The 57,671-nt window shown below is 45.9% G+C and carries 48 protein-coding genes and 1 pseudogene (1 of these 49 running past the window's edge); 19 read left to right on the top strand and 30 right to left on the bottom strand.

Annotation, left to right across the window (positions count from 1 at the left end; genetic code table 11):
• The 12 genes from tssG to tssB all read right to left on the bottom strand — a co-directional run.
• On the bottom strand, positions 1-583 hold the 5' portion of the coding sequence (gene tssG, locus G517_RS0108515; protein ID WP_028304060.1) for a type VI secretion system baseplate subunit TssG. The gene continues 365 nt to the left of window position 1, outside the view; 583 of the gene's 948 nt are visible here — the first part of the coding sequence; the start codon lies at positions 581-583; the stop codon falls past the left edge of the window.
• Positions 580-2,304, bottom strand: coding sequence for a type VI secretion system baseplate subunit TssF (gene tssF, locus G517_RS0108510; protein ID WP_028304059.1), 1,725 nt, complete (start codon positions 2,302-2,304; stop codon positions 580-582). The genes tssG and tssF overlap by 4 nt, the downstream gene beginning before the upstream one ends.
• 22 nt (positions 2,305-2,326) lie before the next feature.
• Complete coding sequence (gene tssE / locus G517_RS0108505; protein ID WP_028304058.1) at positions 2,327-2,755, bottom strand: type VI secretion system baseplate subunit TssE; 429 nt, start codon at positions 2,753-2,755, stop codon at positions 2,327-2,329.
• Entirely contained in the window at positions 2,752-3,243 is a 492-nt protein-coding gene (gene tssD, locus G517_RS0108500; RefSeq protein WP_028304057.1) for a type VI secretion system tube protein TssD, read from the bottom strand. The genes tssE and tssD (G517_RS0108500) overlap by 4 nt, the downstream gene beginning before the upstream one ends.
• Positions 3,244-4,878, bottom strand: a complete 1,635-nt coding sequence (locus tag G517_RS0108495) for a type VI secretion system contractile sheath domain-containing protein (protein WP_028304056.1) — start codon at positions 4,876-4,878, stop codon at positions 3,244-3,246. It abuts the gene before it with no gap.
• Between the two features lie 2 nt (positions 4,879-4,880).
• Positions 4,881-8,357, bottom strand: a complete 3,477-nt coding sequence (locus G517_RS0108490) for a type VI secretion protein IcmF/TssM N-terminal domain-containing protein (RefSeq protein ID WP_028304055.1) — start codon at positions 8,355-8,357, stop codon at positions 4,881-4,883.
• Between the two features lie 36 nt (positions 8,358-8,393).
• Positions 8,394-9,068, bottom strand: a complete 675-nt coding sequence (icmH, locus tag G517_RS20085; RefSeq protein ID WP_051206237.1) for a type IVB secretion system protein IcmH/DotU — start codon at positions 9,066-9,068, stop codon at positions 8,394-8,396.
• Between the two features lie 2 nt (positions 9,069-9,070).
• Positions 9,071-10,465: a type VI secretion system baseplate subunit TssK gene (tssK, locus tag G517_RS0108480; RefSeq protein ID WP_028304054.1), complete on the bottom strand. Its 1,395-nt coding sequence runs from the start codon at positions 10,463-10,465 to the stop codon at positions 9,071-9,073.
• Between the two features lie 105 nt (positions 10,466-10,570).
• The gene (gene tssJ / locus G517_RS0108475) at positions 10,571-11,383 is read right to left on the bottom strand and encodes a type VI secretion system lipoprotein TssJ (RefSeq protein ID WP_028304053.1); all 813 of its coding nucleotides are present in this window, start codon (positions 11,381-11,383) and stop codon (positions 10,571-10,573) included.
• Positions 11,384-11,388: 5 nt separating this feature from the next.
• Complete coding sequence (tssD, locus tag G517_RS0108470; protein WP_028304052.1) at positions 11,389-11,907, bottom strand: type VI secretion system tube protein TssD; 519 nt, start codon at positions 11,905-11,907, stop codon at positions 11,389-11,391.
• Positions 11,908-11,932: 25 nt separating this feature from the next.
• On the bottom strand, positions 11,933-13,390 hold the full coding sequence (gene tssC / locus G517_RS0108465) for a type VI secretion system contractile sheath large subunit (protein WP_028304051.1): 1,458 nt from the start codon (positions 13,388-13,390) through the stop codon (positions 11,933-11,935).
• Between the two features lie 10 nt (positions 13,391-13,400).
• Complete coding sequence (tssB, locus tag G517_RS0108460; RefSeq protein WP_028304050.1) at positions 13,401-13,889, bottom strand: type VI secretion system contractile sheath small subunit; 489 nt, start codon at positions 13,887-13,889, stop codon at positions 13,401-13,403.
• 494 nt (positions 13,890-14,383) lie between these two features.
• Here tssB and G517_RS0108455 point away from each other — a divergent pair, with 494 nt between their 5' ends.
• The 6 genes from G517_RS0108455 (at position 14,384) to G517_RS0108430 (ending at position 22,160) form a co-directional block, all read left to right on the top strand.
• Positions 14,384-17,260, top strand: a complete 2,877-nt coding sequence (locus G517_RS0108455) for a type VI secretion system Vgr family protein (RefSeq protein ID WP_028304049.1) — start codon at positions 14,384-14,386, stop codon at positions 17,258-17,260.
• A 3-nt stretch (positions 17,261-17,263) separates the two neighbouring features.
• Positions 17,264-19,006, top strand: coding sequence for a DUF2169 family type VI secretion system accessory protein (locus G517_RS0108450; RefSeq protein ID WP_028304048.1), 1,743 nt, complete (start codon positions 17,264-17,266; stop codon positions 19,004-19,006).
• Between the two features lie 8 nt (positions 19,007-19,014).
• Complete coding sequence (locus G517_RS0108445; protein ID WP_028304047.1) at positions 19,015-19,941, top strand: pentapeptide repeat-containing protein; 927 nt, start codon at positions 19,015-19,017, stop codon at positions 19,939-19,941.
• On the top strand, positions 19,938-21,011 hold the full coding sequence (locus G517_RS0108440; RefSeq protein ID WP_028304046.1) for a pentapeptide repeat-containing protein: 1,074 nt from the start codon (positions 19,938-19,940) through the stop codon (positions 21,009-21,011). The genes G517_RS0108445 and G517_RS0108440 overlap by 4 nt, the downstream gene beginning before the upstream one ends.
• 61 nt (positions 21,012-21,072) lie before the next feature.
• Complete coding sequence (locus G517_RS0108435) at positions 21,073-21,483, top strand: PAAR-like domain-containing protein (protein ID WP_028304045.1); 411 nt, start codon at positions 21,073-21,075, stop codon at positions 21,481-21,483.
• 5 nt (positions 21,484-21,488) lie between these two features.
• Complete coding sequence (locus G517_RS0108430) at positions 21,489-22,160, top strand: DUF3540 domain-containing protein (RefSeq protein ID WP_028304044.1); 672 nt, start codon at positions 21,489-21,491, stop codon at positions 22,158-22,160.
• A gap of 77 nt (positions 22,161-22,237) precedes the next feature.
• On the opposite strand, the gene G517_RS0108425 is transcribed toward G517_RS0108430, so the two are convergent.
• Positions 22,238-24,382, bottom strand: coding sequence for an SLC26A/SulP transporter family protein (locus G517_RS0108425; protein WP_028304043.1), 2,145 nt, complete (start codon positions 24,380-24,382; stop codon positions 22,238-22,240).
• Between the two features lie 223 nt (positions 24,383-24,605).
• Positions 24,606-25,223, bottom strand: coding sequence for a MarR family winged helix-turn-helix transcriptional regulator (locus G517_RS18390; RefSeq protein ID WP_051206236.1), 618 nt, complete (start codon positions 25,221-25,223; stop codon positions 24,606-24,608).
• Between the two features lie 406 nt (positions 25,224-25,629).
• Here G517_RS18390 and G517_RS0108415 point away from each other — a divergent pair, with 406 nt between their 5' ends.
• The 7 genes from G517_RS0108415 to G517_RS20075 all read left to right on the top strand — a co-directional run bounded on the left by G517_RS0108415 (position 25,630) and on the right by G517_RS20075 (position 35,787).
• Positions 25,630-25,938 carry a hypothetical protein gene (locus G517_RS0108415; RefSeq protein WP_028304042.1) on the top strand — a complete coding sequence of 103 codons (309 nt, stop codon included), beginning with the start codon at positions 25,630-25,632 and terminating at the stop codon, positions 25,936-25,938.
• 144 nt (positions 25,939-26,082) lie between these two features.
• Positions 26,083-26,829: a substrate-binding periplasmic protein gene (locus tag G517_RS0108410; protein WP_028304041.1), complete on the top strand. Its 747-nt coding sequence runs from the start codon at positions 26,083-26,085 to the stop codon at positions 26,827-26,829.
• An 80-nt stretch (positions 26,830-26,909) separates the two neighbouring features.
• Complete coding sequence (locus G517_RS0108405) at positions 26,910-28,556, top strand: glycerol-3-phosphate dehydrogenase/oxidase (protein ID WP_028304040.1); 1,647 nt, start codon at positions 26,910-26,912, stop codon at positions 28,554-28,556.
• Between the two features lie 813 nt (positions 28,557-29,369).
• Entirely contained in the window at positions 29,370-32,597 is a 3,228-nt protein-coding gene (gene ydiJ / locus G517_RS0108400; RefSeq protein WP_084632140.1) for a D-2-hydroxyglutarate dehydrogenase YdiJ, read from the top strand.
• Between the two features lie 285 nt (positions 32,598-32,882).
• Positions 32,883-33,635 (top strand): substrate-binding periplasmic protein, encoded by a 753-nt coding sequence (locus G517_RS0108395; RefSeq protein WP_028304038.1) that lies wholly within the window; start codon positions 32,883-32,885, stop codon positions 33,633-33,635.
• 15 nt (positions 33,636-33,650) lie between these two features.
• On the top strand, positions 33,651-34,445 hold the full coding sequence (locus G517_RS20080) for a substrate-binding periplasmic protein (protein WP_028304037.1): 795 nt from the start codon (positions 33,651-33,653) through the stop codon (positions 34,443-34,445).
• A gap of 1 nt (position 34,446) precedes the next feature.
• Positions 34,447-35,787, top strand: a complete 1,341-nt coding sequence (locus G517_RS20075; protein WP_157833174.1) for a GGDEF domain-containing protein — start codon at positions 34,447-34,449, stop codon at positions 35,785-35,787.
• A gap of 21 nt (positions 35,788-35,808) precedes the next feature.
• Here G517_RS20075 and G517_RS18375 read toward each other — a convergent pair whose 3' ends face one another.
• The 3 genes from G517_RS18375 to nosP form a co-directional block, all read right to left on the bottom strand.
• Entirely contained in the window at positions 35,809-36,438 is a 630-nt protein-coding gene (locus tag G517_RS18375) for a transglutaminase-like domain-containing protein (protein WP_051206234.1), read from the bottom strand.
• Positions 36,439-36,552: 114 nt separating this feature from the next.
• On the bottom strand, positions 36,553-39,129 hold the full coding sequence (locus tag G517_RS0108375) for a hybrid sensor histidine kinase/response regulator (RefSeq protein WP_028304036.1): 2,577 nt from the start codon (positions 39,127-39,129) through the stop codon (positions 36,553-36,555).
• Positions 39,126-40,349 carry a nitric oxide-sensing protein NosP gene (nosP, locus tag G517_RS0108370; RefSeq protein ID WP_051206233.1) on the bottom strand — a complete coding sequence of 408 codons (1,224 nt, stop codon included), beginning with the start codon at positions 40,347-40,349 and terminating at the stop codon, positions 39,126-39,128. The genes G517_RS0108375 and nosP overlap by 4 nt, the downstream gene beginning before the upstream one ends.
• 274 nt (positions 40,350-40,623) lie before the next feature.
• Here nosP and G517_RS20070 point away from each other — a divergent pair, with 274 nt between their 5' ends.
• Positions 40,624-41,616, top strand: coding sequence for a FecR domain-containing protein (locus G517_RS20070; RefSeq protein WP_028304034.1), 993 nt, complete (start codon positions 40,624-40,626; stop codon positions 41,614-41,616).
• A gap of 40 nt (positions 41,617-41,656) precedes the next feature.
• On the opposite strand, the gene G517_RS0108360 is transcribed toward G517_RS20070, so the two are convergent.
• Positions 41,657-42,010 carry a hypothetical protein gene (locus G517_RS0108360; RefSeq protein ID WP_028304033.1) on the bottom strand — a complete coding sequence of 118 codons (354 nt, stop codon included), beginning with the start codon at positions 42,008-42,010 and terminating at the stop codon, positions 41,657-41,659.
• Positions 42,011-42,498: 488 nt separating this feature from the next.
• On the opposite strand from G517_RS0108360, the gene G517_RS0108355 reads away from it, so the two are divergent.
• Complete coding sequence (locus G517_RS0108355) at positions 42,499-44,736, top strand: NADP-dependent isocitrate dehydrogenase (RefSeq protein ID WP_028304032.1); 2,238 nt, start codon at positions 42,499-42,501, stop codon at positions 44,734-44,736.
• A 126-nt stretch (positions 44,737-44,862) separates the two neighbouring features.
• Here the strand turns inward: G517_RS0108355 and G517_RS20065 are convergent, their stop codons facing one another.
• Complete coding sequence (locus G517_RS20065; protein WP_051206232.1) at positions 44,863-45,552, bottom strand: hypothetical protein; 690 nt, start codon at positions 45,550-45,552, stop codon at positions 44,863-44,865.
• A gap of 86 nt (positions 45,553-45,638) precedes the next feature.
• Positions 45,639-46,478, bottom strand: a complete 840-nt coding sequence (locus G517_RS0108345; protein WP_028304031.1) for a 23S rRNA (adenine(2030)-N(6))-methyltransferase RlmJ — start codon at positions 46,476-46,478, stop codon at positions 45,639-45,641.
• Between the two features lie 434 nt (positions 46,479-46,912).
• Between G517_RS0108345 and G517_RS0108340 the strand changes: the two genes are divergently transcribed.
• Both G517_RS0108340 and cobO read left to right on the top strand, forming a co-directional pair.
• Positions 46,913-48,751: a TonB-dependent receptor domain-containing protein gene (locus G517_RS0108340; RefSeq protein ID WP_028304030.1), complete on the top strand. Its 1,839-nt coding sequence runs from the start codon at positions 46,913-46,915 to the stop codon at positions 48,749-48,751.
• Between the two features lie 90 nt (positions 48,752-48,841).
• On the top strand, positions 48,842-49,441 hold the full coding sequence (gene cobO / locus G517_RS0108335; RefSeq protein WP_028304029.1) for a cob(I)yrinic acid a,c-diamide adenosyltransferase: 600 nt from the start codon (positions 48,842-48,844) through the stop codon (positions 49,439-49,441).
• 154 nt (positions 49,442-49,595) lie between these two features.
• Here cobO and G517_RS0108330 read toward each other — a convergent pair whose 3' ends face one another.
• Both G517_RS0108330 and G517_RS0108325 read right to left on the bottom strand, forming a co-directional pair.
• Positions 49,596-50,246: a class I SAM-dependent methyltransferase gene (locus G517_RS0108330; protein ID WP_036590926.1), complete on the bottom strand. Its 651-nt coding sequence runs from the start codon at positions 50,244-50,246 to the stop codon at positions 49,596-49,598.
• Between the two features lie 175 nt (positions 50,247-50,421).
• Entirely contained in the window at positions 50,422-51,774 is a 1,353-nt protein-coding gene (locus G517_RS0108325; protein WP_028304027.1) for a class II 3-deoxy-7-phosphoheptulonate synthase, read from the bottom strand.
• 430 nt (positions 51,775-52,204) lie between these two features.
• On the opposite strand from G517_RS0108325, the gene G517_RS0108320 reads away from it, so the two are divergent.
• Complete coding sequence (locus tag G517_RS0108320) at positions 52,205-52,495, top strand: putative quinol monooxygenase (RefSeq protein WP_028304026.1); 291 nt, start codon at positions 52,205-52,207, stop codon at positions 52,493-52,495.
• Positions 52,496-52,626: 131 nt separating this feature from the next.
• Positions 52,627-53,283 carry a nitroreductase family protein gene (locus tag G517_RS0108315; RefSeq protein WP_028304025.1) on the top strand — a complete coding sequence of 219 codons (657 nt, stop codon included), beginning with the start codon at positions 52,627-52,629 and terminating at the stop codon, positions 53,281-53,283.
• Positions 53,284-53,408: 125 nt separating this feature from the next.
• Here the strand turns inward: G517_RS0108315 and G517_RS0108310 are convergent, their stop codons facing one another.
• The 8 genes and pseudogenes from G517_RS0108310 to G517_RS18360 all read right to left on the bottom strand — a co-directional run.
• Positions 53,409-53,786, bottom strand: a complete 378-nt coding sequence (locus G517_RS0108310) for a carboxymuconolactone decarboxylase family protein (RefSeq protein ID WP_028304024.1) — start codon at positions 53,784-53,786, stop codon at positions 53,409-53,411.
• Positions 53,787-53,843: 57 nt separating this feature from the next.
• Complete coding sequence (locus G517_RS0108305; protein WP_028304023.1) at positions 53,844-54,200, bottom strand: MerR family transcriptional regulator; 357 nt, start codon at positions 54,198-54,200, stop codon at positions 53,844-53,846.
• 73 nt (positions 54,201-54,273) lie between these two features.
• Positions 54,274-54,717 (bottom strand): CopD family protein, encoded by a 444-nt coding sequence (locus tag G517_RS0108300; RefSeq protein ID WP_028304022.1) that lies wholly within the window; start codon positions 54,715-54,717, stop codon positions 54,274-54,276.
• A 125-nt stretch (positions 54,718-54,842) separates the two neighbouring features.
• Positions 54,843-56,060, bottom strand: coding sequence for a chromate efflux transporter (gene chrA, locus G517_RS0108295; protein ID WP_211224272.1), 1,218 nt, complete (start codon positions 56,058-56,060; stop codon positions 54,843-54,845).
• Positions 56,061-56,370: 310 nt separating this feature from the next.
• Positions 56,371-56,634 (bottom strand): Txe/YoeB family addiction module toxin, encoded by a 264-nt coding sequence (locus G517_RS0108290; RefSeq protein WP_028304020.1) that lies wholly within the window; start codon positions 56,632-56,634, stop codon positions 56,371-56,373.
• Complete coding sequence (locus G517_RS0108285; RefSeq protein ID WP_028304019.1) at positions 56,627-56,881, bottom strand: type II toxin-antitoxin system Phd/YefM family antitoxin; 255 nt, start codon at positions 56,879-56,881, stop codon at positions 56,627-56,629. The genes G517_RS0108290 and G517_RS0108285 overlap by 8 nt, the downstream gene beginning before the upstream one ends.
• A gap of 107 nt (positions 56,882-56,988) precedes the next feature.
• Positions 56,989-57,179: pseudogene (locus G517_RS21365) on the bottom strand (hypothetical protein); the annotation flags it as partial.
• 210 nt (positions 57,180-57,389) lie between these two features.
• Positions 57,390-57,671, bottom strand: a 282-nt coding sequence (locus G517_RS18360) for a transposase (protein ID WP_036590924.1), incomplete at its 5' end; no start/stop codon positions are given.

Raw genomic sequence — 57,671 nt, 5'->3', positions numbered from 1 at the left:
GAAGCGGTAAAGACACCTGTCGCTGCATACACTGTTTGGCTTCAACGGTGATTTGGCCTAAAAAGTCACTCAACATCACTTCAAGGCCTGCGGCTGAACGATAAGGCGAAGCCAACAACCGAAAATACCGCAGCAATCCTGTGGCTGGTTCTTGTTCCCCACTATTCAATCCAGACAAAGCTCTAAGGCGATCATAAAAACCATTATTCAGGTCGCTAGGAGGCTGATGCGCCATTATCGACCGTTGTTGGGCGTCTAATAACAACTGGTAGATACGCTGGTTAAGCACATTCAAAAAAGCACGGGCTTGGCCTTTTTCCTGCTGCTCAGACTGCAGTAGGTAATCGGTCATATAGCTTGGTAGAACACCGTTTCTGCCGTATAGATTGAAAACATTCAATTCAATACGAAAGCGGTTTTCGTCAAGCTGCTCAATCCGTTCAATCACACTGCGAGCGCTCTCTAGGCCAAGTGCGGGTTCAAGCTCAATGTTTACCGTAGTCCCTGTCACATGCATTAACAGTCGGTAAGCCTGTAGCAGGCTATAACGGTGGCCATGGGCTAAAAGATCATCAAGTATCACAGCAGCGGCTTCCTACCTAGCATCGGCGACCCGTCAATGGTCTCACCCGTTTGTACGTCGATGATCTTTAACAAGCAGAAGTAGTTAACCGGCACCAAACTGATAAAAAACTGCTGCAAAAGGCGAGAAAACAACCACATATCCCCTTTACTTGGGAAATGATCACCGGCTAACTTTAATGTGACTTCATAGCCTCGCACGGACATTGCGGATACTAGCCTGTCACCCATCGTTAACGAGACCGATTGGATAGCCTCTACTTTTTTCATATTAACCTGTTGACGGGCACGGTCAGGGCTGGCCTGTAATACCAACTCTTTTAAGGCTGACGATAGACGCTCTAGGTTAAGGTGCCCCATCAAATTACTGCTCAACTGGCGAACAGCTTGCCAATACTGCTGTTCACTTGAAAGTGTTTTACGATAGGGCGTTGGCGTCGTCAGATTTTCAAACTGCACCAGCTCAGGAGAGCCAGAGGTATAATCACAAATCTGGCCAGGTAATAAAGTCGCGGCATCCCCACCGTTTGTGCAATACAAGCGAGCTTTAATGACTTCCTGCTCATCACGTAACTCACCACCTAACGCCACGGCAAGTTCTAACTCATCATTAACCGGGTGTGCGGTTAGCTGCTCTTGGTAATGAAATAAGTCACCAAAACCTTGCTGCCAAAAAGGGCGATACACGTGACTATCCGGTTCGCTGCGATACTGGCCTGAAACCTGTTCAATACCGTAAATACTCAAAGACTCATCATCCCGTTGACGTGGATTTAGCGCCATATACGTTTGACGATTATCTCTAACTCGGGGAGGGGCATCTCGAACAAAGAGGTTCACCGCAGGCACAACGTTCAGTCTAAAGGTCTTTTTAAGATCGGCTCGGGGCCAATCTATTTGCCCATCAAGATAGAATTTCAACTGAAATGAGGTAGCGCTTGAATTATCCGAAGGCTCTGGCAGGGAGACATGAATACCTTGGGCCAACTCCGGTGCTAAGAAAAAGCGTTGCGCCATACGGTGCGCGGGCAATTCAGGTGTGTCTCCTGCTAAAAACGGCCATTGTAATAAACCTGTATTCCATACAGGGAGTTCCATCTCATCTGTCATGCCACCAGACCAAACCACTTCCGCAGATTCACAATGATGCAGCAGCCCGTCAAGCATTCGTGCAGCCATAGCCTGAGGTGAATTAATATAGATCGATATCGGCTTAGAGGTTAAAGACGAAACATCGCCATAGGTACAAGTAAAATTGATGCTTAGGCAATGAATACCTGGCTCATTCTCATGGCTTTTACGCAACAACGCATCACTGAGTTCCAAGGACAGCACGGTCGTTTGCATCAACGTTCTAAATTCACAACGGTGCTGATTACTTGATGCCACCCCTGACACAGGAGTACCCACCGGCAGATCTAACTGTTCTTTTAGGGCGGAGCGGCCCTTAAATTGCATCAGGGTAATAGACGGTAGCGGGCGCAACAGATCTGGAGATGCAACCTGCAAAATATTTTGCAAAAGTTGCGTCTGATCTTTCTCTAGCTCGGATCTTAGCCCTGCCGTTAAAAATGCAACGCCCTCTAAAATGCGCTCAACGTCAGGATCACTGCCTGCGCCTGCGAGATAGCCCGCTTGAGAAGGATTTAGCTGTGAGTACTCCGCTGCCATCTCATGCAAGCGGGCCAATTCATCCTGATAATGGCGATCAATTTTTGCCATAAATACTCTTCTTATTCTGTGATCACAGGCGGCGTGCGTTGCCACTGCGTTGCAAAGTAATTCCGTTAACGGCAACTCGACTGTCGTTATCGATCTGAATACGAAGCTCAATCTGCCAAAGCTCATAGCGCAGTTCAAAGCTTGCTTGTAAGGCGAATAACATCAAGCCACGTTCTTCACCTTTCGACTGAACCTTCACCTGCTGTAAACGGGGTTCAAAATGCTCAACCTGTAACTGAATAACCCGCGCTAAACGTTGAGACTGCATTTGATCACCTTGAAGCTGTACCGGTGAGATAGCAGGTAATCCAAGATCTGGTCGCGCAAGGCAGGAACCCACACGAACATTCAGCAAGTCACAAAGCTGTACGGTAATGGCGCCAGCCAAATCATCAGCATCAGACGGCCCATTTGCATCGTTGTTTAACCGCTTGAGTAACCCCGCTTTCATGCTTTTCCAGCCTCGTTGCGGGCTTCAAACTCAACCTCAGCTGCAGGCCCATAGCGCCAATTAATACTTTCGTAAATCAGGCTCACTTGCTCACAATAAGGATGATCTTCTTGCCCCACAGAAAGCAGATTAGGCATCAGCGGCTGTAGTGAAACCACTCTCGCATTCTTTAATTCAATTTCATAAACCAGCTCTAAAATACCGCTGCTATTAAATTGACACCAAAACAGCATAACTTTAGTGAGGACATCCCGCTCACACAGCGCTTGATACAGCTGTGGAGACACACGATCTAAGGGCTTAACAACCTCCATAGGTCGATGCATAGGCTGTCCGCCAAGAACACGACTGTCCTCCGCCCCCGGCATATCCACTCCGTGCTGCAGACTCAAGATATGACTTAGGCCATCACGGCTTAGCTGTTTTTCTGGCCCTGCTAGGGCTCCTTGTGCTGCACTGGTGAAGCTAATAAATCCAGGCCTTGCCATCTAGTTAGCCTCCTGCAGAATTAAATCAAGGGATAATTGGAAACGCTCATTCATGTACCTAAGGTGAGGCTGCAGGCGAACTTCCATCAGGCAACCTTCCTTGCTATTTAGCACCACCTCGGCATTACGGAAAGGCTTTTTCATCATGACATCCAACGCAGGAGCCTCTAAGTTCACCACAAAGTTTTTAAGCCACTGCTCAAGTTTTTGCCGCAATACCTCAGGTTCATCCATAGAGCCAATTTGTTCACGAAAAACGCGCTTCATCATATGAGCAATGCGGCAAACCGTTAATAAAAAGGGCAATTGTGCATCCGGAGAAACACTATCATCTTCCAAGGAAAGAACGTGGAAGCTGTTTAGCTGGGTAAAATAGCTCGTATTCTGTTCCGACAAAGCACTGAGCACACAGAAACCATGTCGGGACAGATCAGCCACCATAGAAGCGGATAATTCAACTTCCAACGGTGATAATTCCAAATCAGCAATGCGATCTTTATAGGGTTTATGCAGCAGCTCACGACCAAAGTAACTGCCTGTCATTTGGCTAAATGCTGTTTGTAGATCAAATGTATTTAGCACCGTTGCCGCCAACGAGTAACAACTGCTGCCCCAGAGTAGAGCCTCGCCTTCTGCATCCAGTTGCTCTTGGAAAAACAAGCCGGAGTAATCACCTTGATAAGGTGAGCGAACCACTTGATCCTGCATAACAAGAAACAAATACCGGCTATGGGCTCCCTCAGCTAGACGATGAAGAGGCATAAACCTTGGGCTTTCAAGCCACTCATTTAGCGAATGACCTAAAAGCTGTTCATACCCTTTAAAGCCTAGAAATTTCGTCGAAACAGGAAGCACCACAGGTAAGTGAGCACTTCGTCCTATCGCCGCTAAAGCATCCAAAAGCGCTAGGTCTTGCTCCGTTTGCTGAACATAGAAATCAACCACCAGTAAATTAAAAGGCTGCCCACCAAACTGACCAAACTCATGATTATAAACTCGGTCAAAAAGCTGGCTATGGGTGATTATTCCTTCAAGATCTTCAGCTAAAGCATCTTTGCTTACATTTAGCAGTACAAGTTCACTAGCCTTATGGTGACGCGCACTGGCCGACAAGCTAAACACCTGCCGCCAACAGGTTTCCAATTGAGCAAAAGGTGCAAAATGTAATAACTGGTTTAACAGATCACCAAGACAAACCTCTAAATCCGCATACAGAAAATCATCGGCTAACGTCTCATCATCAATGGTCGAATAGTGCTGCAGAAAAGCCCGAGCTTCCTGAGTAACATCATCTGTAACTATCGAATCAGAGATCAACTGGTCACGCAGCCCCATCCCCAAACGAAGCACAGGCGATTGCTTAATTAGCGCATCAGGTGCGAAATCATCTAGGCTTGTAATCACATAAGGTTCTGTCCACTCCGGCACCACTGCAGAAAAATCAATCCCACAACCAAGCTCCATCATCGCCAACTCAGGCTTATCAATATGCAGATTGATTTGATGAAACTCAATCGGCTCAGCACGGGCATTACCACTGTAATCCCCAACAAGTAGCACACGACACGGTAGCTGTGCCGCTTGCTCTGTAGGCCGGATCATCAACGACCCAATCAAATCATCACGAGCATCCATAACTATGAACCCCAGCAACTGGTAATACGTCGTGGCGGCTCTAGATCAGAGGCTGCCAAAGTACGAATAACGGGTTTATGGCCACGAAACTCGTAACGCACATCAATATAGGACACTTTATAATCAATAAGACGATCACGCATAATAGGAAAATCATCCGGCACGAAACGTCGCTGACCGCTTTGAAAATCCTTCAAAAAACGAGCAAAACCTTGAGGTCCAGGGTAGCGCTTCTCTAGGGTGTAACGGCCAATATTGATTAACAGTGATGTATCTGCACAGGTTTGATCCCAAACAAAAGCACGATCCTGAGCAAAATTTAAATTCTCAAGCTGGGTCGGGCCAATTTCACACTGCATCTCAAGTACCGTTCTGCGCGGCAAATACTGCGCTTCAGGGTTAGCAGAGGTCGGGCGCGACTTTACAACAACGGTATAACGGCTTTGCTGCTGCTTACGGAAGTCATCACCACGGGCTAAATACTCCAATAGATCCGTTTTAAGTGGGAATGCCTCACCCGATGCGGTGACAGGTACAAAACCTGCGCCAAACTTGGGTTTTACATAAGGGGCTAACTGGGCATCTTTAAAACTCCATAGATGACCGCCTTCACCGTACAAAAATCCTGTCCGCTTATAACCAGGTACACCTTGCATACCGGCTAAAAACCCATTTTCCCAGCGTTCTTGCAACTCACAGGCGGCTTCTTGCGTCATATATTCCCTGAAAAGCCGTACAGGGCCAGAAAATAACGCCCAAAAAGCCTCAGTCTGACGGGTACTCTTACCAAGCATACCTTCCAGTATTTGAATCTTTGCATAGCTTTGGGCTAGCGCGGTGTCACCTGCGGCAGGATTATCGGGTTTTAGATATAAGCCAGATATTGACGCAAAAGAAGTTGATCGTATGCCTGAATTAAAGACGATAGATTCAATCAGTTGCTTATACTCACCGTAAAGCGCCCCTGCTTGACCAAGTACAGCGAGGCGTTCCTCCTCGGATGGGGAGCCTCCACTACCGCCTTTTTTCATTTTCTTATTGGTTTTCATCGCGGTTTTACCCGCTTTAGAAATCACTTTACCAACAGCGCCAGCTTTACCCACGACCTTTAATGCCAGCTTGGCTAGAGGGCCGTTATTACTGGTTTTATCCGCAGGAGCATAGGTTGCCATTTGGTTATAATAGAAAACCAAAGAAAGCCATTCTGGTTTTTCTTCTAGGCTTTCGTACGGGCCTAACTCTTCAACCATACGATCTAGAACACCGAAAAAAGGGTTACGACCTGTGGCTTGCGTATCAACAGCCCCCTGCCAATCAAGGGGGCCTGACAACGTTTGTGAACCTTGATAGAAGTTCAATGCAAATTGCTGCCAAGCATCCAGGTAACGCTTACGGTAACTTTCTTGAAAACCGGGAATCAGCGCATTGATCTGCTCTGCGGCTTGATCCGTCGCCAGAATCTGATCAATAAAATCATCGATCATCTCCTTGCCCGCCAGCGTGAATGCCGGAGCAACACGAACATCAAGGTCTAGGGGCACACTTCCTTTCCAAAAGTCTGCTAGCCTGACCTCACTGGACTTTCCCGCGGCATTACCCCAGTCCACTAACCAGTTTAAGTTATCAGGGTGATCCGCCAGAATTCGCTTCAGCAACCGCTGTTTGCGCTTCAATGTCACATCATATTTCTCGGTTGATGTTGACCAGTACAGCATCTGAATATAAAGGTTGTTAAGGCTATCCAGTTCGGACTCTGCCAGCTCTTTATAGAGCAGCCGATCTTCAGCCTGATAAAGTGCGGGTAAGGCCGAAAGCGTTTCAAGATCCTTACCGGCCAGGAAGTCTTGGATAATATTGATTTCACGAACCAAGATACCAACGTATAAAGCGATCTCTTGCGCGGCTTCATCCGGTGTCAATTCCGTATCAAATAACGCCTTATTCAAAGAGCGCTCAATACGACGATCCACCGGCATAACCAGGTCACTCCACACCCGATCAACGTAGATGGCTTTCAACTTACCAACAAACAGGGGTTCCGCCGTGGAGTCATCAATCCAAGGGAAAAAACTATGCTTTTGAAGGGCGCCGATCAAGTCAACTAATTGCTCACCATTGTGAATATTACCGGCGAGATCGCTGCGCTGAACAATTTGCCCTGCAAACGTTTCTTCTAGGGAAAGAATAAAGCTTTTATCACTGGTATAAGTGAAGACCAACGCAACCCAGAGCACCGCAAGGATACTCGCAAAACTGGTAAACCAAAGATTCCGTACCCAACGTTCAGCACGCACCGCCGTTGGTATTTTGTTCGCTAAACCACGATCACGGGGCAGAACAACCGTGAAAAGATCTTTAACGAACAAGCCAGCTCCAACACTGTTTTCTGAGGACTCCGTCGATGTTGTTTGAACGCCCATCCAGTAAACACCACGCAGATGTGGTGACGCTTGGAAAACACTATTTTGGAAGACGCCTTTGGTAAAGGCTCGAATACCAGAACGCAGATGCTCTAACTCAGAGGGCAACATCATGATCGAATGATCGACCACACCACGCCCCATCAGCTCTAAATTCAGCTGCTTCAGCTGCTCCGCTAGGCTATCCAGCGCAGTGCTAACCCGAGTTTCCGTTTCAATCGCATCACTACTTTGAGGGAAATGATGTCCTAAAGCCTGATCACGCATACTTTCGGGCAGCTGCTTCAGCAACGCTTGACCGCCGCTAAACTGCTCCAAATCATTAAAGATCAGATAAACAGGGGCATTTACCTTTAGGCTCTGGATCATCTGATCCAAACGTTCCCGTAGGATCATACCCTGCTGATAAAGCTCATCATCACTTCCCGTTTTCATATCGGCAAGTGACACTGTCAGCACAACATGGCTAATCGGTTCAGCAGGCCGACGGGAAGCGAGTAGCTCTAGTAAGCGACCCCACTCTGGATTTAACGCGCCACCACTTGAGCAAATGCCCGCTGGGGTTTGCAATACCACGCCATCATTGTGTAGCCACCACTGGGTCTGGCAATCATCCCCAGTGAAAATATCTTTATGGCCAGAAGGCAGAACCAACTGCCCCGCACTAACAAGGCGCTCTGCATCATGGCTTTTTGCCGGTAACATAACCGACCAAGGTAACTGATAAACAGGGTCTGAGGCGTGGGTATTAGGGCTACGCTTCAGGAATCGCATCGCATAAGTAAAGCGACGCTCTAGGCCTGACGTGTCCGCTTTAAGCTGCTCATCCGCTTCATCTTTACGACCTAAACGAATAAGTTGGCGAATGCGTCCTTTAGCATGTAGGCGAATCAATAACCGCTTGATCAGCCGATAGCTAAGCCAAAGAAGGAAAATACCTACTGCTGCGACAACACCTTCTTGAGGTGTAAATCCCAGAAATAGAGCCAGTCCGATAGTAACCGCAAAGATTACTAACCAGATTAATAGATAAAAAAGCACTCGAAGAAATGTTTTCACGATCCGTCTTCTTATTCTAAGTCTGCAATATCCCTATTAAATAAGGGAAACCAATTGATTGGCCATGCCGACAACATCAAGTTTCATCGCCACATAGGTGATAACCAGAACCAGAACCGGAGCACCAAAAATAAAAGGTGTCCAGCGACCGGACTTCACTTCAAACTTCTGACCGCTGTCCTCAGGATAAGCATCCGGTGATAGCTGTACGCCATCGTCGTTAAGACGAGCCGCCTGCCCAGCCATCAACAGCTGATAGGTATCCAACCGAATCCGCTCAAGGCTTGCCCGTTCAGATCGATCAAAATAATGCCCTGAAAAACCTAGCGCCAAGCAGTAGTAGTACACTTCACGTATATCTCGGTGAGCAGGGTCAATCATATTAAGACCCGATAGTCGCTCAAAAAACTCTATACCCGCTGAAGCCGTGTGGTAGTAAGTTCGCTGCAGCAGATCTGCCGCCCAAAGACTCGAATGTTCCCATGTACTATCAAGCAGCACCTCATCAATAAAAGCGACAACGGCGAAGCGAGCTTCATCGTAATGCTCCGCCTGATAACCACCTTCAAGGTGCAGTGTGGATTTCTCCGTAAGCAGTCGCTCTACGTTCAATCGCACCGTTTCAAAATCAGGCTGTAGGCCTTCATTTATCTGCTCTTTTTGTTGCTGGACGAAAACCAGCACATCTACAAAACTATCAATTAAGTGCATCGTTATCCCTTAAGTGAGACCAGCTCAACTTTCAGATCCTCTGGCGCACCAGGCCAGATAAGACTCAGACAGCTATCGCTTTCAACAGAATGCCAAAGCCCAGAGGCGACATCTAAGCTGAAGTAATGGGAATTAGGGCGGCTCGGCAAACCTTCAGGACGACTATTCAATAAGCGCTTACCAATACCCGGTAAAGCTCTAGCTTGATAGAGGGCAACCTGGCTATCGGCTCCCAATTTAGAGTAGCGTCTAAAGTCTTCTAGCCAAGCATCCTGAGAGCGCTCAGTACGTAAAATAAGGAAATACGTACCTTTACGATCCGTCATATCACTGGCTAAGACACCTTTAAAGGTTGTGTTATTAATACGCTCGAAACTCACCATCGCCTCAGAAGACACCGTAATTTCATTAAGCAAACGATGCACAAGGGTCTGCGCCACAGAGAAGCAGCCACCAAGGTTAAGGTGGTTGTAAGCTGGCAACGAAATATTTTCCGGGGCTATTTCACAGGTTGAACTAGAAAGCGGTGTAAACACAGAAAGCTCGGCAATCAGCTCACGGAGGCAGACATAGGCCCGCTCTGGCGTTAAATCTGGAACTTCCAAAAGATGCGTCAACGATTGCACATACCGCGCCATAACTTGCAGCGCCAATCGATAACGCATCTGGCGTGGATTAAACTCGGAAACGGTATAACTGGTAGACGGCTGCTTGTAATCTTCAAGCTGACGGGTTCTTGATAAAACTTCTTCACGAATACTGCGTAGAAGCTCCACCAAATTCTGATCGCCTCGCATGGTGATACAGGGGGCAACGAAGCTTTCATCAAGCTTTATTTGATCACCAGACCGAACCAGTTGCGCCACCGGCATAAGATCATAACCTGTTGCTTGATCAAGCTCGGTTTCAAACCAAAGCCGCCCTTCTAAGGAAAGGACTTGCGCATCAACCCGCTCAGCTTGCTCATAACGATTGGTTAAAGTGGCACTTTCGGCATCAATAACAAAGCGACTATTTGGAACAACAGCCGCACCAGAAGATTGTTCTCGCTGAACGAACGGCTCCTCATTGCGTTTTTTAACGCCTAAATAAACCTTTAAAGGCTTATTGCGATCGGCCCAAACCGGCGCATCATAAAGGCGCCCTGCTAATCGAGCATTTTCGGGATAAGAAAACAAAGTCCCATCCTGAAAAAGAACCCGCAACTGAGTGAACGCTATTTGCCCTGAGCTAAGATTAGCAATATCAGCCCGAGAAGATCCGACACCCCAAGCTAAGGGAGCAACCGTGCGACGGATGACCGACTGGATAAACTCGTTATATGCATCCTGATACTGAAAGTGATTTGGCTGCAAAAATAGCCCTTGGTGCCAGTACAGTGGTTTATTCGTATTCAAAGTAAATCCTGCCTATATCCTTTCTTATCCGTCTTAGCCAAGAAAATTAGCTGGCTCGTTGTTCTGATCAATATCGAGTATTGAGCACCGAGACCGAGCGTTTATCTAATAGGCTCGCATCTGAAGCGTCTTAATTTCTGTAGGCGACATATCCAACCATAACTTCAATCGCGCAGGCACATCATCCGGCACTGGCGGCAATGGTTCACCAAAGGGCCATGGCTTAGGGTCGTAACAAGGTAAAATCCGTGGGGAAACCGATGGAATAGGAATAATGCGCACACTTTTCTTACTTTCCATCTCAAAGTAACCCGCCACTAGCGCGATATAACGCACACCCTGCTCTCGATCTAACACCAAGGTTTTTGTCACGCCTGGGCCTAATGCCAAACTGTCCTCTCGAATAATGCTTGAGGATAATTCTTTGCCTTTTGCGGCCATCAAGTCTGATAGTCCAAAAGGGCTTTGACGTAATTCAGAAATAATCGCTGGATTACTTAACTGAATAATTTTTAACGTTAGGGTATGGGGCTGCCCCATATAAGCATTCAGCTGCCCATCCGCGGTGACCCTTAACGCAATAGACTTCGGTTCATAAACCCACTGACCTGCCGGCGCATTAGGTTTTTCTCGCCGAGTATAGCTCCATTGCCCCGCTCCATCTTGCCACTGCCACATGCCTTGGCCTGAGTCGTCCGAATCATCTGTATCAACTTTTTGTATCTCAGGCTGATCAGAAACACTGGGAGCCCAACTATCCGTCGATGGAGGACAAACAGTACAAGCGCTTAAAAAAAGCAAGCAAAATGGCATAAGCCATCTTGCTGCTTTTTTACGCGACAACAGCTCCCAACCTCGGGCAAAAAGCCCGGAGGTTGGGAGACTAGCGTTCACGGTTTGGCTAACAACATCTCTCACGATGACTACTCTGCACCAGCCCAGTTATCAATGGCAGTACTTGATGCGATTTCATGGCTCCAAGTAATACTGTTGTAGGTAAAGCGCACTTCTTCAAATGCAGGGAAACCATCATTATTAGGGTCTAGCATGTTTGGCGAGCTTGTGCGGATTGAAACAATCTTCGCACCTTCCAATTCAATGGTGTAATAGTGCACAGGTTGACCATCGCTACCCGTATCCGCTGGACGGTAAAAGTTCAGCGTACAGACCAACGCTTTAGGCTCAGCAATCGCTTGGAAAAGCAACGGAGAGCTTTTGTCGATCAGCTTACGAATCTCTAAGTACTCGTGCTTACGGTTACCCATCACTTGACCGGTCAGACGATCCGTTGGAATCACAACTTTATGATCAAAAGCGGTGACAAAGATTTCGTCTTCATGGGCCGTTTTAAAAAAGGCACCAATACTATCGGTACCAGAAGTACCTTCGGTCAAAGACTCGCCGTCTTCAGTTTCAATCGTTAGATAAATTTCGCTTGGCATAGTAATAATTCCTCAAATTTAAGCGTTAAACGCGATCCAAAAGACCGGTCAATGACAGAGTGAAGTTCGCGCCCATAAACTTAAAGTGAGGCGTAACTTCCAAACCAACCTGATACCAACCTGCCTCACCATCAACTTCAACAACATTCACCTGCGCTTTACGCAATGGACGCTGGCTACGTGTTGCTGGGGATGGGCTTTCTTGGTCGGCAACATACTGACGAATCCAGCGGTTAAGTTCGCCTTCAAGATCAGCACGGCTCTTCCAACTACCTAAGTTTTCACGTTGTAAAACTTTAATATAGTGGGCTAAGCGGTTAACAATAAAGAGGTAAGGTAGCTGAGTACCTAAGCGGTAGTTCAACTCAGCTTGGCGTGATTCTGGTTCAGTGCCAAACTGCTTAGGTCGCTGTACAGAGCTTGAGGAAAAGAAGGTCGCATTATCAGCATTCTTGCGCTGCGTTAGCGGAATAAAGCCAAGCTCTGATAGTTCGTATTCTTTTCGATCCGAGATATAAGCTTCAACAGGGCCGTTAATTTCAGACGTGCCTTGGTTATTCACCAAATGTACGGCCAAGTCGGTTACTGCGCCACCAGATTGTGGGCCAATAATATTCGGACACCAACGGTATTTCGCAAAGCTATCAACCAAACGTGTGGCATAGGCATAAGCCGCATTCACCCAAAGGTAATCTGACTTTCCTGTAATTTGTTCGGTGTAATTGAAGCTTTTAACCGGCTTATTTTCACCGTAAGTCAAACGCCCCATAAAGCTTGGTAGTGTAAGACCGATATTACGAGAATCTTCCGTATCCCGTAATCCGCGCCACTTCATGTATTGCGGGCCTTCAAACAAAGAATCCAGCTCTTTTAGATCAGGTAACTCATCGAACTCATTTAAGCCAAAGAAACTTGGGCCAGCAGAAGCGATGAAAGGCGCATGAGTAACAGCGGCTAAACCAGACAATTTATCCAGCAGCGTAATATCCTGCGCACCAGGGCCAAAATTATAGCCACCGATCAAAACACCGTAGGGTTCGCCACCAAACTGACCGTACTCTTCGGTATAAACTTTCTGGAACATAGCCGTTTGATTCAGCTCAGGAGCATCTTCAAAATCTTCAAGCAACTCGTCCTTATCGACATTGAGTAGCTCAACTCGGATATTTTCAGCAAAGTCGGTTCGATTAACGAGGAACGACAGTCCACGCCAAGAGGACTCAAGCTTTTGGAAATCATCATTGTGCAGGATGGTATCCAACTGCTCTCCCAATCGCTGATCAAGCTCTTCAATCATTTGATCAACTAGAGATTTATCAACGCGCTCAACGGGCTCAGCTTGTGTCAGCAATTCAGAAAGCATCGCTTCAACACCCTGGCGGGCTAGATCATAACCTTCGTCATGTTCGCCTAAACGGGTAAACTCTAGTATCTCGCCAACAAGTGGCTGTGTTTTCTCTTGTACTTGAGTTTCTTCACTCATCACATGCCCCTTATTTTTTCAGACCAAGCTCTTGCATCAGCTTTGTACGGGTTTCTTTATCTTCAAGCATCAACTGGATCGTTTTACGCATTTTAGGCGTGTTACCTAAAGGGCCTTTGAGTGCTTTCAGAGCCTCTCTTAATTCAAGAACCTTTTGCAGCTCAGGAATCGCTTGAACGATACTGTCAGGCTCAAAATCTTTTAAGCTTTTAGGGTCAAGGCTAATGGCAATATCGTCACCACCTGATTTCAACTGGTTTGGCACCGTGAAATCTAACTTAAGGTTCATACTGGACATCACTTCACCAAAGTTTGTCCGGTTGATATTCTTAGTTAACCGTTCCTGCAACAAAGCTTCGTCAGGCTCAGGCGTAAACTGCCCCATGACCAAAACCTTAAAAGGAAGCTCTACACGTTCTTTTGCACCGCCAGTAGCCGGGCGATAGGAAATATTGATTCTTTCCTTCGGCGCCACCGACCCTGAATTTTTGCTAGCCATCCGTCACTACTCCGGGTTTATTATGATCAAGCCCTAACACCACAAGAAAACGTCTAATGACGAGCAACCGCAGTGCTCAAATCATACAGGGCAAATTTGATATAACTTTTTTAAGCTAAAGCAAAACCGATGTAAACTAGAATATTTTATTTTTTGTTTTTATATGAGCCAGTTCAAAAAATTCATACAGGCATCTAGCATTAATATCAGAAAGAGCCTATACAGAAGTAAAGGTCGATCTGGCCTCTATAATACAGTGATCATAATAAAGTTATCGTGGAAAAATAATTGATGGGCCAACAGTTAAAACACACAGTGCTAATGTTTTAAGAAAAACCGCAATTTAACATAATAGAATCTATAAAATAGAGCTAACAGTCTAAACTTAATGCCATCAAATTTAAAAACCAGAATAGCCAAATAAAACCACTTAGATCTCTTATCTCTTATGTTCAATACAAAACCAGAAATCATAACAATATAGGTATTCACTAATGAATCTTTCTTCTGATGTTGTCTTTTCATTTCAATGCGATGGTATTGAGGAGAATTCATTCAAAGTGCTTAGCTTCACCGGCAGCGAAAAGCTAGGGGAGTTGTATCAATTTGATATTCAGCTTGTCAGCTATTCCGATACGGTAGATCCTGACCAACTGCTCGATAGTTCCTGCCACCTAAGTATTCAAAGCTACGATAAAACCCGTCAATTTAACGGCATTTTATCCAATTTTAGCTACTTAAACCCAACAGAGAACGGTCACTTATTTCAAGCAACATTGGTTCCTAAACTGTGGCTGCTAAGTCAATTCACCACGAATGAAGTCTACCTTGGGCTAAACTTAAGTGACACACTGGCGCTGTTATTTGATGAGGCAGGGCTTACATCTGACGAATATGATTTAAGCCAAATCAGTCATTATCGAGAATGGGATTATCGCTGTCAGTTTGGAGAGAGTCATTATAGCTTTCTCAAAAGAATTACCGAACGAGAAGGCGTCTATTTCTATTTTTCCCAGGAAAATAACACTGCCAAAGCTATTTTTTGCAATAAGAACAACCAGCATCCAACGCAAACAACCACAAGTACTTATACCCCTATAACAGGCTCGTCTTACTCTGAAGGCTCTCCAGTTATATTCCAATGGACGCAGAATAATCAACGGGTTCCAAAAGAAGTTATAGTGAAAGACTATAATAATGATCGGCCATCTGTTGATCTTTCCGCTAGATCAAAAGTTGACCCTTCAGGGTTGGGGGAAGTATTTCGATATTGTGACAATTTATATGATTCTGACGAAGCCTCAATATTAGCGGATATTCGTGCGGAAGAGCTTTTTATGCAAAAAACCCAGTTTTTTGGCAGCTCTTTAGATATTGAAATATCACCAGGATACCCTCTTATTCTTACAGCTCATCCACTGCAAAAACTGAACAATGAATACTGCCCTATATCAATAAGTCACAGCGGTTATGCCTCTGACCTGATGCAAACGCAAAAGAGCAGCGAGCAGCCTTACAGCAATACCATTCAAGCTATTAGTGTTGATGTGCAGTTTCGGCCTGAGCAAAAAACTGAAAAACCGCGCTTCTATGGCGTTCTTAACGCTCTAGTGGACTCAGAAGGTGATGGTAAGTACGCCCATATTGATAAACGAGGCCGCTACCGAGTAACACTGCCTTTTGATAGAAAAGATCGAGATGGTGCTCAAGCATCCTGGTGGATTCCTATGTCACAGCCTAACGCTGGCGAGAACAGTGGCATGCATTTTCCACTATTAAAAGGAGCTGAAGTTCTGCTTAGTTTTATCGGAGGCGACCCAGATCGCCCGGTGATCACAGGCGCTGTCCCCAATGCCTCCAAGCCAAGTGTTGTCTCTGAAGAAAACCATACAACTAATAAAATTCAAACCGCTGCAGGTAATGTGATTGAACTGGAGGATGATGAAGACAACAAACGGATAAAGCTGTTCTCTCCGAATGGATACACTTATATGCACTTGGGTGCAGCTAACCCGTTTAAAGCGGAAGGTTTTATGTTTCTGACGCAGAAACAGTGGTTTCAGGAGATCGCAGGCGGGTATCAAACAACATTAATCTCCAAAGCCGCAGCGGAAGACCTGACAGGTGTGTCTGACGATGAAAAAACATTCAAAGACACAAAGCCCGCCGTTGCAATTGATTCAACCAGAATCGATGCAATTCGTTCAGATCCCACTTCGAATAATGGTACCGTCACCGATATTATTGATGAACAGGTTCTTTTTCAGTTTCCATGGTTATTTGGCTCAGATACAGGAGAGATTAAATCAGGCGAGTTTTTCAGCAGCCCACATGAGCGATCAGGGATGGCTAATTTCCACCGAGAAACTGGTGAGAAATACACCTGGACCGATGGTAATACCTATACCTTTGGTGGCGCTAAAGACTTTGGTTACGGTAATGGCTATGAGGTCAATTATGTCGACCCTGATAGTGTTTCAGACTGGGATGGTAGCTTAAATCTCGACTACTTTTCTATCCCAGGCTACAACCCCGACACATTACTTATAAGTAAAACGATTGGGGACACATACGATTATCAATCAGGCAACAAAGAGGAAGTCTATTTTGGGCTTGATGAAGTCAGCAGAGCAGCGACCTTAGCATCGACAGAAGTAAAAGTAACAGGAGTTAATACCTCCGCTTCCCTTTCAGCCCTAAACTTTAATTTTGAAGCAGGGCTCAAATTTGACTTAACACTGGCAGCCGCTGTTGACCTAACATTTGGCCCATCCTTTGATCGCTGTGAATCTAAAAAGGATATTTCTGGAGTACAAGGTGTATCCATCAGCTCTGGTGCCAAGATATCTCTTTGTGCATCACCTCTTGTGGTACCAAACCCTCCAGCAACAACATGGGGCAAGGCAGTGACAGGCGCTACATCTTTAGCAACAAAGCTTGGCCTAACCGAGCAAGCGATAGGCCCACTAACATCAGGTGGTTCCCTAGAACTGACGCCTAGTGATGTAAAGCTAGCTTTTGCAGGGCCAACTAACCAACTATCAATAAATGCCACAGGAACGGAGCTAACCACACCGAAGATCTCTATCACTTCTGCAGCATCAGCAACTATATCTGCCGTTGCTGCAATAGATATCAGCGGAGCTATCGTTAGTACATCAGGCACAACAGCGATGAATATTGAAGCGCCAACCGTATCCATCAAAGGAACAGTCGCAACAAATGTACAAAGTGCTACCGTTTCCGTAAAGGCTGATACGGCTCTAAGCCTACAAGGTACAACCATCAGCATGAAAGCTAATGCCATGGGTAATGTTAATGCTGGAGGCATGCTAAAGGTATCCGCTTCCGGTTTAGTGCAGCTAGGCTAATATATGACGCAACTGATCGCACCACCAGAAATCACGATACAAACCCTTCCCTATAGCTGGAAAGGGAAGCAGCGCATGGTGATAACCTTAATGCTGGCAACGCCTATCGACCATGATTTACCTTATTCCACGCAGGATGCTTGGACAGGCATTATGGAAGTCATACCTAAATCTGAAATATTTGACCTTGGTTATCCCAAGCCTAGAGGAGAAGTACTAGTCTACGGCAGCTATTATGCCCCTAATGGCTACGCCATTACCGCAGATAAGGTTAACCTTGAAGCTGGAACGGTGAAGAAAGAACTTGCGGTGTCAGGTGAACGCTTATGGCGTAACATTCTTACACCCACAACCCCTGAGCCTTTTCGTAAATTGCCATTAACCTATGAATATGGGGCTGGAGGGGAGGAGGAGGAAAAGAACCCCATAGGTAAAGGCTTTCCTCTTAATAAAAATCAGTCTATGCCTCAGCTGGAATACCCTGACCAACTACTCACAGACAAGCATCAAAAGCCAGCACCTGCAGGGCTTAATGCCGTTTCAGTTGACTGGATGCCTCGAAAAAAACTCTGGGGAACTTACGATACCGCATGGCAAGAGCAAGATGCTCCTTTCTTAGCCAGAGACCTGAATACTAACTTCTTTATGCAAGCAGCGGCAGACCAGTGGTTCGAGGGGTATATCCAAGGTGGTGAATCTATCCGTCTTGATAATATGGACCCTATAATAAGATCAATAAAGGGCCAAACACCTCATTATCGGTTCAGAGTGCTAACTGAAACGGAAGAAAAGACACAACTGCATACTTGCCAAATTGATACATTGATCCTCTTACCAGACATTAATATGCAGGTACTTCTAGCCAGAACAGAGTTACCGATTAATTCTATTGATGGCAACGAACTAACCGCGATCCTCGCCGCCTATGAGAACAACTCGGCCTCGCAACGAGATCAACAACATTATAATGAACATTTAATATTAAGGCGCAATCCTCAGATCACCGATGAAGAAATTCTCAACTATAGCCCTATGCGGCCAGAAAATGTTAATGAACCGCTAACACCTCTCTCTCTACCGCAGAAAGAAAAATCAGAAATAGCCAAACCTGGAGTACTAACACTAACAGCTCTAGCTGCTGCCGGTGGTTTTGCCTCTAAAATGGCTATCGCTGCGGCTAAATCATCAAGTAGCAACGGCAGTAATAATGGCGTCGAAACCACAAGTAATAGCTCAGAGATAGCAGAAAGCCCTACGCCTCTTATTAGCCCAAGCCATGCCGAGCAAGCGGCTAATGCTATTAAAGTTCAAATGGAAGCCTTAGGTTTTAGCGAACAGGAACTCAACGATTTAATGCAAGCCCCCCCTGAGCAAGTGCCGCATTTTATTAACTTGATGCTGGCTAAGCATTTTCCTGATCAGCCACAGGCTGACCCTGATAGCGTAGAAGATGACCCCGTAGTTAAAGAGGAACTAACGAGAACCGCCAAACTCGTAGAAGAAAGCTCTATATCGGTTCCTAAAACAGGCAATATAGCCATTGATAACGAAACAGCTAGAGTCTTGAGCAAACCAGGTCAAACGGCAGACTTTAATATTTTAACACCACAGATAGAACGTCAGTTGAATCAGGTATCCGAAGAACTTAGCAAACTTTATGATGCCTACCCTGGAGATAAAAGCGAATTAGACCAACCTAGCGATATTGGTACTAAAGCTATTATTCAATTATTAAAGGGGCTTTAGGGAAAATCATGAATATTGATGACTTTATCCAACAGATAGAAAACAACACTCTGCAAGATGAAGGTATTTTAGAGTCAGCGCAACTGCAGGATGCACATTTAGAGAACCTCAATCTTACCGGCTGGAGTTTCTTTGAGTGCTCATTTATCAACTGCTCTTTTACTCAATGTCAGCTCAATACCACACAGTGGAATCAATGCCAATTCAATAACAACACCTTCACCGAGTGCTTGTTTGAAAACAGCTTAATAATAGAGTCAAGCTGGAACCACAGCTCCAGCCATCTTTGCCGTTGGGATACATCAGAATGGATTAACGTTCAATCTAAAGCATTTCGCTGTACCAATACCAGCTTTGTTGGTGCCAACTTCAGCCAAATACAGTTTCAGGACTGGTCAAGTCATCAGTGTAATTTATCTGACGTCAGCTTTATGGAAAGTAAGCTTGCTCAGTGTCAACATCAGGAGCTAACCGCGCCACAGAGCAGCTGGGTGAATTGTGACCTCACCCAGTCGACGTTCAAAGCCGCTAACTTGAACAACGCTCGTTTTTTAGCGCGCTGTAAACTAGAGTCTGCTGATTTCTCAAACAGTTATTTAGTTAATGCTAGCTTTGCTGAAGCCCTTCTTGAAAAATCCTGCTTTGACGAAGCAACACTGAACAATGCAAATTTCACAGATGCCAAGTTAAACCTTGCAAGCTTGAATAGAATTGATGCAGAGCGAACCGTTTGGGTTCGTAGCGACTGCACCGAGGCAAACCTCTATGGCAGCCAATTAATGTACTCCCTATGGCTTGAGGCTGATCTAAGGAAAACAGACTTTACAGCCACCAACCTTTACGGTGCGGACTTCTACTTAGCAACCTTTGGTGGAACCCTGTTTAAAAAAGCCAATCTTGAGCAAACCCAATTAGAAGAGTGGCAACCCTCATGACACCTTTAGCCGAAGAACTTCAGTATCAAATCAAATCCGACCAAGAGATTAACGACCAGACATTTACCAACGAACTCTTTGAAAATATTGATCTAGCGGTCGCCAGATTCAGTAATTGCCATTTTGTTGGTTGTCTTTTTGACCGGGTCGATCTAAGACAATCTACCTTCTTTCAATGTCATTTTAATCGATGTGAGTTTAACCATACCGATACAGAGTCTAGCCAGTGGCAGTCCTGCCAATTTAACAATATAACATCTAGCGACACAGACTTTAGTCATAACCAGTTTATTACTTGTCAGTGGAAGCAGAGCACTTTTACCCAGATAAATTTCCTTCATGCCAGCTTCGAACGTTGTCAGTTTGACCTATGTCCATTTGATCAGTGTAGGTTTGAGCAAAGTACTTTCTTTTCCTGTCAACTTAACCAATGCTCAAGCCAAAAAGGCATAACAGAACGTCTTAATCTTTATCAAACGCAGATGACCCCCTTTCCCTTTAAAGAACAGAAACTGAGCAAAATGCTGATAGCTGAAACGAATTTATCGGGTATAGATTTAACTGGTCGTGACTTATCTATGACTCAATTTATGGACTGCACTTTAGATGATGTGATTGCCAATGACATCATCGCTATCCAAAGCAATTTTTCTGGCTGTAGAATGAACCGAGCCCAACTCCGACGTATTCAAGGAACAGGAATACTCATGGCAGGCACAGAGCTTAATGGTGCCTATTTAGATAATAGCCAACTGGATCAAGCAAGCTTTCAGGAAGCATCTCTCAATCAAGCCAGTCTTAAAAACTGCAATTTTACCATGAGCCAGCTACCCAGCGTTCAGTTGAAAAATGCCAACCTGAATGGCTGCAAGCTAACCTATGCAGACCTAAGCAACAGCCAATTACAGCAAACAATTATAAGCAACTGTGAACTCACACGCTGTAACTTACATAATGTAATCGTAGAAGATACCGACTGGACCGACAGCAACAAATTAGATGCCTTACCGACCGATGAAAAACGCCTCCGTGCAGAGCTTTGGCAAAAACCACCACGAAGAGACGTATAGCACTAGAGATATCTCATGCTAAAGACTCAAAAAAACTCAATATCGACCCAAGGAGGTCAACATGTTTGCTAACAGTCAGCAAGGCGCAATGAGCATGATGATGCCCGATGTATGTAAAGTCCCGGCACCTCCTGCACCGCCTATACCTATGCCCTTTCCGAACATGGCCAATAGCATGCTGGCAAACCCCAGTACAGCCTCAACCAAAGTGATGATGATGAATATGCCCGCTCATTCACTAAAAACGCTTGTTCCTCTCAGCATGGGTGACACCCCAGGAGTTGCTGGCGGGTTGATATCAAGCAAAATAATGAGCGAATGTCGCCATATGATGGGGAGTATGAAGGTCATGGTACAGGGTCAACCTGCTACTAAGATGAGTGCAATTACCGGCCAAAATGGTGCGCCACAAAATGGCCCACCAGGCATAACAATGAAACCGGCTCAAGCCAAAGTCATGTTAATGGGTTAATAAAAATGCAAAATCAACAGAGCACACATTACAAAGAAGAAAAAGCATCACCTTTATATTCTGAAAAGATGCTTACAGGCCAAGTCTTATCAATCAATCAAGAAACTGGCGCATTAATGGTTCAAAGTCGTATTGGTACATTAAAAGCGAACATTGCCTTTAGTTGCCATACGCAACCAAAAGAACAGGATCAAGTCTTACTTGTAGATACTGATGCAGGTATATTTATTACCACAATCCTAAGTCGCCAAAAGTCATCAACTACAACGCTAAACTTCCCTCAAGGTGTAGCAATTATCAGCTCAAAAAATCTTGTGCTTGAGAGCCACGAGGAGCTTGAACTGAAAGGTACCTCAAAAACCTCAGTAATCACGGCAAATTTAAGCATTGCGGCACTTAAAAGCCGAATTCGAGTTTTAGACCTAGTCGCTCAAGTTAATGACTTTAAAGGGAGATTTTCAAAGCTTTCATGGATCTCCGAATGGGCTGAACAAAAAGCTAACGTACTACGCCAGCGCTTTGTTAGAAGTGACCGTAAAGTTGAACAGCAAGATTTACAACAAGCGGGCAACCTCATCCAGAGAGTCGACAAGACCGCCTCTTTACGTGCGGAGCATGCCATTATAAAAGCCCGAAAAGATGTTCAGGTGGATGGCAAACGGATCCATATGGGTTGAAGACCAGCACTGAGACATCCAATAAAATGCCGCTTCACAATCAGCGGCATTTTTACTGTCAGACAGGAGAGAAAAGCCTAATCGAACAGCTCTTCAAGCACCTTGTTTGAATCGGTCAAACGCTGGGTTAATAGCATTACGACGAAGCGATGCAAACGAACAGCCATTAGCTGATTATGAGATTCCATATCCTGTAGAGACTTAGCCGTCAGCCGCATAAGCTGAGTGTCCACTACAGCCGTGGCAGAAGCAGTGCGGATACCTCCAGTATAAACGCCCATTTCACCAATAATCGTTCCGGGCATCATCGTTTTAAGGCGCTGACGTTTATCTTCACCAAGCTCTAACTGGATATCAATTTTACCTTTCGTAATCAAATATAGAGAATCGGCCTTGTCGCCCTGTCGAATGAACGTTTCACCAGCCTTAGCCTGAACCGGCTCAAAATAACGCACCAGATGCACAACCTCGTAAGGCAAAAGGTCTAGACGCTCTTTAAGCACAGACTCTAGCGTATACTCGCCGGATTCAGTCGTGGGTAAACGGCCTAGCAGTTCATTCTCACACCATTCAAGGGCCCGATCCCAGTTATCAAATAGGCCAGCGGTTTGCATAAGCCCGCGCGTAGTTAGTATCTCATCGCCATTATCATCCAGTACCGCCAACCCAGAAGCCTCTAAAAGCGCCCTTAATTCAGGAGGGACTGATGCCATGATCAAGATAACTTTCTTCTTGATGCACGCTTGATGCAGTCGTAGCAAAGCATTGGCGGTTGATGAATCGGTGCCACTCACTCGGGAGAAATCAAGAATCATAAACACGCAGGGAGGCTGCAACATTGTTTTTAATTCTTCAAGTAACGTATATGCCGTACCAAAAAATAGAAAACCTTTTAATCGAACGATACGAACGCGGTCGCCATATTTTTCCAGTGCCTTCTTATGTCGCAAAGGGCGCTCTACACGACTGTGCAAGGTTGTGGCATCGGTATTATGATGAATCACTCTTAAACGGCTGTACTGGCGCACAAACATCAAGATAGTAATCAAGGTGCCCATTAATACCGCAGGCAGGAAACCACTAATGATGATCACGGCAAAAATCAGAGCAATAATCTGATAATCCATCATTCCAAATCGAGAGCGGGACTGGACAAGCCACTGATCCATAAACAGCAAGCCCTGATAAACCAATACCACCGCCACCGCTGGCAACGGCAGGTAGGGCCATATTGCACTGCCCACAAAACAGAATATCAGCAGTACAAGGGCAGCAATAATAACGGGAGACTTACCCTGCCCGCCCATCTGCTGGTTTAGTGTTGTTTGGCTTAAAGAAAGAGAAGCCACCGTTCCACCAATAAGGCCCGTTAACACATTCGCCCCAGAAGCCACTTTAAGCTCATGGTCTAGATCAACGGTTTCTCCCACGGCTAATTCTAGGGAAGTCGCTTGTAATAGCATAGAGAACACACTAATTAGCGCCAGCGTTAAAATCCCACCCCAGGGTAAGTTTACAGCATCGGATACGGTAAAACGGTCGTAGGCGGGCAGCCATTTCATCGAAAGAAAGGATAACGAACGACCATTAAAGAACCAGTTTCCAGACCACTCAGGGAAACCGGCACCTACAAGGTTAAACAGAAAAATTAGAATTAAAAAACCAGTTGGCAACACCATAGAGCCGCCCAATTTCTTTTGGGCAAAAAAGAGTACGCCACCAAAAAATAGCACCAACCAAGCAGAGGGGTTCGTCAACAGGTTCAGACTTAACAACTCTGGTTGAACAAGGCGTAAGCCGCCGCTGAAGAACAACCAACCGACCCCGGCTAAAAAGCCTGCCAAAACAGGTAGTGGCAGATAACGAATCACTCGTCCTAACCTTGCTTGGCCTAAAATGATCATCACAATAGCAGAGAGTAAACTGCCACAGATCAGCACAAGTCGAATATCTTGCTGTTCAATTGATTGTTCAGCAATTAAGGCAGCGGTCATCGCCACAGCGCTTGGCAACGGGATAGCCGACATGCCTTTACGAGAGCTAAATAGACCGATCACTAGCGTCGCAATAACCGCCGTGATTAATAAGGTCGTGATACCGGCTTGGAATTGACCGTAACTGCTGCCGCCAAAAAGCAGTGAGGCAAATGACAGCGACAGAACCGTGCCTATCAAACCCAGCATAATACCGGATGAGAGGTTGCGCATTGCAGATGTGAACATGGATTCCCTAATCTTATTCCGAATAAACGAGCAAGAGTCTTTCAAGCTCTATCACAGATTGCAAGTAGATCCCTTGCATTCAACAAGCTTACACAATGTGTGCCTTCATGGTACGCATTATACCGTGCTCCAAATGGCGTCTAAATCAATTGAAACCGGTATTAAATCTGCATTACGGGTAAGAATATTCATCACAAATAATTACAAAAATATTGGGATTGCGTCACGCATCACCAAGGGTTGTTCCAGTATGAGACTGTTTTGCTAACTGAGCATTTTTTATGGGCAGGGGCTCTTTCATCTGCTGATCTAGTTTGTTTAGCAAATTATGTAAATCGTTAAACTCTTCCGCCGTCAAAGTATCCACTAGGCCACCTTCCCACTCTAACGCTTTAGGAATAATCGCATTATATATATCGATACCCGCGGCGGTTAAGCTTAAATGGCTAACCCGATGATCAAGCTCATCACGCTGTCTGAGTAAATAACCTTCGCTATCTAACCGCTGAACGGCACGAGACACCTTAGCCTTATCCATTTTGGTACACAGGCTAATATCGGTGGAGATCATGGACTCTTGCTGGCCTAAAAGCGCCAGAATTCGCCACTCAGACAAACTCACACCAAACTCAGATGAATAAATCGCTGTTAACGCGCTGCTCATCTGCTCTGCAAGCTGGTTAAAACGATAAGGAAGATAGTTTTCTAGCTTCAAAGAAGCATTAATAACAGAAGGTTGAACAGGCATAGAAGGCTGAGCAGGCATAGAAGGCTGAGCAGAGGTATAAGACAGATCAGAGACCGAGGTCTGATCACAGGTAGAAGGCTTAGAATCATCCATTTCATTTCTCATTATTGTTATCACGCGAAGGAAGGCATTGTGTTACTCAAGAGATCGCCTTAGCAACCGGCTATACGGTGATCTCTTTGTTGCGACTGCTGTTGCGACTTTAGTCGCGATAAAAAAACGCATTATATCCTGATTTTCCATAGGTTCAAAGACTGCCTAGGGTGAATTGCCCTCCCCTTTTTTAGTATCAAAAGCAATGCTCGTTGCCCTTTCAATGATGACCCCACAAGATTAACCGGTAATCAGAAAACGCGATAAATAAAGCAAAAACAGCTTATAACTTTACGCAGATACTACAGACAGGGTTGATTTCTCTTATCAGAATATCTGCTATTCTAAGCCATTATCATCCTATCTTAGTCAACGCCACCATATTCGATTCAAGGGAATACCTGTCATGCCAGAGAACACATTACCCCGCGTTAAGGCGATCACCGCAAGCGGCGAGATCATCAACCTCACTGATATTGTAGAACTGCAGCTAGAATGGGATGAAGGTTTACCTGCAAGCCTGCTGCTATCGCCAGAGCATCTTACCGGTCCATCACTAACGTTGGAGGTAGGCAGTGCAGAGGATGATAACGACAGCCTGACTGAATACGGTGTCATTGCCTTACGCCCTGGTGCCAGTAACATTCTTGATATCAGTATTGAAACCGAAGCAGTACACTTGGAAAGCTATAGCAAGGAAGAGTGCAATCACTAAAAGATCGCCCTAGCCGTCACGCAATAATTTCTAGATAAGAACGGCAACCCCTGCCTAACGGAGCAGTATTTTTAACCTTAGGCAGGTGGCCCCAAAGCACTCATTCTCAAGTCGCCCATTAATTTATCGGGATAAGGTTCTTTCATGCGAAGTATTGTATCGAGATTCCTCCTAATAATTATAGCTACAACCTATACAGTATTAGGCTTTGCAGACGAGAAAAAACCATTATCCTTAGTGAGCTTTTCCATTCCATTTTTTAGTGAATCGCTTCAAAAGGGTGCTTTTATTGAGCTTATAGCGACCATTGAGCAACACCTAGATACTCCCATTAGTATCAATCTATTACCGACGAAAAGAGCACAAAGGACCTTTGAAAATAATGATGCCGACATCTACTTCCCTGGCTTAATCTCTAGCCTCCAAGGTCATCATATCTATTCTGAACCCGTCTTTTATAAGGAAGTGTTTGCTTTCACTCGGACAGGAGATGTTATCCCAAGAACGAAAGAGCAATTAATCGATAAGAAAATAGGCCTAACCACAGGCTATAATTACGGTGAATCACTTAACTTAGCATCACTTGATACCCGTTATGCCCAAAGTGATCAGATCAATTTCTTAAAGCTTCAAGCCTCCAGAACCGATGTTTTTCTGGTGGAGCGTTATTCTGGTCTTAAGGCATTAGCTCTTAGCGGAGCAACAGGAATCTCTTATGATGAGCAATACCCTCTAGACAGCGTGCCAGTCTTCTTTATTTTCCAAGATACGCCTCATGGTCGATACCTTTGTGCCGCATTTAACCAAATCATTAATAAATTAAAGGCATCGGGACAGTTAAGCCAAATACTTCAATATCCATCATACCCATCGTCAAAAACTCTAGACTAATTTTAATTTTTACGCTTTAAAATAGACATGAGCGACAACAAACCTAAGCAACAACACGGTTTGAATACAAGGAGTTTCATATGTTACCTGATCATTGGTCAGCCAAAGGGCGACAAGAGCATCTGCCTCACCTCATCGACGAACACTGGGATATTATTATTATCGGCGGCGGAATTTCTGGAGCGGGCTTACTATTTGAAGCAAGTCGTCGTGGTTATCGTGCGCTTCTGCTGGAAAAAAATGACTTTGCCTCAGGTTCATCAAGCCAATCAAGTAAGCTGGTTCACGGAGGCATTCGTTATTTAGCCTCAGGTCAGCTCGGCCTAACCCGTAAGGCGGTTCAAGCAAGAGAGCAGCTTTGCCAACAACTTCCTGGCCTAGTGGAGCACCTCCCCTTGATGATGCCTCACTACAGAGGACAACTGCCCAGTCGCCTCTCATTTCGTGCGTTGATGTGGGTTTACGACCTCCTAGCGGGCAAGAAATATCACCGAGGTCTAAGTGTTGCCGATATACAAAAAGCGGCCCCCACTCTAAGAAGCCAGCAGTGCTACGCGGCAACCCAATTTGAAGATGCCATTACCGATGATGCGCGCCTAACCTTGAGAGTGCTGTTAGAAGCCGCACAACTTGGCGGTAAAGCGTTTAACTATTGCACGGTTGAAAGCACCAGGCTGCTTAAATCAAGACATGAGGATGGCGGCTTTCAAGTCACGGTTAAGCCAGAAGATTACCCCGCAATTCAACTTGAAACCCGACAGGTGATTCATGCCACGGGAGCTTGGACATCAAGCCCAAGGGAACGATTAGAGGGGAAACATTCAGATTCTGACTCAGGTGCTCCAGCAGCAGGTTCCGACGCCGCGATAAGAGTAAGACCTCTTCGTGGAAGCCATCTGCTATTTCCCCAAAAAAGACTCCCACTTACTAAGGGTATCTGTCTCATTCACCCTGATGACAATCGGTTATTATTTGCCCTACCTTGGCAGGGCTATACTCTTGTGGGAACAACCGATATAGATCATACCTCTTCGATGGATGATCCCGTCAAAATCCAAGAAGCGGAACAACATTATCTGTTCAAGGCACTCAAACACTATTTTCCCGCGAGCAAACTAACTCCAGCCGATTGTTTGAGCACATGGTCAGGGGTTCGACCCGTGCTCTCCCTAAAAAATACGCGGAAGAAAGCCCACAAAGATGGCACCATGCCATCAGAGGAACCCAGAGAGCATAAAGTTTGGTGGCAAGATGGTCAGCTTTACCTATGTGGCGGAAAGCTAACAACATTCCAAAGCATGGCTGAAGATGCGATCAATCAGCTGGCATTTAAGCCTCAAGCACCGGTTGCTAAACCTTGGCCGGAATTAGGCGCCAACAGCCATAACCAAGGCGAGTTTCTGCTTATTCCTGAATCACTCCATCAAATGTATGGCCCAGATGCCCTGCGTCTTCACAGAACGATACCCGCTGATCAGAAAATTGTCGCAACACCCTACTACAAAGCAGAACTCCACTGGGCCTTGGCTCATCTAGGGGTCGTTCATCTTGATGATCTTTTGCTACGCCGCACCCGAATCGGCTTACTTTATGCTGATGGCGCTGAAAGCTTAAAAATAGAATTAGCCCAGCTTTGTGAACAATATTTAAATTGGGATGAACATCAATTTGAGCAAGAATGGACACGCTACCAGCAGATTCGCCAAGAGATACACCACGCCCTGTAACGGCGTCCTACCCTGACAACCTACTAATCTAACAACTCTAACAACCGACCATCCTCTAGAATAGTCTTCACAAAAGACCTTTTCTATCACTCGTTTTTTCTGTCACCATAAAAATCTGTCACCATAAAAAAAGGGAGCCCGAAGGCTCCCTAAAAGGTTGATGAGTGCGATGAAAGTCATCAGATCAACTTGCTTTACGCAAGATTGGCAATTATTCAGAGCCTTGAAGTAATAAAAAGTTCTCATCGTTATTAGAAAAAAAATGATAGACCTAGAAAAACATAAAGATTGTCTTTTTAGACCGCCATAAAACCTGTAAAAAAACCATTTTATCCCCAGAAAAATACTTGACATATTTTTTAATGACAGTTTTTGTCAGATTATATGACACCAACATAAAAATTTAATCATTCCACTTGATTATTCTTAAGCCCTCAGGTATCAATATCACGACATAAATACCTAACTTGTTGTTTTAAAACAGATTTATTAAAAAAACTTCTAACAAGCATCTTTGATTCAATATCGTGATAGAAATACACTTACCCACAAAAGCTGTGAATAACTCTATGGATAAGTTGAGGAAATGGAGCTGTAGCAATCAAAAAAAGGCCCACTCGCTTAAATTGTCTATTTTTTGACCAAGCGGCTTATTTCAAGAAAAGGTGTAGCGTCGGTCTGTAGCGAATATCAGCGGTTAATACGGCATTCCCCTTTAACACTGGCCTACAAGCATCCATAATAGCGCCTAGAATTGAGTTAAGCGTTTTTTACGCCCGACGTAACCTATTTTCAGGCAGGCACCGTTCCCCGATGATTAAGCAACTGGCCGATACCACTTTATATACAGACGCATGTACAGGCACCTCATATACTGATGCCGCAACTCCAACGGTTAACGCTAACCCCGCAGAGAAACAGCCAGCATCCTTGTCTGTTAAATCGTCGTCTATTAAGAAGACTCTTTCACCGATAAAAGAAGAGTATCTACGCTTTATTGAGGCGCTAAAATCAGAGGGCTTTCAGGGTGACCTGAACCCTGATTATGCCAATCGTGTGGTTCTATCAACAGACAACTCTATTTATCAACTATTACCGCAAGCGGTGCTTTACCCTAAGCATCAAGCTGATCTTGAGCTTATTGCACGTTTAAGCAACCAGCCTGGCTTTGAGCAGATTACCTTAAGCCCGCGCGGGGGTGGCACAGGAACAAACGGCCAATCACTCACTGATGGCTTGGTCGTTGATATCTCCAAGCATATGAATCAAATTTTGGAGATTAATGTTGAAGAGCGCTGGGTGCGGGTTCAAACCGGCGTGGTTAAAGACCAGTTGAATAAAGCTTTAAAAGAGCACGGCCTGTTTTTTGCGCCAGAGCTATCCACCAGCAACCGAGCCACCCTTGGCGGCATGATCAATACCGATGCCAGCGGCCAAGGCTCCGTGCTATACGGCAAAACTCGCGATCACGTACTTGAGCTAACCTCGGTATTACTCGACGGCACGCTCTGGCACTCTCAGCCGATCAGCGATGAGCAATTAGCCCAGATCAAACAAAGAGACGACCGCGTTGGTGATGTTCACCGTTTAGCCGATCAAATTTTCAGCGAGCAGGCGGCGCTAATCGAAGCTAAGTTTCCCAAACTTAACCGCTGCTTAACCGGTTATGACCTTGCCCATATTCGAGATGAAAACGGCCAGTTTAATCTTAACGCTCTACTCTGCGGGGCAGAGGGCAGCCTAGCCTTTATCAGTGAAGCAAAACTAAATGTACTGCCTATTCCTAAATATTCCGCACTGGTTAATATCCAGTACACCAGCTTTAATGATGCCCTGCGTGACGCAAAAGAATTAACCCTGTGGAACCCAACATCCATCGAAACTGTGGATTCCAAGGTGCTTAATCTTGCCATGGGCGATATTGTTTGGGATACCGTGCAAGACTACTTCCCTGCAGGCCAAGGTGATAAATCGATTGCCGGTATCAATCTGGTCGAATATACCGGTGATGATGAAGCAGAATTAAATGCCAAGGTTAACAAACTAACCGCTCACCTTGATGAAATCGCCCAATCGCCCTTAGCCGGTAAAGGTAAAAGTTTTGCTTATACCATTGCCAGAGGTGCTGGTGAGATCGGTAAAATTTGGGGGATGCGTAAAAAAGCGGTAGGGCTTCTCGGTAATGCCGATGGCGAAAAACGCCCCATTCCCTTCGTTGAAGATACCGCCGTGCCACCAGAAAATCTGGCCGATTACATTATGGAGTTCCGAGAGCTCCTAGACAGCCATGATCTTGCATACGGCATGTTCGGCCATGTCGATGCGGGGGTGCTTCATGTGCGCCCAGCCATTGATATGAAAGACCCAGAGCAAGAGCCCCTTATCCGCACCATTACCGATGCGGTTGTCGCACTAACGCAAAAATACAAAGGGCTCGTTTGGGGTGAGCACGGTAAAGGGGTGCGTTCGGAATATGCACCGGAGTTCTTTGGTGAACTATACCCTTTTATTCAAGAAGTAAAAGCGGTCTTTGACCCTCGTAACCAGCTAAACCCTGGCAAAATAGCCACACCCGCTCAATCAGGGGCTGAGCTACTAAAAATTGACGGTGTCGCCACCCGCGGCCAACATGACCGACAGATCACCGAGGCAACTCGTCATGAGTTTAGTGCCGCGATGTATTGCAACGGTAACGGTGCTTGCTACAACTATGACCTCAACGATGCCATGTGCCCTTCCTGGAAAGCGACCCGAGAGCGTACTCAATCACCAAAAGGCCGCGCGTCTTTAATTCGTGAATGGCTACGCTTGCAGGAAGCCGCCGGAGCCGATCTGCAAAAAGAAGCCCAAAATGTACGCGGCTCTAATTTTGTTGGCAGCTTTATTCCTCGGCTGAAGAATACCCTCGCTAAGCGTAAAGGTGGCGTAGAAAACCAAGATTATAGCCATGAAGTCTATCAGGCCATGGCCGGTTGTTTAGCCTGTAAATCCTGTGTCGGCCAATGCCCTATTAAGGTTAACGTACCAGAATTTCGCTCTAAGTTCTTAGAGCTTTATCACGGCCGCTACCTGCGTCCTCTTAAAGATTATTTTGTCGGTACACTTGAATACATTATCCCCTATGCCGCCAAAGTCCCCAGCCTGTACAACCTACCGATGAAGGTCGGTTTTGTAAAAGCACTAATGGCTAAATACGCAGGCATGGTAGACAGCCCACTGATTTGCAAAGAAAACATCGCCAAAGAACTGGCTCGATATGGTGTCGCTTGGGCATCTCCCGAAGCGCTAGCCCGCTTACCTGCCGAGCAAAAAGATAAAACGGTTGTCCTTGTTCAAGATGCCTTTACCAGCTTCTTTGAAACCCGCCTAGTGCTGGACATTATGGATCTGCTGACACGTTTGGGCTTCCGAGTCTTTATTGCCCCGTTCAAACCCAACGGTAAGCCTCTGCATGTTCACGGTATGATGAATCAGTTTGGTCGTGCCGCTGCGGATAATTCTGAGATGCTACGGGCCCTAAGTGAAACCGGAGTGCCTCTTGTGGGCATCGACCCTTCCATGACGCTGACGTACCGTCAGGAGTACACCAAAGCCCTGCCAGAAGGCGATGCACCGGATGTGTTACTGTTACAGGAATGGTTAGTATCTCAAATCGCAACCCTTGAAACACATGGGCAGCATGATCAGCAAGAGGCCAGCCAAGAGGTTTTCCTTCTTGCTCACTGCACGGAGAAAACCAATGCCGCGGCGACTATTAAAATGTGGCAACAGGTTTATGCCGCTCTAGGTTTCAAACTCACGCTACAAGCCAGCGGTTGTTGCGGAATGTCCGGTACCTTTGGCCACGAAACCGCTAACTTGGATACCTCAAAAACGATCTATAGCCAAAGCTGGTCGGGCATCATTAATGACACCGAAAAGCAGGGGAGGTTAGTCGCCACAGGCTACTCATGCCGCAGCCAAGTAAAACGCTTGGATGACCAGCATGTTCCACACCCTCTACAATGGTTGCTAAGAGTTCTTAATAATCAAAATGCTTAATACTTATAACCAAAGAACCTAAAACCAGCACCTAAAACTAGTAAAAACCCTCTATTCTTTTGGGTTTGCCCTAGGTAACATGCAAGCTGTTACAAAAAAGGCGGCGCAGCTAATATCGCCGCTTTTTTTGAATGGTCTTTCTCCTAGAAGACCATTTAGTCACAAGACTATATTCAGCTATATAAAAGACTGTATCCAGAGTTGCCAGCTGAACCGTACCTGATATCAATAGAAATCGTATCAACGGATTTGATACTGATAGGCTTTACATTGGAGAGCATGATAATGAAAAAGCCTACTTTAATAACAAGGCTCGTCACGGGTTTAGCATTAGTGGTTATCACCGTATCTCAAGCTTGGTGTGCACCCTTGTTAGTTGGCATTATTGATTCTCCTTTGCTGGGATACTACGATGAGAAGCAACGATTGAGAGGCTTTGAAGCGGAGTTAGCTCAGCAGATTTGCTCAAAACTTGAGCACCAGTGCCAGTTCGTTATACAGACTTTTGCCAAAAACATAGAGGGTGTACGTCTCGGTCATTTAGATATGGCGTTATCTAGCATTTTAGTGACCGACAACCGTAAAAAAACACTACTGTTTTCGCAGCGCTATATGCGTTCTGTCTCCAGCTATGTAGGGGTGCCTGATAAGCAGCCTAAATATAGACCTATTCACGTTGCCGTTATAAAGCGTTCCGTTCAAGAGCATTTTCTTCGTCAAAACTTTAACTCCAGCATTAAAGTTGTAGCCTTTGACCAGAATAAAGAGATGTATCAGGCTTTAAAGGAAAATCGGGTGGATCAAGTGCTTGCGCCCTCAATTGTTCAATTGGGCTTTCTCTCCAATGATAACAGTGGTCGATTTGACCTTATCGGTGAACCCCTAGATAACCCCAAGCTATCCGGTGATATTGCGGTAGCGATTCACCAGCAAAAACCCAGCCTAAAAGATCAAGTAGACAAGGCACTTACAGATCTATTAATTGATGGCAGCTACAATCATCTCAACAATAAATATTTTCCCTTTAATACTTACTAGCTTGAGCTATGCCTAATGACCTTTAATTTTTCAGCCTTATCAAAAATGCTTTTGCTCACCATCATGGTTATACCTGCGCTGTTTTTGCCTGTTATTGCTGCCTCACCTCTAGAAAAAGCCCCGATTAAGATCGGTATATCGACCTCCTTCCCACCCTTCAATTACAAAGATGCCAATGGAGAAATTCAAGGCTATAACGCGGATGTTGCTCGGGCTATTTGTGAGAAAATGCAAACACTCTGCGAGTTTTCACCCATGCCCTTTCCTGAGATTATTCCTGCACTAGAACAAGGCCTTGTTCAGTTTGCACCCAGTAATTTCCTTTGGACACCGGAACGCGCTGCGCGTATTAACTTTAGTGAGAAATATTACCGTTCTACCACCAGCTTAGTTGGCCTAAGCAAAGACAGCTTCGAAGATCCTATGGTACTACTACAACAAAACGAAGCGACCATAGCGGCAGCACACTCATCCGCTCAATGGCGATATTTACACCAACACTCTGCGGCTCAAGTTGTTAGTGTTGATACTATTGCTAAAGGTATGCAGGCGCTTGAAAAAGGCGAAGTTGACTATATTTTGCTGCCAACATTATTTGCACTTAATTTTTTGCAACGTCCTGAAAACACCCACCTGGACTTTATTGGCGAACCCATAGACGCAAAGAGCCTTACCGGCGATGTTCATATTGGGATATCTAAAACGCAACCAGAACTAAAAGATAAAATAGATAAAGCCATTCAATCTCTCGTTTCCTCCGGTGAGTTACGGGTTTTAATCCTCAAATACTTCCCTTTTAATGTCTATTAATATGTCACATTCAGACCCTGTACGTCCTCGTATCAAAAAGCTGCTGTTGCGACTGACGATACTATTAGTCGTGTTTGTTATTTCAACCGCCGCTGTCGTATTGACGATGCATAGCGCCAGCCTTGCTTTAACAGAAGACAGCCAAGAGCATCTTCTGCCAGCCATCCATGAGCACCAAAGGGCCGCCATCAACCTTGAGCGCCTTGAACGCATGGGCGATCTTGTGCTCTATGGTGGCAACGTGACACTTATCCGCAAGAATGCCTTAGCCGCACAGGTATTGGCATTCCAGCCATCGTTTCATTTTAGCCCTGTCGCCAAAGAAACGGTCCGTGCAGCCTTTGAATTACTGAGGGAAGTGCGCCGTACCCGCCAAATACTTCTTAGCAGCCAATTTGAACGGTTGAGCGACATTGAACAGCGAAACCTGTTATTGCTCGATAAAAGCCTACAGGTACGTTGGAGTGAATATAAACAGGAATTGTTTGAGCTGCAGAATAAAATCATTAGTGACGCCACCAGCCTGCAAGAAAAGAATATGCAGCAGATCACCGCCACCAATAATATGATCTTAGTGGTCGCGGGTACGGGTATGTCATTGCTCTTAGTCGTTATCGTTATTATCGGTTACAGCCTCTACAAACACCTAATTACCCCTGTTACGGAAGCAAGTAAAGCACTGCTTGCTTTGGAGCAGGGTAAAGCCTTTAGCCCTGCCCCTGCCCGGTACCAAGAGTTAAACAACATTCATCAGGCCGTCGCTAATCTAAGTACTACTTTGAATAAGCTGCATACTATGGCAACCCGAGACTCCCTAACCGGCTGTGCCAATCGGGGCTATTTCATGGAACTGGCACAAAAAGCATTATCCAAGGTCCATCGCCAAAATCTGCAAATGGCCATTGTAATGCTCGACATAGACCACTTTAAAAAAGTGAATGACCAGTACGGCCATGCCGTTGGCGATGACACCTTGCAATTGACGACAAAATGGATACAAGCCAGCTTACCAGAGAATGCCATCATAGGCCGCTTAGGGGGCGAGGAGTTTGCACTAATACTGCCGGAGATGAACGCGCAACAGGCGGTCAATTTCAGCGAGAGCATTCGCAAAAAGATTGCGGAAAACTCCAGCGACAGCAGCACCGTACCAGCTATTACCGTCAGCTTAGGCGTTCAAGTTGTACGGGAGCCTACCGATGAGATCGACACGTTACTGTCACAGGCAGACAAAGCGCTCTATGAAGCAAAAACAGGTGGCCGAAACCGAGTTATCTTGTCAAAAGAGAGCAACGCCAAAGAAAGCGAAGAATCTCCCCAGAACGAAAAGACCACACAATAACCACTAGGCCGCCAACCAAAACTAGGCCGCCGGACGAGATTTACCTTTTATACGGCACGTTGCCAGATCAAAAGAGGGATCTCTATCTATGATGCCATTGCCATCAGGCAGATTTAAATACAGCTCTCGAACATGGGTTGAATGAACAAGAGCGTCAACCACGCAACTCAGTGGATTGGGCCATATCCCTTTTAAACGTTCACCATCGGGATGCGTCAGGCTTTGGTTCGGTGGGTCAAAAAAAGTGCGAGCTCCCTGCTTACAGCCTCTGGCATCAAGATCATACCAACCCGAATGAGCCACATAAACCGTATTAAAACCATGAAGGCAGACATTCGATGCCCCCCATTCATTGGGCACACGCTGATAAGCAAAACCCGTTGAGATGCCATTTGCACGTAGCAGGGCCGCCAACAAATGACTTTTAGCAAAACAGCAACCGTGCTTATTCATCAACACATCGGAGGCCTTCAGCGGAACAGCTTCTTTTTGATACTCCCAGCTATGTTCAATCCGATCACGTACCCACTCAAAAGTACGCGTTATCAACCCCAAGGGATGATCGCTCTGCTTAGAAAGGTAGCTGGCTAGCGCTAAAACCTCGGGGTGATCCCAGTTAACAATCATTGTCGAACGTAGAAAAGGGCTCATGGGTTAACACTCCGGTGATATTTAGGCTCCATCATGCTCCTGAACAATGACAGTAACTTGAACGCTTACTGACAACTTAGTGACAGCACTTATAACAGTGCTTAATAACAGAACTTAATGTCTCAATAGCTGAGCCATTAGCATTCTTAGCTTCATCGGTTTTATCGGTTTATTAATCCGCTGATAATGCATTGATTGGATCTCGGTATTCAGCGCTTTGGAGTAATTAGCCGTAATGACAATTACAGGAATCGGCTGCTCAAGACGCTGGTTAATTTCTTGGGCAATATCAACACCAATTTCATCATTATCCAGATGATAATCCACCAACAACAGATCCGGCATAAAACCATCATCCAACAAGACCCAGGCCTCCTGTCGGTTAAGTGCCGTCATCACATCCATTCCCCAGCCATCTAATAAACGCTCCATGCCCGCACAAATAGCGGGATCATTATCCAGAACTAAGATGGGATAATTCTGCAGGGGGCTGTGTGAAATATCCGTTATCGTTTGAGGGGCCAGAGGCAATGTCGCCGCATCCGCAAGAGGGACTTCAACAGCAAACATCGAGCCTCGACCTAGCCTAGATCGCACCCTAATCCGGTGATCCAAAACCCGTGCAATTTTATCAACAATCGCCAACCCCAAGCCTAAGCCTTGATCATTCGGTGACGGACGGCGTTTTAAACGGCTAAATTCCCGAAAAATCTCACTCATTTTCTCCGCTTCAATGCCATCTCCGGTATCCCAAATTTCAATGCTCAAATAGCATCCTCGTTTACGGGTAGCCAGCATAATCTGCCCACCGGATTCGGTATAACGTGTGGCATTGGTTAAGAAATTACGTAAAATTCGACCAAGAAGTTGAGAATCAGAACTCACCGCGCAGCTGCCTATTCTTGAGCGGAACCGCTGCTGTTGGCAGGCAGCTTGCTCTTGGTATTCATGGCAAAGATTTTGCAGTAACGCATCAATGTTGAAGGCCGAAATTTGAGGCTCCACAACCCCTGCATCCAGCTTTGAAATATCAACTAACGCCCCTGTTAATCCTTCAACATCATTAAGCGACGACGCCGTAGAATCAACCAGCTGTTTGGCCGACGGTTCCAAGGGATACTCCGCCAATGCACTGTTAAATAAACGAGCAGCATTCATCGGTTGAAGCAGATCATGACTGATCGCGGCTAGGAATTTTGTTTTCGACAAATTAGCCTCTTCCGCCTGCTTTTTAGCCTCTAACAATTCCGATGTACGTGCTTCAACCCGCTGCTCTAATAGAATATTCGCATCACGCAACGCCTGGGCGGTAAGACGCGCATCGGTAATATCTTGAGTGAGTACAAAAAAACCTAACGCTTCTTTCTTATTGCCCATATGTGGCTTACTCATATGCGGCACATAGGTTTTGCGTAGATAACGACTTTCGCCTTGATGGTTAGCTTCTTTTACCTCAAAAGCAACAGACTCTCCCTGTATAACCGTTTTAACATAATGCTCTAGCCGCTTAAGTTGATCTTCAGAGTAAACCTGATTCAGCTTACGCCCTAGCAGCAGATCACGATGTTTACCGTGCCATTTTTGATAGGTTTTATTGGTAAATTCGAATTCAAGATCAGCGTTCACATAACAGATCATCGCCGGTAAGGCATCAGTGATAAGGCGCATCTTTTGCTCACTTTGCTGAAGAGCCGTCGCAAAGCGGCTGCGCTCGGTAATATCAGTAAAGGTCATCACTCGCCCACCCTCAGGCCGAGGCTTCTGCCTTATTTCAAAAACAGTGCCATCAACCAAGTGAATCTCGAAGAGATTGCTGGCATCTTCAAGTCGCGGCCAAGGGGTAAGAGCGACATCTAAGCTGCGATCTAAAATCTCACTAAAGTGATCCCCTTGAGCCAGTTGGCGTTCACTAACACCGGTTAGCTCAATAAGACGACTATTCCATACCTCTGGTACGCCTTGGTCACTAATTAGAATCACACCCTGAGACAAGTTCTCCAGAGTACTTTGTAGTATCAACGATTTTTCCGCCAAAGCCGCTTCTCGACGCTTTGTTTCAATCGCTTTTAATTCAGTAATATCGGTATAGAGCACCGATAAATCTCCGGTGGACATTTCTCGTTGATTCACCTGCATCCATCGGCCATCCCGTAGCCTTATCACTTTGCCATAAGCTTGCTGATAGAGCTGCAGTTCCTCTTGGGTCGTCGCGTCATCAAGCAGCACTTGACGACCAAAATAATTAATCTGGCTGAGTGTTGTACCAGGCTTAACCGGAAGGCCATAACGCTGCCAAATTTCACGATATCGGCTGTTACACAACACCATGCAGCGCTGGCTATCGAAAAGCACAAAGGCATCATTCATACCTTCGATCGCATCCATAAGGCGGTTATGCAAGGTTTCAATATCGATATGTGCTTGCTTGAGAGCCTGATTGCTGTCTCTTAATTCTGCCAATGCAGTATTTAACGCCGCCGTGCGCTCTCGTACCTGTTCCGCTAATAAGGCGGAGTTTTCAAAGGCCGCGTAGGCTCGCCCGCCAACATCAGGGGCCGCTTCAACCCGATCAATCAACGCTAGGTTGATCTGTTTCAGCCGGTTATTTTCAAGGGCTAAAGCATCTCGCTCTTGGCGTAGCTGTATCAGCTCTTGATCTTTGTCCAAAGTAGGCGTTAATAAATCCGTCATAGCGCCCCCTTAGGTCGTCCAATAGCCACGCCAGTAAACGTCGCATTCAAATGGATCCCGTTCATATGTTCGCCGTAGGTATTAAAACCAACGATAGGTCGCTTCGATAAACGCTGAGAAACCGTATCTAAAGCATTTAACGCCCCCAACTCCAGCTGGCGAAAAATACAGTCAAAACCCAGAATAACCTGCTGTTCACCCAGCCCAGCATCAATGCGCTCTAATAAAACATCCAAGGCATCAGGAATATTAAGATGCCGATTACGGCGCAGTACAATCCCCCGCTCTACCGCACAGTAAAAGCTCAAACTACCATCGTCGTTAGCCTGCTGTACCGCCCGTACAAAACTTTCACCCGCGATACGAACACTTAAAGTATGTTGGGCAAAGATCTCTGGTGTTAATGCATTTAAATGAACACCGATTGATCGAGCATAGGCCTCTGCCGCAGGCTCGGCATTAAGTTCGTAAACTCTTCGATGCTCGCTATCGACCTTAGTGGCTACAAATAATTCATCGGTATCTTCCGCATGTTTTTGCGAAAATAGCATAAAGGAGCAATCGGTATTAACCATCATCAATACCGCCGCATTTTGATAGGCTTTGCCTTGATAGACAACCTGAGTATGGCCAAAAGCAAGGTCATCACCGGCAGAGCCTCCAAGCATAGGAATACTACCCAGTACAGCATTGAGCGTGTTGAGAACCACCTCTTCATGTTCCGACATGCCATCCAGTAACGTCAGTAAAAAAGTGTGCCCTTTAAGAGGCGCTTTTTGCTGCTGCTGACACGATTCAAGCATCTGGCCAACTTGTCGCTGGGCCTCGGTAAAGTCAAAGTGATCCAACTGCTCAATCAGCGCTGTTTCAATATGGAAGCTATCATCAGGAAAAGCTGCCGCTGCGACACTGCCTTGGCAGTAACCCATAGGGCTTAATTCTCCGGCACTGGTGCAACCAATAATTGAGCGATCGGGTAGCAGTCGCTCTAACGCTGTAGCCAGCTCTTCAACATCCTGCTGGGCTGAGCAAAAAAATAGCAGCCATTTAAGTCGACTATCGGCAAAAGCCTCAGCAAGCTCTTGGGCACAGGCTGAGGCTGAGCTTAATCGCGACACCGCCGTCACGACCACTTGATGACTGGAATCATCAATAGCATGATCAACCGGCAAAACACGATCTATATTTAAATCATGATCTATATTCAAATCATGATCCATCGCCAAAGCCTCCTCCTCCGAAGAAATGGTGCAAGAATGACCATACAGGGCTATCTTCATAGTGTTTCTCAAAGCGGTACGTCCTATGCATCAATGATCGCTCAAACATTTTTTAACATATATTTAAAAACAATTTTTAAAGGAATACGTTATTATTAAACCAGAAGCCATTAGCAAATTTAACAGCGGGTCGTCTTACATGAGTTTAGCAGTATCAACATCAGCATATTTTTCATCACGGTCACCATTGACGTTTACTTTTTGCTGTCTGTTAATGTTAGCAAGCCTTTTTCTGCTCTCTCCAGTTAGCGCAAGTACCTCCGTTAGTACAGAGTCTACAATCCGTTCAGAAGAGACCGCAGTTAACGAGATCACCTCGGCCATATCAGCCCCTATTGCAAAAGTGTCCAGCTTTAGCGGTAACGTTAAAGTTCTTAATGGTGCCAAAGAATCTCGTCACCTTGATGTGAGTATGCCGCTAACATCTGGCGATCAAGTGGTAACAGGTTATAACGGCCATGCCCTGCTAAAAATGAAAGACGGTAGTACCTTCAGCGTGCGCCCCAATAGCCTTATCCCCATTGAAAGCCATTTATCGGGTAAAGAACCCGTTGGTAAAGTGCTGTTTGTTCATGGCAAAGTCATCGTTATCTCCACCGATGACCTTTATCGGCAAACGATTAAAGGCGGCAATATCTATCAAGGGGATATCATAACGACAGCAACAGCCAGTAGCCTACAGTTGGATATGGTTGATGGTGGCTATTTCGCCATACGTCCGAACAGTGAAATAAAGATCAATGAGTATGTCTATCAGAAAAAGAGCACTGACCGAGTCAGCACTACGCTGTTAAAAGGTGGTTTGCGATCAATTACCGGTGCCATCGGGCAAGCAAATAAGAAGAGCTTTGTACTGAACACGCCTATCGCAACCGTGGGTATCCGTGGCACAGATTTAGTTGCCTTTTATTTATCTGATCCAGATGCCGCCTTAAAAGCAGAGCAAACCGGCACAGCCGTTCAATCGGGCAGCTATCTTAAAGTCCAAAGTGGTGAGGCATTACTGGCCACCGAAGCAGGCATTCAGCCAGTGAAGCCTAATGAAATTGCATTTACCGCCAGCGAAACCGCAGCACCGGCTCCTTTAACAGCAGAATATGCATTTGCACTCTTTGAAGAAGAGACTTACGAACAACCTATTCCCAGTAAAAACGTTTCTTTAAATATACCCATAAAAGACCAGTGGGACTGGGGAATATTTGAGTAGCATCTTGTTCTAAGCCAATGTCTGCCCTTGTAAAATATTCTTACGGTGCAGAAAGACGCGTCTTAAGCGTTGAACAGGCGGGAGTTTGTACTTCATTATAAATTAATGCATCACAATCAAGCGCCAGCATACTGTCGATACAGAGCTTCGCTTGATTCTGAGCATTTTGAGCACGAAGTGGATCAACACTTTTTTTGACTGAGAGACACAAACCATCAAGACTTGACGTTATCGTCTGCTCCATATCAGCGCTCATATGATCGACATCTAAGTTCTTCCATGTGCATTGCGCCATTCGTTCACAGAGCCGTTCTGTTTTCTGCTCTAACTCCCCAGCAAAAACCGAACCGGCAGCGATAAGGGCAACAAGCCCGACAAGCCGTCGATATACCATGTTTTTAACTTCCTATTTTCAACGTCCTATAGTTCTACTCTCAATATCCTATAGTTCTATTCTCAACATCCTATAGTTCTAGCTTTTGTAGCGACTTTTTTTATACCCATTAATACCTTACACCTTCATCATACAACGAGCGGCTTGGGCAAGAGGAGTGAAATTGTTGTTTTCTCAACAATCTATTTTAGGTTTACCATACAGGCTCAATATTCCAGTCGAAAAAATTAAGATCACCCTCCCATCAAATCGGCTTAACAGGTGCTTAAAAAGACATTAGTCCGAGACGGTTGTGTAAAAAAACTCCAAAACCCACGCAAAATATCCACCTACTAGCCTTAAGTTGTAATTCCACACCATATAAAAAGCCGTTATTTTTTAGTATAATTCAGCGCCAACAGACAGAATAAAACTCCTTCAGATCTGAGGTGACCACAAGTCATCTAGTGTTAGGTCTTTGGCTACACGCCATAACTATAGGGATAAAAATGACAACTCCAACATCAAATTCAGAGCAAAAAATCGTTTATACCCTCACAGATGAAGCTCCGTTTCTAGCGACAGGCTCTCTTTTGCCTATCGTTAGTGCCTTTACTTCAGCGGCGAACATCAAGGTTGAGACAAGCGATATTTCAGTTGCAGCACGTATTCTAGCGTCCTTTCCTGAAAAACTAACAGAAGAGCAACGCGTACAAGATACTCTGGCAGAGCTGGGCGAACTCACTAAAGACCCTAATGCCAATATCGTTAAACTACCTAATATCAGCGCTTCTGTACCTCAGCTACGCGCCGCCATTGCTGAACTTCAAAGCCAAGGTTATGACATTCCTAACCTGCCAGAAGAAGCAAAAACCGACGAAGAGAAAGATGCTCTAGCGCGTTATTCGAAAATCCTAGGTAGTGCGGTAAACCCTGTACTGCGTCAAGGTAACTCTGACCGTCGTGCCCCTGCCGCTGTTAAAGCCTTTGCTCGTAAATTCCCTCACTCCATGGGCAAATGGAGCAAGTCTTCACGCTCTCACGCAGATTACATGCGCGATGGTGATTTCTTCTCCAGCGAAAAGTCTATCACCATGGCTGATGCTGGTGATGTGCGCATTGAGTTTGTTAATAAAAATGGCGATGTTGAGCTGAAAAAAGAACTGGCCCTGTTGAAAGGCGAAGTTCTGGACGGCATGTTCATGAGCGCTAAAGCGCTGGACGCTTTCTTTGAAGAGACCCTGCAAGATTGTAAAGAAGCAGGTGTTATGTGGTCTCTGCACGTTAAAGCGACCATGATGAAAGTCTCTCACCCGATCGTATTCGGCCACGCTGTCCGTGTTTTCTATCGTGAAGTGTTTGAAAAATATGCCGACCTGTTCGAAGAACTGGGCGTTAATCCAAACAACGGTATGAACAACGTTTACGAGAAGATCAAAGCGCTACCTCAGTCTCAGCAAGATGAGATTGAAGAAGCGATCCACGCTTGCTACGAACACCGCCCAGAAATGGCCATGGTTGATTCCGTTAAAGGTATCACCAACCTGCACATTCCAAGCGACGTTATTGTTGATGCTTCTATGCCAGCAATGATCCGCAGCTCGGGTCAGATGTGGGGTCGTGACGGCAAGCTGAAAGATACTAAAGCGGTTATGCCTGAGTCTACCTATGCCCGTATTTACCAAGAAGTGATCAACTTCTGTAAAACCAACGGTGCATTCGATCCGACCACAATGGGCTCTGTGCCTAACGTTGGTCTGATGGCGATGAAAGCGGAAGAATACGGCTCTCACGACAAGACCTTCGAAATCACCGAAGACGGTGTTATGCGCGTCGTGACTGCAGACGGTACGGTTCTGATGCAGCATGACGTTGAGAAAGGTGATATCTGGCGTGCTTGCCAAACCAAAGACGCGGCAATCCGCGACTGGGTTAAACTGGCCGTAACACGTTCACGTCAGTCTGATACACCGGCTATTTTCTGGCTGGATCAAGAGCGTGCCCACGATCTTGAGCTGACCAAAAAAGTAGAAGAGTATCTGAAAGAGCACGACACTGACGGTCTTGAGATTCACATCATGTCTTACAACGAAGCGATCCGTTTCTCTATGGAACGTATGATTCGTGGCCAAGATACGATCTCTGTAACCGGTAACGTACTGCGTGACTACCTGACGGATCTGTTCCCAATTATGGAACTGGGTACGTCAGCTAAAATGCTATCCGTTGTGCCTATGCTGGCCGGTGGTGGTATGTACGAAACGGGCGCGGGTGGTTCTGCACCTAAGCACGTTCAACAGGTTCTTCAAGAAAACCATCTGCGCTGGGATTCTCTGGGTGAATTCCTAGCCCTAGCGGTTTCTATCGAAGAGATGGGCATCAAGAACAGCAACCCGCAAGCGACTATTTTGGCTAAATGCCTTGATAAAGCGACCGGTCAAGTACTTGAGAACGGCAAATCACCTTCCCGTAAAGTGGGTGAACTGGACAACCGTGGCAGCCACTTCTATCTAGCGATGTACTGGGCACAAGAAATTGCCGCTCAAACTGAAGATGCCGGCCTTGCTGCTAAGTTTGCACCGCTTGCGAAGCTACTGGCTGAGAAAGAAGAGCAAATTGTTGCCGAACTACTTGCCGCACAAGGCACACCTGCTGATATCGGTGGTTACTACCACCCAGACCTAAGCAAGGTTGAAGCTGTAATGCGCCCAAGTAAAACTCTGAATGAGGCTTTGGCTTCTCTGTAAGATAAGCCGCTTTTGATGAGTTGAGCTTTAAGCTCAGCAAAAACCCGGGCTAGCCCGGGTTTTTTTATGCTTCTAACAAAGCGCTACAAAAAAATCTAAAACCACAAAACCCAGAATTACAAAACCCTAGAACCAAGCCTTAATCATCACAAGTTGTTCATTCCAATACCTTGCGATAACTTCCACAAGCGATGGATCAGAATTGCCACAGCCCTGCTCTATCACCAGCGTCATTACGCCATCTTGTTGGGTTATTAGCGATCTAGGTCGACTTTTACTGGTCAATCCATCTTCTGTTTTATAAACCCAGAAACTCTTATCCGTTTGTATATCAAGGTAAACCGAGGCACCAAAATAGCTATCGACAAAAAGACTATCACTGCCATCAACAACAGGTTCGCTTAAGTTAAACCAGGTATCAGGCTTAAGATCATGCAACGTAGGCTCTTGATCTTTGGCTTGCGCTATCTGTCGAAAACGCCCAGACAAACGATCCAACACCACCCTTGATTCAGCCCCTAACAGCACGGCAATACCTTTCCATTTAACAAAAGCCGCATCCAACTGCCATTGATCGCCATGAATCCGGTAACTGGCGGTAGTACACTCAGGAAAACGCGTGACCGATGCCAGATACCAATTATTCCCTAACGACTCAAACTCTACCCGAGCGACAGGCTGCTGGCTGTTAAAGCGCGAATACACATAAAATGGCGCCACTAAGGATAGGGTTAGCAACAGGATTAATAAAACCGGCATCCAATACCAAACCCTCATTAATGTTCGAATCCATCCTTTTTTCTTCTGCTTTTGCATTCAACCCAAATCCTTCTTTATGTGTCAGGTGCATCACTGATGCGTCACCTATCAGCCGCTTCCTACCAGCCACTGACAAGCTTGATCTATTCGCCCACCAACCAACGCACATTAGCCACCGCCGTATCGCCCAGCAACGCTTTAGCCAGCGCAGGTAAACAGTCACTTAACTGCTCATCCAACTGATAAGGCGGGTTGATAATCATCATGCCGCTGCCGATCATGCCGAAAGATTCATCCTCCTGAGCGTCCCGACTGATTTCGGCCATCAAGATGCGACGAATACCGCTGCGCTCAAATGAATCCAGCATCATTTGGCTTTTATCCGCAATTAAAACAGGATACCAAAGTGCGAAAATACCCGTTGGCCAGCGCTTATAGGCAGCATTAATGCTTTGATAGGCTTTATTGTAATCGGTTTTAATTTCATAAGACGGGTCCATAAGCACCAGTCCACGACGAGGTTCGGGCGGCACAATAGCGGGTAAGCCCTCGAAGCCATCTCGATGGTGAATTGCAGTATCCGCCCAGCGAGAGGCTTTTCGTTTTAACGTGCTGGTTTCATTGTTATGCAGCTCCATCAAGTACAGCTTGTCGCCATCCCGCTGGAAGTGGTGTCCAATAGCAGGGGAGCCTGGGTATAAGGCAATATTATTGTCCGTAGAACCGTTATATTGATGCAGTAAATCACGATACGGCGCAGGCAAAGCAGGATGATCCATTACCCGAAGAATACCCTGATAAGCTTCACCGGTTTTGACCGCTTCATCGCTTAATAGATCATAATCAACACCGCCTGAGTGGGTATCAATATAAGCAAATGGCTTAGCTTTTTTATGCATCGCCTGAAAAATAAGAGCCATAGTGAGATGCTTTATCACATCGGCATGGTTACCGGCGTGATAGGCGTGGCGATAACTGAGCATAGAGAACCCTTTGTTGAAGCTGTCAGAATTGCAGTCAAAGCTGCATAAAGGGCTATTGTATCATCGGCCAAATTCCACGCCTAACAAGCAATCAGCGTCATCGTGATGAAGCCTGCTCATGGGTAGCTGAAAATACCTTGCTTGACTCAGATAAAGATAACTATATGATGCGCCTACGTTTTGAACTGGGGAAGATAGGTGAAAATCCTTCGCTGCCCCCGCAACGGTAAGCCGCTGTTTCCGATAGCGAAACAGGCAAAAGCCCGATTACCAGTTCACAGCGCTTCGGAGTTGTTACTGACTCTCGAGTACTTACGGTGTTGCGGAGGGCGACACCGGTATAGCTCATGTTTTTCCTTCGTTCTTATGGATAAAACAACGGTTATACCCGCCCTTCCTCGACGCTCCCACTGCGCCTGAGGATTTTATTGATCATGAAGAACATTATTTTATCAGCGGCGGTTTCTGCTGCTATCGCACCGCTGACATCTACCGCTTACGCCGCCGACCCAATGTCTATTGTGATTACCGCCAGCCGGTACGAGCAAGCCCAAGCGGATACCAGCACCCCTGTCACCGTTATTAGCAAAGATGATATCCAGCAACAACAGCCAAAGAGTGTTGCCGAAGCCGTGGCTTTAACCCCTGGCCTACAAGTCACATCAAACGGTGGCTATGGTCAATCCAGCACACTTTATCTACGGGGTTTAAGCCAGAAAAGAATGCTTATTCTGGTGGATGGCGTACAGATAGGTAGTGCCACTTTAGGGGAAGCCAGTTTACAGCATATTCCGGTGGATCAGATTGAGCGTATTGAGATCGTTCGCGGAGCGCGTTCTAGCCTGTACGGCTCTAGTGCCATTGCTGGTGTGATACAGATTTTCACCAAGAAGCCCGCCCAAGAAGCAAACTATGCTGAAATCGAAGCCGGTATAGGCAGCATGAATACTCAGCAAGCCTCGGTGAGCGGTGGATGGAGCAACAGTAAAAGCAAGATATCCGCTAATGTTAGCCATTTCCGCACGGATGGCTTCGATGTTATGCCAGATAAAGCATCACAGGGTGTCGATAAAGACGGCTATGAGAACACCGCCCTTAAACTGGATGCGGAACACAAAATAAACCAGCACACCATCTCTGCAGGCTTGCAAGTTATTGATGGCAAAACCGACTCGGATAACTGCGGGCCTTATGGCGCGTCGGATAATAATTGTGAGTCAGAAATCGATTACACCACCGTCTATGCCGGTGTTGATTCACAGATCACAGAGTCATTCTCACTTAACACCAGCGCCAGCGTATACCAAGACAGCCTTCAGCGTTTTGAACAGGGCGAGAAAGCCAGTAAATTTGTTACTGACACGGTAAGTCTTGGGCTGCAAGGCCACTTAGCGCTGGATAACAACATCACCTTTATCAATGGTTTTGATTACAAAAAAGATGATGTTTCCGGCTCCGGCGTTGATGGTTTCAAAGAGAAATCTCGTGACAATAAAGCCATTTTTGCCCTGCTAGAAAGCAACCAACAAGGGTCTAAAACAGCACTATCGGTTCGTGTTGATGACAATGAAGCCTTTGGTAGTTTTACCACCTATGGCTTTGAAAACACGATCAATCTTAGCGAACGCATCAGCCTTAGCGGTAACTTTGCCAAAGCATTTAAAGCCCCTACCTTTAACGATATGTATTGGCCAGATTCTGGTAATACTGAGCTAGATCCTGAAGAATCAAACACTGCGAGCCTAAGCGCCAATTATGCAGACGACAACGGTTTACAGCTTGGCTTAAGCCTTTACCAAACAGAAGTTGATGATATGATCGCTTGGGCACCAACCGAGCAAGACCCTAGCAAATGGCAGCCCAGTAATATCAACAGCGTAGAGATCAAAGGCATCGAGCTTTCTGCTCAAGCAAGCGTGGGTGCAACCCATATCTTGTTCAACGCGGACTTGATGGAGCCAGAAGATAAAAGCACAGGTAAGGTGCTAATCTACCGTGCTCAGAAGACAGCCAACCTACGTATCACCCAGCAGATCAACAAGCTTACTCTTGGTTTTGATACCCAGTACACGGGAACTCGCTATACTGACGCGGCCAATACCGATAAGCTTTCCGCTTATACCCTGCTGAATATTGATGGCCAGTACCAGATCAACCCGCAGCTGCAGCTATCTGCTAGCGTAAAAAATCTAACCGACAAAGAGTATGTCAGTAAAAAAGGCTATGCTACTGCTGATAGAACTGTATTTGGTTCTGTACGCTATCGTTTCTAATGCAGGTTATTAATAGCCGTTTTTTAAAAGCGGCTTTTCATTACCTTTTTTTACGACTATTCACTACTATCGAAAGTAACCGGAGCTTCCATGACTGACCGTGATACCCGCCATAAAAAGGCGATGCAAAAACGTAAAGAACTGGTTGATGCCAAAGTTGCCAAAGCAACAGAAGAGCGCGGCATCGTCATTGTTATTACCGGCAACGGTAAAGGCAAAACAACCTCCGCTTGGGGCACGGTAGCGCGTAGCTTAGGTTATGGCTACAAAGTGGCCGTCACTCAGTTTATCAAGGGTACATGGGATTGTGGCGAGCGGGATGTCTTTGAAAGCAACCCAAATCTAAGTATTCATGTGATGGGCACCGGCTTTACTTGGGAAACTCAAGATCGTGAGCTAGACCGTAAAGCGTGTCGAGCCGCTTGGGAGCAAACACTCCCGATGCTTCAGGATGCTAGCATCCATCTTGTTGTACTGGATGAGATCACCTACATGCTGAAATACGGCTACCTAGAGATCGAAGAAGTATTGGCGGCCTTAAAAAGCCGACCCGAAAATCAGTCGGTTATTTTGACGGGGCGGGCGGCTCATCGTGATCTACAAGCTTATGCGGATACCGTATCTGAAATCCGTGATGAAAAACACGCCTTCAACGCCGGTATCAAAGCTCAAAAAGGCATCGACTGGTAGACCCTCATTCAGCCCATAGATTAAAGCCCGCAGCTAGCTGAAAAACAGATCTGTGCGGGCTTTTACACTCGGATTACACTCGGATGATTGACGATGATTGACGATGATTGACGTCTAGTTTTACAGTCTATGTCTGATTATTCAGCTCGTTCAACTAACCCCGTTGGTATTGAAGGATCTGCCCTTTAAAAGGCTTATCCAAATACTCTGTTTCAGCGGGTTTATGCTGTTGGTGTTCAAAGCCAAGCGCCACCATGCGCTTACTAAAACGGGCATGATGCCCCCGCCCAGGATCAACCAGTACAACTTGGCATTTCTGTAGGGCATGTTGCTCAATAAAACTCGCGAGCAAGGCAACGTGCTCACGCTCATACAGGAGATCACTGCCGACAATAAGATCAAAATCCCCCATGCCTGAATCCGCATCTTCCCACCCTGTTCGTATAAAAGGGATCACCGCACCTTTATTTAACAGGGCGTTCGTCGCCAGAAAAGCACCGGCATTAGGATGGTAATCGGTGGCGGTAATATCAGCGTCTCGCTGATTTAACATCAAACTGGTTAGACCGATACCACAACCGACCTCAAGAATACGTTTACTGTCCACATCAAAACTTGACATAAAGTGCGCTAAAACTTGCCCTGAAGGCCATACAATACCAAACAGCGGCCAAGATGCAGACGAGATGCCTAAAGCCTCAGCAATACCCTCTGGATCAGAGAACTGTTGATTATCACGTAGTGTACGTAGGTGAATATCTTGCAGGCCAAACTCATAGGTTTGGTAGCGGTAGCGTAGGTCCATTATAAGAAATCCTTGGGCATAGGGATGCAAGACCAAGGCTCTGACCATTACACAGGAAGAAACACTTTACTGAGAAGTAGAAAAAAAAGCGAGGTGAATCCATCACCTCGCGACTATTGGCTAGCTTATGCTTATACCGTTCGCTTACGGCTCCAGCGCTGGAGCCTGTAAACAATTAACGGGCTGCTTTTAAGCTATCTGCTATTAAAAAGGCCAGTTCAAGAGACTGATCCGCATTCAAACGCGGATCACAGAACGTATGATAACGATCACCTAAGTCATCTTCACTGATCTTAAAGCGTCCGCCAATGCACTCTGTTACATTACGACCAGTCATCTCAAGATGCACGCCGCCGGCATGGGTTCCCTCGGCTTTATGGATCGCGAAGAAACCGCTCACTTCACCTAGCACAGAGTCTACATCACGGGTTTTATAACCGGTTGAAGCCTTAATGGTATTACCGTGCATTGGATCACTGCTCCAAACCACGTTACGACCTTCTGCTTTTACCTTGCGAATCAATGCCGGCAGATGCTCACCAATATTATTGGCTCCCATACGCACGATCACATTCATACGGCCTGCTTCATTATTAGGGTTGATGGCATCTAACAAACGAATCAAGTCATCAGGGTCTGTCGTTGGGCCAGCCTTAACACCGATCGGATTCTTCACGCCACGGCAGTATTCCACATGGGCACCATCTAACTGACGGGTACGATCCCCAATCCATAACATATGAGCAGAACAACCATACCAATCACCACTTAAGCTATCCTGACGCGTCAACGCCTGCTCATAGGGCAGCAGTAGTGCTTCATGGGCGGTATAAAAGCGCGTTTCATTAATGCTTGGGGTATTCTGAGGATTAATACCGCAGGCCTGCATAAAGGCCAACGTTTCATCAATGCGCTCAGCTAGATCATGGTAGCGCTCTGAGGCAGGACTCTTACTCACAAAATCACGATTCCACTGGTGAACCTTATGCAGGTCCGCCATACCACCACGGGAGAAAGCTCTAAGTAAATTCAGCGTTGAAGCCGCTTGGTTATACGCCTTCACCATACGGGCAGGATCAGGTACACGGGCCGCTTCGGTGAACGCATTATCATTAATAATATCACCACGATAAGAGGGCAGCGTTACACCATCAAATGTCTCTGTATCAGAAGAACGGGGCTTAGCAAACTGTCCCGCCATACGACCCACTTTAACCACTGGGCTTTGGCCGCCAAAAGTCAGCACCACCGCCATCTGCAACAACACCATAAAGGTATCGCGAATATGATTGGCTGAAAACTCATTAAAACTCTCAGCACAGTCACCACCTTGTAGCAAAAATGCACGACCCGCTGCGACTTCCGCTAACTCTGCCTGTAGCTGACGAGCTTCACCAGCGAAAACCAAAGGTGGCAACCCTGCCAATTCTTGCTCCGTGCGATGTAGCGCATCCTGATCCGGATAAGTCGGCATTTGTCGCGCGGTTGATTCTCTCCAAGATGCCGGTGTCCAGATTGTATTACTCATAATGATTCCATTTTCTCTGCATATCGTGACCCACACTCAGACAAAGCGGGTCAGCCTTAATATAAAATGTAACAGTCTGATTATTCTGATGAATCTCTTTGACATTACTATGTCAACGCCCTGAGGGGAAGCCCGAAGACCGCAATACAAAGCCTTAAAAGCAAAAAATAAATATCAGATTCATTTGTCGCCGCTGTTATTTGCACCTTTAGCTGGCCACGCCGGAAGTAACCGACTGATGCAGCCCGCTTTATTCTTTCAAAGATAAGAAAGACCCTATTATCAATTTTTTTTTGATAATGAATCAAACAATACACTGTTTATCAAAACAATAGATCAGCCTACTATAAACCTCATACCGAAAAGAACTAGCGGCGCAGCCATAAGGTATCCCGCTATCTACCCTGACAAGACTCAGTAGGAATGACTTATGACAAAACTTACTATTGTAGCCAATATCATTGCCAACGAAGACAGCATTGAGCTGGTAAAAACAGAGCTGCTGAAACTGATCGACGTTACTCGGACAGAAAATGGCTGCATCAACTATGATCTGCACCAGGATAACGAAAACCCAGCGCACTTTCTGTTTTATGAGAACTGGGAAAACCGTGAGCTATGGCAAGCCCATATGGCGAACCCACACTTAGCCGATTATATGGCGGCCACAGAGGGAAAGGTTGCAAGCTTTACTCTTAATGAAATGGCAAACATTTCCTGATCATCCAAAAGAGCCTCTCCGGCAGACGATCAAAAACCGCTTTTTTGTCTCTCTGAATAAACTAAGCCACAACCTATATTGACAGGTTCAGAGAGGGCGATAGCTTTTCACTATTGTTTAGGATAATCGCAATGACACACCCTATTATCAAAGACTTGGAACAACGCTACACCGTTAAACGTTACGATCACACAAAGCGTATCCCCCAACAGGAACTTGAGGTAATTTATCAAGCGATCCGCCTTTCCGCGTCATCAATTAACTCACAACCCTGGAAGTTTATTGTGATCGAAAGCGACGCGGCTAAAGAACGGATGCACAGCACGTTTAAAAATATGTACCAGTTTAACCAGCCCCACGTTAAAGCGGCTTCACATATCATTTTATTCGCCTATAACCCCCGCTATACCCGTGAAGACTACGCACAGGTTATCGACAAAGACATTGCGGTAGGCCGAACCGCACCAGAGAATCGCGAACAAGCATTTGGCGCCTTTGCATTTGCTGAATCGAACACCGATGAATCCGGTGATACTTCAGCCTGGACGAAGGCTCAAACTTATCTGGCCCTTGGCAACACCCTGCATGTGCTTGCACGACTTGGCATAGACTCAACCCCTATGGAAGGCGTTGACTCCCAACTGATTAGTGAAGAGTTCAAAGAAGAGCTGGGAGGCTACCGTTGTGATGTCGCCCTAGCTATGGGTTACCATGATCCAAGTGAAGACTACAACGCGAAATTGCCAAAATCCCGTCTTGATTTAGATTCCGTACTGAAGGTTCTATAGCTCTCTCAGAGGTAGGACAACTCAGGAAGAAAATTTGAGACACCCATCATTTCACCAGCGCTTAGAGTGCCGATCATGAGGCTGGTTTTGGTCGGGTTAAATTATGGGTGTCCCAGTTTTTTCTTTTATGCCTTTCGTTCTGCAAGTACATCTTTAAATGCAAACATGCCATTTAATGCTGCGGGGAAACCTGCGTAAACTGACATTTGTATTATGACTTCTTTCAGCTCTTCTTCTGTACAGCCAACGTTAAGAGCTGCATGTAAATGCACCTTTAATTGAGGCGTACAATGTCCCATAGCGGTTAATGCTGATACTGTTGCTATCTCTCTGGATTTTAAGTCTAAACCTTGTCGCGAATAGATATCACCAAACGGATATTCTATTGTGTACTTCGCTAAATCAGGGCAGATATCTTGCAAACTGTCGATGACTTTTTGCCCAGCTTCACCATCAATTTTTGATAACTGTTCTAGCCCTGATTCATATCGTATATTTTTCATATGTGTGTGCCTGTTCATGAATGTCAGCACACCTTACAAGTTAGAGCTAACTCTAAGTCAAGCAACTTTTCTGCTTTTATATAAGCCAATTTTCACGTCTAACGCCTGCAAATGTTCATTTTGCTCTCGGATATGTTCAACTAAATGCTCTCTATGTTTTTCTAACAGCTCTTGGCGGTCAGATACAGTTTGAGCACCTAAATCTCTCAGTGATGCGTATTTCTTAATTTCCTCTAACCGCATCCCCGTGTCTTTAAGGCGTTTAATAAAGCTAACCCAATCTATGTCTTTATTTGAGTAAACTCGATGACCACTACTATTTCTTTGGACATGCTTAAGCAAGCCGATTTTTTCGTAGTAACGAAGCGTATATGACGATAACTCGACGACATTTGAAAATTCGCTCATATTCATATTTTCCGCCTAAGACATCATACTTCACCAAGTTCAAAGCCTAGTAAGGCTCTTTGAGCCTACGTGCTAGTGCTTAATACAACCAGCCTGCTCTAAATGAAACGCCGGTCGCTACAAAAAGAATCGAGAATATGGTGACAGGTATTATATGCCATGCCATAACGACTAAATTATTTTCTGACAAATGGGGAACCACTCTAAACCTAGCATCAATTGCAAAACCAACGGTTAAAAGCAACAACAGCAACTTAGCCATTATTCCGTGGGAGATCGGATTAGACATATCAAACCAGAGGGCAACATCGGGCACTAACCGATACGCGAGGATTAAGCCCGTTGTAACTTGAATAAGCAGCGCGGGCATGCCAATTTTTTCATATTTTTCTTCAAAGTCTAAAAGGCGCTTCGGAGATTTCTCCTGAAGAACCCGTGGAAGCACTACAGTCGCTAAAACAATGTGACCCCCTGTCCATATAGTCGCAGCCAAAATATGAAGCAGTAATAAAGTCCCGTACATTATCGATTCCTATAAGTGCTAACGAACCTGTAGAAAAACCGGTTTTCGGCCAGCCTTTTCTAGCAACAGCGCGCTTGTGTTATGGGTCAGGTTATCAAGATGGGCTTACAGTAAACACCATACCTTTATGGCACGCACCATAACGTCAAAACGCTGGCGATGACACACCAGAATACCACGATGAGCGGAGATACGCGCCACACAGCAAGCAAGCCGAACGCAATCACCACAATAGCGAGATCTGCTGAACGGGTTATACCAGAGGTGAAAATGGGGTTGTAAAGAGCCGCAACCAACAAGCCCACCACTGCCGCATTAACCCCTGCAATAGCTCGCCCCGCCACCGGATAGCGTGAAACGGCATTCCAGAACGGAAGAACACCAGCAACCAAAAGAAATCCCGGCAGGAACATAAAAACCAGAGCCGTAGCGGCCATAAGGTACGTATCGTCCAAAGGTGACAATACCGCCCCAAGGTAGGCTGAGAACGCAAACATAGGCCCAGGAATCGCCTGAGAAGCACCATAGCCAGACAAAAACTGCTCTGGTGCGACCCAATCAGTGGCAACGACAGCATCTTGAAGTAAAGGGAGAACAACATGACCACCGCCAAAGACCAACGCACCCGCACGATAAAATGCATCCGCAACAGATGCAAAATCCGGCTGCCCCGTTGCAAAAAATGGTAAGCTGACCAGCAGGCCGCCAAAAAGGACAAGCAGTGCCCCTCCGACTCGAGGGCCATAGCAAACTTGGAAGCCGTTATTATTTTCTAATACCGTTATCGCTCGTATAAAATACGCACCAATAATAGCCGCCACGATAACCACAGCCAGTTGAGCAAAAGCAGAAGACGCGACCAACAACGCCGCCGCTGACAGCAGGGCAATTGTTCTTCTTAGCGCGTCGGGGCATAACGTCTTAGACATGCCTAAAACGGCATCGGCGACCACCGCGCAAGCCACAAGTTTTAACCCCTGCACCGCAGCCCCGCCAATATCACCGGCAAGTAATGGCATGACGGTGACAAAAGCTACAAGCAAAAGTGCCGACGGCAAAGTGAAAGCAACAAAAGCGGCGAACGCACCAAGCCAACCCGCACGAAGCAATCCGAGAGTAAACCCCAGCTGACTACTCGCAGGCCCAGGCAAAAACTGGCAAAGTGCAAGCAACTGCCCGAACTGCTCATCACTCAGCCAACACCGACGCTCAACAATTTCCGCTCTGAAGTAACCTAGGTGTGCGACTGGCCCACCAAAAGACGTTAGACCGAGCTTTAAAAATGTAAAGAATACCTCTACAGCACTACCAGATGGAGGCTTCATTTTCGTAGTTTCAATCATGAGAAAAACGTCTTTTGGCGGCTAACAAGCCTATAGAAAAATCCTTTCCAGCCAGAGCTTCACACCAGCAACGCGTTCTCTGTTATTCCGTTTCAGTTACCAGCGCCAACCCGTAGCGGCTTGTTGATTCTGTATCTCCTGCTCTTTAAAACTAGCTTAGTTTTGTTACTACGCCGTTACATGGACTGGATCACGAGTGGGTCACGGGACTGATTGGACATAATGGTGTAAGCGCACACATCTACGGCGAACATCTGACCCAAAGTGGTTAAACGATGCCCCGCTTACTTGGTTTGTTAGCTGCCACCGACTAGTAATGATAGCGACACGAGATAATCGTAATTGCTGTATCATCTACGGCATATACTAAACGATTGGTATCATCTATTCTGCGAGACCAGAAGCCTGAAAGGTTTTCTTTAAGGGGCTCCGGTTTTCCAATCCCGACAAATGGAGAGCGCTTAACTTCGGCAATTAGCTTATTGATACGTTTCAAGGTTTTCTTGTCTTGAGTCTGCCAATAGACATAGCCATTCCAAGCTTCATCAGTCCATGATAGTAGCCTGTCACTCATCAATAAGTTCTCGCTGGGTTGTTTTACCCGCTTTAAACTGTGCAATTGAACGATTTAAGTGTTCAGCGTTCGCTGGAGAACGAAGTAAATGAACCGTTTCCATAAGACTGTTGTAGTAATCCAATGACATGACAACAGCATCTTCAGAGTCGCGACGAGTGATTACAGTAGCATCAGCATCGTTAATTACATTATCCAAAACGGTTTTTAGGCCATTTCGGGCTTCGGTAAAAGAGACAATTCTCATTTTGCACCTCACTTGTACATTATATGGAACAAGTTTAGTTTAAAACCAAGTACATGTACAAGATATTGTGCATTTCTTTGCCGTGGCCGCTAACAAGCCTGTCGCACCGGATCGTAGGCTGGGCGACCTTCGCTATCATTCTTATAAGACTGGTGAAACGCGGACAGATCCAGCTTTTCAGCCTCTTTATAAAAAAACAGGGATAATGCAGGGCATGCTCAAAAGTACCGGGCTGCAACTGATCCAGGTAATTAATGACCACCATCGACGTTTCATTCCCGACCGGGCTAAGAAACATTGGCGCAAAAGCAGAAGCCAGCATTGGAGTAAGTCGGAACTAATCGGCCAGCTTGCTTTAAGCATCTTTAGGAAACGCCCTGTGCGGAGCCGCATGCAGGGTGTTGTGGGGGCTGAGGGCTAGAAACCCTCGGCTACCCGATTATGCGCCGTTTTGTGTATTTTATTAGTGGGTTTCGGAGGGTGTTCATAGTTCTGTGTCACCCATTGCTTACAGATCTACGTAACCGTCGATCCGTCCTTCGAAGTGGATGCTCAGCTGCGATAGCGTCAGATTCCAGTTTTGCACCGGATGCGTCCACTTTTCTGATGCTTTTAACATACCGGCGTACAGCAGTTTGAGCAACGCGTTTTCATTGGCGAAGCCTCCCTTGGTCTTGGTCAGTTTGCGGAACTGGCGGTGTACTGCCTCAACCGCATTGGTCGTGTAAATCGCTTTGCGCACCTGCTCTGGGTACTTGAAGTAAACGGCCAGATTCTCCCATTTACTCCG

It is taken from the genome of Oceanospirillum maris DSM 6286 (genome assembly GCF_000422865.1).
Taxonomy (GTDB): Bacteria; Pseudomonadota; Gammaproteobacteria; order Pseudomonadales; family Halomonadaceae; genus Oceanospirillum; species Oceanospirillum maris.
This window is presented reverse-complemented; position numbering and strand designations above follow the sequence as displayed.

Bases quoted from the DNA above. Each gene is read 5' to 3' on its own strand.
- G517_RS0108435 (WP_028304045.1), top strand. From the start codon at position 21,073: ATGTTTGCTAACAGTCAGCAAGGCGCAATGAGCATGATGATGCCCGAT.
- G517_RS0108415 (WP_028304042.1), top strand. From the start codon at position 25,630: ATGCCAGAGAACACATTACCCCGCGTTAAGGCGATCACCGCAAGCGGC.
- G517_RS0108285 (WP_028304019.1), bottom strand. From the start codon at position 56,881: ATGAGAATTGTCTCTTTTACCGAAGCCCGAAATGGCCTAAAAACCGTT.
- G517_RS0108305 (WP_028304023.1), bottom strand. From the start codon at position 54,200: ATGAATATGAGCGAATTTTCAAATGTCGTCGAGTTATCGTCATATACG.
- G517_RS0108395 (WP_028304038.1), top strand. From the start codon at position 32,883: ATGAAAAAGCCTACTTTAATAACAAGGCTCGTCACGGGTTTAGCATTA.
- G517_RS0108310 (WP_028304024.1), bottom strand. From the start codon at position 53,786: ATGAAAAATATACGATATGAATCAGGGCTAGAACAGTTATCAAAAATT.
- G517_RS0108455 (WP_028304049.1), top strand. From the start codon at position 14,384: ATGAATCTTTCTTCTGATGTTGTCTTTTCATTTCAATGCGATGGTATT.
- G517_RS0108360 (WP_028304033.1), bottom strand. From the start codon at position 42,010: ATGGTATATCGACGGCTTGTCGGGCTTGTTGCCCTTATCGCTGCCGGT.
- tssC (WP_028304051.1), bottom strand. From the start codon at position 13,390: ATGAGTGAAGAAACTCAAGTACAAGAGAAAACACAGCCACTTGTTGGC.
- G517_RS20075 (WP_157833174.1), top strand. From the start codon at position 34,447: ATGTCACATTCAGACCCTGTACGTCCTCGTATCAAAAAGCTGCTGTTG.
- G517_RS0108445 (WP_028304047.1), top strand. From the start codon at position 19,015: ATGAATATTGATGACTTTATCCAACAGATAGAAAACAACACTCTGCAA.
- G517_RS0108320 (WP_028304026.1), top strand. From the start codon at position 52,205: ATGACAAAACTTACTATTGTAGCCAATATCATTGCCAACGAAGACAGC.
- G517_RS0108355 (WP_028304032.1), top strand. From the start codon at position 42,499: ATGACAACTCCAACATCAAATTCAGAGCAAAAAATCGTTTATACCCTC.
- tssB (WP_028304050.1), bottom strand. From the start codon at position 13,889: ATGGCTAGCAAAAATTCAGGGTCGGTGGCGCCGAAGGAAAGAATCAAT.
- G517_RS0108340 (WP_028304030.1), top strand. From the start codon at position 46,913: ATGAAGAACATTATTTTATCAGCGGCGGTTTCTGCTGCTATCGCACCG.
- chrA (WP_211224272.1), bottom strand. From the start codon at position 56,060: ATGATTGAAACTACGAAAATGAAGCCTCCATCTGGTAGTGCTGTAGAG.
- G517_RS0108300 (WP_028304022.1), bottom strand. From the start codon at position 54,717: ATGTACGGGACTTTATTACTGCTTCATATTTTGGCTGCGACTATATGG.
- nosP (WP_051206233.1), bottom strand. From the start codon at position 40,349: ATGGATCATGATTTGAATATAGATCATGATTTAAATATAGATCGTGTT.
- G517_RS0108405 (WP_028304040.1), top strand. From the start codon at position 26,910: ATGTTACCTGATCATTGGTCAGCCAAAGGGCGACAAGAGCATCTGCCT.
- G517_RS0108315 (WP_028304025.1), top strand. From the start codon at position 52,627: ATGACACACCCTATTATCAAAGACTTGGAACAACGCTACACCGTTAAA.
- G517_RS18390 (WP_051206236.1), bottom strand. From the start codon at position 25,223: ATGGATGATTCTAAGCCTTCTACCTGTGATCAGACCTCGGTCTCTGAT.
- G517_RS20065 (WP_051206232.1), bottom strand. From the start codon at position 45,552: ATGCAAAAGCAGAAGAAAAAAGGATGGATTCGAACATTAATGAGGGTT.
- G517_RS0108450 (WP_028304048.1), top strand. From the start codon at position 17,264: ATGACGCAACTGATCGCACCACCAGAAATCACGATACAAACCCTTCCC.
- G517_RS0108375 (WP_028304036.1), bottom strand. From the start codon at position 39,129: ATGACGGATTTATTAACGCCTACTTTGGACAAAGATCAAGAGCTGATA.
- G517_RS0108330 (WP_036590926.1), bottom strand. From the start codon at position 50,246: ATGGACCTACGCTACCGCTACCAAACCTATGAGTTTGGCCTGCAAGAT.
- G517_RS0108425 (WP_028304043.1), bottom strand. From the start codon at position 24,382: ATGTTCACATCTGCAATGCGCAACCTCTCATCCGGTATTATGCTGGGT.
- tssF (WP_028304059.1), bottom strand. From the start codon at position 2,304: ATGGCAAAAATTGATCGCCATTATCAGGATGAATTGGCCCGCTTGCAT.
- cobO (WP_028304029.1), top strand. From the start codon at position 48,842: ATGACTGACCGTGATACCCGCCATAAAAAGGCGATGCAAAAACGTAAA.
- tssD (WP_028304057.1), bottom strand. From the start codon at position 3,243: ATGGCAAGGCCTGGATTTATTAGCTTCACCAGTGCAGCACAAGGAGCC.
- G517_RS0108345 (WP_028304031.1), bottom strand. From the start codon at position 46,478: ATGCTCAGTTATCGCCACGCCTATCACGCCGGTAACCATGCCGATGTG.
- G517_RS0108410 (WP_028304041.1), top strand. From the start codon at position 26,083: ATGCGAAGTATTGTATCGAGATTCCTCCTAATAATTATAGCTACAACC.
- G517_RS0108440 (WP_028304046.1), top strand. From the start codon at position 19,938: ATGACACCTTTAGCCGAAGAACTTCAGTATCAAATCAAATCCGACCAA.
- G517_RS0108430 (WP_028304044.1), top strand. From the start codon at position 21,489: ATGCAAAATCAACAGAGCACACATTACAAAGAAGAAAAAGCATCACCT.
- icmH (WP_051206237.1), bottom strand. From the start codon at position 9,068: ATGCACTTAATTGATAGTTTTGTAGATGTGCTGGTTTTCGTCCAGCAA.
- tssE (WP_028304058.1), bottom strand. From the start codon at position 2,755: ATGAAAGCGGGGTTACTCAAGCGGTTAAACAACGATGCAAATGGGCCG.
- G517_RS0108290 (WP_028304020.1), bottom strand. From the start codon at position 56,634: ATGAGTGACAGGCTACTATCATGGACTGATGAAGCTTGGAATGGCTAT.
- tssD (WP_028304052.1), bottom strand. From the start codon at position 11,907: ATGCCAAGCGAAATTTATCTAACGATTGAAACTGAAGACGGCGAGTCT.
- G517_RS0108325 (WP_028304027.1), bottom strand. From the start codon at position 51,774: ATGAGTAATACAATCTGGACACCGGCATCTTGGAGAGAATCAACCGCG.
- G517_RS20080 (WP_028304037.1), top strand. From the start codon at position 33,651: ATGACCTTTAATTTTTCAGCCTTATCAAAAATGCTTTTGCTCACCATC.
- G517_RS0108495 (WP_028304056.1), bottom strand. From the start codon at position 4,878: ATGGATGCTCGTGATGATTTGATTGGGTCGTTGATGATCCGGCCTACA.
- ydiJ (WP_084632140.1), top strand. From the start codon at position 29,370: ATGATTAAGCAACTGGCCGATACCACTTTATATACAGACGCATGTACA.
- G517_RS20070 (WP_028304034.1), top strand. From the start codon at position 40,624: ATGTTAGCAAGCCTTTTTCTGCTCTCTCCAGTTAGCGCAAGTACCTCC.
- G517_RS18375 (WP_051206234.1), bottom strand. From the start codon at position 36,438: ATGAGCCCTTTTCTACGTTCGACAATGATTGTTAACTGGGATCACCCC.